This window comes from Larkinella punicea (assembly GCF_003334855.1).
GTDB classification, from domain to species: Bacteria; Bacteroidota; Bacteroidia; order Cytophagales; family Spirosomataceae; genus Larkinella; species Larkinella punicea.
In genome coordinates, this window is sequence record NZ_QOWE01000014.1 from 1 (window position 1) to 57,671 (window position 57,671).

The 57,671-nt window shown below is 52.4% G+C and carries 40 protein-coding genes (1 of these 40 running past the window's edge); 17 read left to right on the forward strand and 23 right to left on the reverse strand.

Annotated elements, in window-relative coordinates:
- The first annotated feature begins 497 nt into the window (after positions 1-497).
- Genes DUE52_RS17270 through DUE52_RS17280 form a run of 3 tightly spaced genes read left to right on the forward strand, consistent with a single transcriptional unit; the run spans position 498 to position 3,347 of the window.
- On the forward strand, positions 498-1,598 hold the full coding sequence (locus tag DUE52_RS17270) for a serine hydrolase domain-containing protein (RefSeq protein ID WP_114407287.1): 1,101 nt from the start codon (positions 498-500) through the stop codon (positions 1,596-1,598).
- Positions 1,595-2,677: a sensor histidine kinase gene (locus DUE52_RS17275; protein WP_114407288.1), complete on the forward strand. Its 1,083-nt coding sequence runs from the start codon at positions 1,595-1,597 to the stop codon at positions 2,675-2,677. The genes DUE52_RS17270 and DUE52_RS17275 overlap by 4 nt, the downstream gene beginning before the upstream one ends.
- On the forward strand, positions 2,658-3,347 hold the full coding sequence (locus DUE52_RS17280) for a LytR/AlgR family response regulator transcription factor (RefSeq protein ID WP_114407289.1): 690 nt from the start codon (positions 2,658-2,660) through the stop codon (positions 3,345-3,347). Before DUE52_RS17275 ends, DUE52_RS17280 begins: the two co-directional genes overlap by 20 nt.
- A 33-nt stretch (positions 3,348-3,380) precedes the next feature.
- Here the strand turns inward: DUE52_RS17280 and DUE52_RS17285 are convergent, their stop codons facing one another.
- Positions 3,381-7,187 carry a CotH kinase family protein gene (locus DUE52_RS17285; protein WP_114407290.1) on the reverse strand — a complete coding sequence of 1,269 codons (3,807 nt, stop codon included), beginning with the start codon at positions 7,185-7,187 and terminating at the stop codon, positions 3,381-3,383.
- A 441-nt stretch (positions 7,188-7,628) separates the two neighbouring features.
- Between DUE52_RS17285 and DUE52_RS17290 the strand changes: the two genes are divergently transcribed.
- Positions 7,629-10,430, forward strand: coding sequence for a DUF1553 domain-containing protein (locus tag DUE52_RS17290; RefSeq protein WP_114407291.1), 2,802 nt, complete (start codon positions 7,629-7,631; stop codon positions 10,428-10,430).
- Between the two features lie 85 nt (positions 10,431-10,515).
- Here DUE52_RS17290 and DUE52_RS17295 read toward each other — a convergent pair whose 3' ends face one another.
- The 4 genes from DUE52_RS17295 to DUE52_RS17310 all read right to left on the reverse strand — a co-directional run bounded on the left by DUE52_RS17295 (position 10,516) and on the right by DUE52_RS17310 (position 13,406).
- Entirely contained in the window at positions 10,516-11,250 is a 735-nt protein-coding gene (locus DUE52_RS17295) for a LytR/AlgR family response regulator transcription factor (RefSeq protein WP_114407292.1), read from the reverse strand.
- A 13-nt stretch (positions 11,251-11,263) separates the two neighbouring features.
- Entirely contained in the window at positions 11,264-11,773 is a 510-nt protein-coding gene (locus tag DUE52_RS17300; protein ID WP_165840963.1) for a copper resistance protein NlpE N-terminal domain-containing protein, read from the reverse strand.
- An 11-nt stretch (positions 11,774-11,784) separates the two neighbouring features.
- Complete coding sequence (locus tag DUE52_RS17305; protein ID WP_114407294.1) at positions 11,785-12,270, reverse strand: copper resistance protein NlpE N-terminal domain-containing protein; 486 nt, start codon at positions 12,268-12,270, stop codon at positions 11,785-11,787.
- Between the two features lie 62 nt (positions 12,271-12,332).
- The gene (locus DUE52_RS17310) at positions 12,333-13,406 is read right to left on the reverse strand and encodes a sensor histidine kinase (protein ID WP_114407295.1); all 1,074 of its coding nucleotides are present in this window, start codon (positions 13,404-13,406) and stop codon (positions 12,333-12,335) included.
- Between the two features lie 226 nt (positions 13,407-13,632).
- Between DUE52_RS17310 and DUE52_RS17315 the strand changes: the two genes are divergently transcribed.
- On the forward strand, positions 13,633-14,265 hold the full coding sequence (locus tag DUE52_RS17315) for a dioxygenase family protein (RefSeq protein WP_114407296.1): 633 nt from the start codon (positions 13,633-13,635) through the stop codon (positions 14,263-14,265).
- Here DUE52_RS17315 and DUE52_RS17320 read toward each other — a convergent pair whose 3' ends face one another.
- The 16 genes from DUE52_RS17320 to galE all read right to left on the reverse strand — a co-directional run bounded on the left by DUE52_RS17320 (position 14,266) and on the right by galE (position 35,869).
- Entirely contained in the window at positions 14,266-16,068 is a 1,803-nt protein-coding gene (locus DUE52_RS17320; protein ID WP_114407297.1) for an SGNH/GDSL hydrolase family protein, read from the reverse strand.
- 107 nt (positions 16,069-16,175) lie between these two features.
- Positions 16,176-17,762, reverse strand: coding sequence for a carbohydrate-binding domain-containing protein (locus DUE52_RS17325; RefSeq protein WP_114407298.1), 1,587 nt, complete (start codon positions 17,760-17,762; stop codon positions 16,176-16,178).
- A gap of 231 nt (positions 17,763-17,993) precedes the next feature.
- Positions 17,994-19,355 carry a M28 family peptidase gene (locus tag DUE52_RS17330; RefSeq protein ID WP_114407299.1) on the reverse strand — a complete coding sequence of 454 codons (1,362 nt, stop codon included), beginning with the start codon at positions 19,353-19,355 and terminating at the stop codon, positions 17,994-17,996.
- Positions 19,356-19,453: 98 nt separating this feature from the next.
- Complete coding sequence (locus DUE52_RS17335) at positions 19,454-20,623, reverse strand: DUF4932 domain-containing protein (RefSeq protein WP_114407300.1); 1,170 nt, start codon at positions 20,621-20,623, stop codon at positions 19,454-19,456.
- Positions 20,624-20,768: 145 nt separating this feature from the next.
- Positions 20,769-21,857 carry a helix-turn-helix domain-containing protein gene (locus DUE52_RS17340; RefSeq protein ID WP_114407301.1) on the reverse strand — a complete coding sequence of 363 codons (1,089 nt, stop codon included), beginning with the start codon at positions 21,855-21,857 and terminating at the stop codon, positions 20,769-20,771.
- Positions 21,857-23,257 (reverse strand): dihydrolipoyl dehydrogenase, encoded by a 1,401-nt coding sequence (gene lpdA, locus DUE52_RS17345; protein WP_114407302.1) that lies wholly within the window; start codon positions 23,255-23,257, stop codon positions 21,857-21,859. The genes DUE52_RS17340 and lpdA overlap by 1 nt, the downstream gene beginning before the upstream one ends.
- 125 nt (positions 23,258-23,382) lie before the next feature.
- Positions 23,383-24,999, reverse strand: coding sequence for a 2-oxoglutarate dehydrogenase complex dihydrolipoyllysine-residue succinyltransferase (gene odhB / locus DUE52_RS17350; protein ID WP_114407303.1), 1,617 nt, complete (start codon positions 24,997-24,999; stop codon positions 23,383-23,385).
- Between the two features lie 51 nt (positions 25,000-25,050).
- Positions 25,051-27,810: a 2-oxoglutarate dehydrogenase E1 component gene (locus tag DUE52_RS17355; protein ID WP_114407304.1), complete on the reverse strand. Its 2,760-nt coding sequence runs from the start codon at positions 27,808-27,810 to the stop codon at positions 25,051-25,053.
- A 234-nt stretch (positions 27,811-28,044) separates the two neighbouring features.
- Positions 28,045-28,713 carry a response regulator transcription factor gene (locus tag DUE52_RS17360; protein ID WP_114407305.1) on the reverse strand — a complete coding sequence of 223 codons (669 nt, stop codon included), beginning with the start codon at positions 28,711-28,713 and terminating at the stop codon, positions 28,045-28,047.
- A gap of 121 nt (positions 28,714-28,834) precedes the next feature.
- A complete protein-coding gene (locus tag DUE52_RS17365) occupies positions 28,835-29,644 on the reverse strand; it encodes a sensor histidine kinase (RefSeq protein WP_114407306.1) in 810 nt (269 codons plus the stop codon).
- A gap of 109 nt (positions 29,645-29,753) precedes the next feature.
- Positions 29,754-30,203 carry a hypothetical protein gene (locus DUE52_RS17370; RefSeq protein WP_133299864.1) on the reverse strand — a complete coding sequence of 150 codons (450 nt, stop codon included), beginning with the start codon at positions 30,201-30,203 and terminating at the stop codon, positions 29,754-29,756.
- 260 nt (positions 30,204-30,463) lie between these two features.
- Positions 30,464-30,850: a hypothetical protein gene (locus tag DUE52_RS17375; RefSeq protein ID WP_114407308.1), complete on the reverse strand. Its 387-nt coding sequence runs from the start codon at positions 30,848-30,850 to the stop codon at positions 30,464-30,466.
- Positions 30,851-31,720: 870 nt separating this feature from the next.
- Positions 31,721-32,125 (reverse strand): hypothetical protein, encoded by a 405-nt coding sequence (locus tag DUE52_RS17385; protein ID WP_114407310.1) that lies wholly within the window; start codon positions 32,123-32,125, stop codon positions 31,721-31,723.
- A 681-nt stretch (positions 32,126-32,806) separates the two neighbouring features.
- Positions 32,807-33,667, reverse strand: coding sequence for a glucose-1-phosphate thymidylyltransferase RfbA (rfbA, locus tag DUE52_RS17390; RefSeq protein ID WP_114407311.1), 861 nt, complete (start codon positions 33,665-33,667; stop codon positions 32,807-32,809).
- Between the two features lie 102 nt (positions 33,668-33,769).
- Positions 33,770-34,828, reverse strand: a complete 1,059-nt coding sequence (gene rfbB, locus DUE52_RS17395; RefSeq protein WP_114407312.1) for a dTDP-glucose 4,6-dehydratase — start codon at positions 34,826-34,828, stop codon at positions 33,770-33,772.
- 6 nt (positions 34,829-34,834) lie between these two features.
- Positions 34,835-35,869, reverse strand: coding sequence for a UDP-glucose 4-epimerase GalE (galE, locus tag DUE52_RS17400; protein WP_114407313.1), 1,035 nt, complete (start codon positions 35,867-35,869; stop codon positions 34,835-34,837).
- Positions 35,870-36,148: 279 nt separating this feature from the next.
- Here galE and DUE52_RS17405 point away from each other — a divergent pair, with 279 nt between their 5' ends.
- Entirely contained in the window at positions 36,149-37,021 is an 873-nt protein-coding gene (locus DUE52_RS17405; protein ID WP_114407449.1) for a transglutaminase-like domain-containing protein, read from the forward strand.
- A gap of 283 nt (positions 37,022-37,304) precedes the next feature.
- Here the strand turns inward: DUE52_RS17405 and DUE52_RS17410 are convergent, their stop codons facing one another.
- A complete protein-coding gene (locus DUE52_RS17410) occupies positions 37,305-37,934 on the reverse strand; it encodes a 4'-phosphopantetheinyl transferase family protein (protein ID WP_114407314.1) in 630 nt (209 codons plus the stop codon).
- 147 nt (positions 37,935-38,081) lie between these two features.
- On the opposite strand from DUE52_RS17410, the gene DUE52_RS17415 reads away from it, so the two are divergent.
- From DUE52_RS17415 to folB, 3 genes are all read left to right on the forward strand, one after another.
- Positions 38,082-38,984: a WD40 repeat domain-containing protein gene (locus DUE52_RS17415; RefSeq protein ID WP_114407315.1), complete on the forward strand. Its 903-nt coding sequence runs from the start codon at positions 38,082-38,084 to the stop codon at positions 38,982-38,984.
- 123 nt (positions 38,985-39,107) lie between these two features.
- Positions 39,108-40,001 carry a DivIVA domain-containing protein gene (locus DUE52_RS17420; RefSeq protein ID WP_114407316.1) on the forward strand — a complete coding sequence of 298 codons (894 nt, stop codon included), beginning with the start codon at positions 39,108-39,110 and terminating at the stop codon, positions 39,999-40,001.
- A gap of 94 nt (positions 40,002-40,095) precedes the next feature.
- Positions 40,096-40,446 carry a dihydroneopterin aldolase gene (gene folB / locus DUE52_RS17425; protein WP_114407317.1) on the forward strand — a complete coding sequence of 117 codons (351 nt, stop codon included), beginning with the start codon at positions 40,096-40,098 and terminating at the stop codon, positions 40,444-40,446.
- 73 nt (positions 40,447-40,519) lie between these two features.
- On the opposite strand, the gene DUE52_RS17430 is transcribed toward folB, so the two are convergent.
- On the reverse strand, positions 40,520-41,284 hold the full coding sequence (locus tag DUE52_RS17430; RefSeq protein WP_114407318.1) for a cupin domain-containing protein: 765 nt from the start codon (positions 41,282-41,284) through the stop codon (positions 40,520-40,522).
- A gap of 90 nt (positions 41,285-41,374) precedes the next feature.
- Here DUE52_RS17430 and DUE52_RS17435 point away from each other — a divergent pair, with 90 nt between their 5' ends.
- The 8 genes from DUE52_RS17435 to DUE52_RS17470 all read left to right on the forward strand — a co-directional run.
- Positions 41,375-42,367: a helix-turn-helix transcriptional regulator gene (locus DUE52_RS17435; protein ID WP_114407319.1), complete on the forward strand. Its 993-nt coding sequence runs from the start codon at positions 41,375-41,377 to the stop codon at positions 42,365-42,367.
- 233 nt (positions 42,368-42,600) lie between these two features.
- The gene (locus DUE52_RS17440) at positions 42,601-43,863 is read left to right on the forward strand and encodes an MFS transporter (protein WP_114407320.1); all 1,263 of its coding nucleotides are present in this window, start codon (positions 42,601-42,603) and stop codon (positions 43,861-43,863) included.
- A gap of 313 nt (positions 43,864-44,176) precedes the next feature.
- On the forward strand, positions 44,177-45,670 hold the full coding sequence (locus tag DUE52_RS17445; protein WP_114407321.1) for an L-fucose/L-arabinose isomerase family protein: 1,494 nt from the start codon (positions 44,177-44,179) through the stop codon (positions 45,668-45,670).
- Positions 45,671-45,707: 37 nt separating this feature from the next.
- Complete coding sequence (locus DUE52_RS17450) at positions 45,708-48,908, forward strand: SusC/RagA family TonB-linked outer membrane protein (RefSeq protein ID WP_114407322.1); 3,201 nt, start codon at positions 45,708-45,710, stop codon at positions 48,906-48,908.
- A 20-nt stretch (positions 48,909-48,928) separates the two neighbouring features.
- Entirely contained in the window at positions 48,929-50,368 is a 1,440-nt protein-coding gene (locus tag DUE52_RS17455) for a RagB/SusD family nutrient uptake outer membrane protein (RefSeq protein WP_114407323.1), read from the forward strand.
- A 118-nt stretch (positions 50,369-50,486) separates the two neighbouring features.
- Positions 50,487-53,006, forward strand: a complete 2,520-nt coding sequence (locus DUE52_RS17460) for a hypothetical protein (RefSeq protein ID WP_114407324.1) — start codon at positions 50,487-50,489, stop codon at positions 53,004-53,006.
- Between the two features lie 138 nt (positions 53,007-53,144).
- Positions 53,145-55,988 carry a glycosyl hydrolase gene (locus tag DUE52_RS17465; protein ID WP_114407325.1) on the forward strand — a complete coding sequence of 948 codons (2,844 nt, stop codon included), beginning with the start codon at positions 53,145-53,147 and terminating at the stop codon, positions 55,986-55,988.
- A gap of 94 nt (positions 55,989-56,082) precedes the next feature.
- On the forward strand, positions 56,083-57,671 hold the 5' portion of the coding sequence (locus tag DUE52_RS17470; RefSeq protein WP_114407326.1) for a glycosyl hydrolase. The gene runs 1,237 nt beyond the window's last position; only the first 1,589 of its 2,826 coding nucleotides appear in the window; the start codon lies at positions 56,083-56,085; its stop codon lies beyond the right edge, outside the window.

A 57,671-nucleotide genomic window follows, 5' to 3' on the forward strand; every position in this document is an offset into this window, starting at 1 on the left:
ACATAGGTAACGGTGTCAGGCACCTAAGGCACTGCTGTTTTTATCCATCCCCCACCGCTTAGCCGAGTGACTACCAAAGATAATTCGGTTAATGGTAATCAAAGAGGGTGTCGAACAAAGGTATGAAAGGCACGCGGGAGGAACCGGGTAGTCTTTTCGTTACAAACATCCGTCCGCTACGCGGCCAACCACCCCTCATTCGCGTTACAGTATCAGAAAAAACCATTCTAAAGATCGTTCTACGCCAACAGCCAAAGAGGGTGGAAAAAAATGCATCTTTCGTACACTACTGATGTAAAATGAGGAATGCTGAATGTAAAAGTGAAGAGCGCAAAGCTACTTTATCATTTAGCATTCCTCATTTTACATTTAAAATTCTATCCTTTTACTGAAACCGGTATTTTGCAGGCAAATTACCCCGGTTGGCAGAACTATTTTTGAGTCGGCGTGGAGTTCTTCCAATTTTGATGCAAGTTTAAAACCAGACTGTTCGCATCATGAAAAAGCTCCTCTTCCTCGTTTTCCTGCTTTCCCTCCACCCGATTTTTGGACAGCCCAAAGGCCCCATCAAAGACAAGGCCTACCGACAAGCCATCCAACGGGCTGAACACTTTGTCGATTCCCTGCGAAAACGGCAGGACATTCCGGGCCTCTCGGTGGCAGTTGGCACGGGCGACAAAATTCTGTGGGCGGAAGGCTTCGGCTTGGCCGATCTGGAAGCGCAATTGCCCGTAACGATCAATACGAAATTCCGCATGGGTTCGGTCTCGAAATCAATGACATCACTGGCGGTTGGAAAACTGGTAGAGGCTGGAAAGCTGGATCTCGACGCACCCGTTCAGCAGTATGTGCCGACTTTCCCGGCCAAAAAATACCCGTTTACCAGCCGACACCTGGCAACGCACACCGCCGGCATCCGGCATTACCGGAACAGCGATCCGCTGGCGTGTCCGAAACGGTATGCCACGGTGCAGGAAGGCCTGGTCATTTTCAGTCAGGACAGTTTGCTGTTCAAACCCGGTACGGCCTATAACTACTCGACCTACGGCTATTCGCTGCTGAGTGCGGTGATCGAAGGCGCGAGCCAGACGGATTATTTGTCGTACATGCAGACGGCGGTTTTCAACCCGCTGGCGATGACCAACACCGGTGCCGATTACAGCGACAGCATCGTGACCAACCGGGTGCGGTTTTACGAACACCGGAACAAGAAGCTGGTTCATGCTGCGGCTGTAGACAACAGTTACAAATGGGCTGGTGGCGGCCTTCTGTCAACGCCCGTCGATCTGGTGAAACTGGGCGCAGGACTGATCCGGAATACTTCACTTCGGAAAGAAACGGTGACCTTGCTCTTTGCCCCGCAACACCTGCTCGATGGCCAAAACACGCAGTACGGTTTGGGCTGGCGCAACGGCACCGACCGGCAGAACCGGAAGCTCATTCACCACGGCGGACTGATCGACGGAGGCCGGACGTTTCTGCTGCTGTATCCGGAAAACGATCTGATTGTGGCCATTACCGCGAATATGAGTGGTGTCAGCATCAATCTAGGCGAAGCGGAAGCCATTGCGGGGTATTTTTTCGCCACGAAGCGATGAGAAAGTCGACGGTTATTCTCCTGCACGCGGGCTATTGGCTCCTCTACGCGGTGGTGGTTTCGTTGCTTTTTGCACTATCCAACGAGACGCCCGAATTGGCTTTCAGGGATTGGGAGGACTGGCTGACCATCCTGGCTATTTCGCTGCTCACCGGATTGATCAGTTTCTACGCGTTTTATTCGTGGCTGGTTCCTCGTTATCTGACGACCCAGAAGATACAGAAATTCATCCGTTGGGGGCTGGTGGTTACGATTGCCATCACCGGGGGAATTATTGCATTGGTTGCCGTGGCTCTTTCGGTCCTGCTTTCGGTGGTCTTTGAAAATTTTTTCCTCATCAGGCTCTCCGTGAATGATCTGCAAATCCTGTTTATCATCCTCTCGTTAATTGCGCTGGTCAACGGCATTCTGGGCACCACCATCCGGGGTTTCATTACCTGGTATGCCGATATTCATGTGAAAGAAACGCTGGCAAACAAGACGTTGCGAACCGAACTGGCTTTACTGAAAGCGCAGATCAATCCCCATTTTCTGTTCAATACCCTGAACAACATCGACATCCTGATCGAACACGATGCGCCCAGGGCGTCGTTGTACCTCAACAAACTCTCTGATCTGCTGCGGTTTGTGTTGTATGAAACCCAGGCCGATTTGATTCCGTTGACGCAGGAACTGGACTACATCCGAAAGTACATCGACTTGCAGAAAATCCGAACTACCAATGAACGCTTTGTGAAACTGCAAATCGACGGCCCAACCGATGATGTGCTCATTGCGCCGATGCTTTTTGTGCCGTACCTTGAAAACGCGTTCAAGTATGCGACCAACAAGAAGGTCAGCGACGCGATCCGCATTCAGATTTCGATTGACGGAACGCAGATCCGGTTCCAGTGCGTCAACGTCGTCGACCCCGGCACAACCCGGTTAGATACGCCCGGCGGTTTGGGCAATGACCTGATCCGGCAGCGGTTAAGCCTGCTGTACCAGGATCGGTATACGTTGACGATTCAGACGACGGAAAATGAATACCGCGTGAACCTGTTGTTACCCGTAAAAGCGCATGAACTGTCTGCTCATTGAAGATGAACCCCTGGCGATGCTGCGGCTCAAAGCGTATGTGCAACGGGTACCGTTTCTGATGTTGAGCCATGCCGTCGACAACGGCATGGAAGCCATTCCGATCCTGCAACGGGAACCCATCGATCTGGTCTTTCTGGATATTGAAATGGACGGTTTTTCGGGACTTCAGTTGCTGGAAGCCCTCCCCAAACGCCCCGCCGTGATCCTGACCACGGCTTTCGATCACTACGCACTCAAAGCCTTTGACCTGCAAGTCGTTGATTATCTGTTAAAACCGTATCCATTCGACCGGTTTTTGCAGGCCGTAACCCGCGCACAGGCAGGCTTGAAAACCGCCCCAATCGAAAACCACCCGCCGTTTCTGTTTGTCAAAACCGAATACCGGCTCCAGAAAGTTGCTTTTGATGACATTCTGTATATTGAAGGCATGCGCGACTACCGGCGCATTCACCTGCGTACCGAAAAAATTATGACGCTGGAAACGTTCGGCGATCTGGAGCGACACCTGCCCCGACACCGGTTTTGCCGGGTGCATAAATCCTGGCTCGTTGCCCTCGACAAAATCGAATCCATCGAACGCGACCGCATCACCATTCAGCAGGCCCTCATTCCGGTTTCGGATACCTACCGGGAACGGTTTTATCAGGCAATTGGGCGGGCAGCGGGGTAAACCGGTTTTCGAATCCGGTTTACCCACTGCGACTTACCGGCGAATCAGAATCCGTTTGCTGCGAACCTTCGTCCCCTGCCGCAGCACCACGATATACGATCCTTTTGCACCCGAGAGATGCACTTTTTGCCGCTGAAAACCAGTGCCTTTCAGACTCTTGCTGTACCAAGACCGGCCCAGTTCATCGACCACCGACAACTCGCTTTCGGTGGTTGTTTCGGTATAAAAACGCACCTCGAACTCACCCTGAGCGGGGTTTGGCGTTACGAACAGCCCTTCCGCACCGGTACTTTCATCTTCTGCCGACACCACACTCAACCGCGCTGCGGGCGCACAACTCAGCGGTTTGGGCGATCCTTTCAGGGTATACGTGCTGTTCTTTACATTGGCAGTGATCTGAAAAGTCTGACCGGTTTTCACGACATCGGGCGTGGTGAATTGGTAAACGTGGGCGCCATTGCCTTTGCCAGCCGCCAACAGATCCTGCCGGAACATATCCGCTTTCGCGGTACCGATCGAGAGGCCGTTGGCAAAAAACTCGACGGTCAGCGGCTCGTTGGGTTTCCGGCGATCCCAGACCCACCCCCGAATCGTGCCGCACTCCACTTTATCCAGAAACCCTTCAAAATCGCCGGTTACGGGGGTAGCCGGTTGCTCAACGATCAGCGAAACCGTTGTTGCGGTCGTGTTCACGCCGTCGCTGGCCCCATAAGTCAGGCTCCAGGTTCCGGTGGCGGTGGGCGTTCCGCTCAGGGTTCGCGTATCGGCCGCAAAGCCCAGACCGCCGGGCAAACCCGTCAGCGTGTAGGTCAGCGAAGGGGAATCCGGGTCGGTAAAAACCGGCAGGGTGACCGAAAACGCAACGGAAACGGTCGCCAGCAGGGGATCCACGGAAACCGGCGGCAGAGGGGGCTGGTTGACTCTGGGGCAGGTCAGCGATTTAGGCGATTCCTTCAAGGTATACGTGCTATTCCTGACTTTGGCGCTGATCGAAACCGCCTGCCCGGTTTTGGCCTCGTTAGGTGTGGCAAATTGGTAGACGTGATAGCCATTCCCCTTGCCGGCCGTCAGTAAATCCTGCCGGAAAATATTAGCATCCGTCGTCCCAATCGGCTGCCCGTTGGCAAAAAACTCGACGGTCAGCGGCTCGTTGGGCCGGTTGCGATCCCAGACCCACCCCCGAATTGTGCCGCATTCCACCTTGTCCAGATACCCCTCAAAATTCCCGGTTACGGGAGACGACGATTGCGCTTCCACCACAAGGGAGACGGTCATGACCGTCGTGTTCGTGCCATCGCTGGCGGCATAGGTCAGGCTCCGGGTTCCGGTGGTAGTGGGCATTCCGCTCAGGGTTCGCGTATCGGCCAAAAAGCTCAGACCGGTGGGCAAACCCGTCAGGGTATAGGTCAGCACCGGCGAATCCGGATCGTAGAAGGTCGGCAAAATGGTGCTAAAGGGCGCATTGACCGTCGCAGACAGGGGCGCAACCACGGGAGCCGCCGGGGCCTGGGCCTCGGAAGAGAGGGGCACCTTTGCTTCGCAGATCAAGCGCTTCGGCGAATCCCTCAGCACATACGACGTTCCGTGGATCCGGACGCTGATTTGATGCGGTTTGTTGTCTTTTACGGTTTCAGGAACCGCAAAAATGTAGCTGTGGCTGCCGTTTCCTTTATTGGCGTCTTTCAAATCCTGCCGATAAATACCGGCAATCGTGGTTCCGATCACCTGCTGCCCGTCCAGAATGTCGACCGAAACCGGCGTGTTGGGTTCGGTCTTATCCCAGGCCCAGCCCCGGATAAAACCGCAGTCGATTTGTCCCAGATACCCTTCATAATTGCCCGGAAGCGCATTGGCCGCAAACACACTGACGGACGCTGAAGCTGAAGACGCGCTTTCACACCCGGCAGCCTGGCGGCACTTCGCGCTGTAGCCGGCCGTTTCGGTGGGTTTGATCACCACGACCGTACCGGTTTGTCCGGTATTCCACACGACGGTATGGTCACAGCCGCTGGCCGTCAGCACCACCGACTGGCCGCTGGTCACCTCCGTCAGACTGGCCTCGACGGATGGAGCCACCGGTGGACCCGGGCAACTGTTCGCTCCAATCTGGAGGAAGGCGGTATGCGTAAAACCGTTCCCGGTTACGATTTTCAGCCGGTAATAGGCCCGGGAAGCACTGTTCGCATGTGTGAACTGGTAGGGTTCATTCGGGCTGCTACCCGTTACCTGCCCAACATAGCTGAAACTGGTGCCGTTGGTGCTGTGTTCCACCTCGACTTTCTGAACACCTTCGGCCTGGTGAAAAGACCAGCTTAGTTTCTTGCTGTTTCCGACAGTTTCTCCTTGAAAATAAGCCAGTTGAACGCCGGTCATTTCTTCCGGGAAGAGGGCAAAATAGTCATCCAGAAAAGCCACCCGGTTTTCGATCCAGGTGTTCACCTTCGGAAAATCATCCGGTCTGACAGTTCCCGGCCACTTCATGCCTTCACGCGCATACGCGCCTTCGGAAGTCAACAGATTGAAATTACCCGAAATCGTTGTTTTCAGGGCTTGCAGCGACAGCGTCGTTTGTCGTAAAGCAAACCACCTTTTCCGCATTTTACTTTTAAAACCGTTGGGATCGAGGGCTAATAAGCGGTCGAAAAGACCATTGCTATTCATCCGCCGGGTCTCTTCGGATCGGGAGCCCGTGGGCGTATAACCGAAGGTACCATCCAGATCCCAGGGAATTAAAAAGTACGGTTCATTTTCTTTATAACGGGCAACAAACTGGTTATTCCCCCAGTGATCAGTGGCATAAATCAGGTTTAAGAAAATGAAATAATCGATCAGATTATCGACTTTAAATTTTTCAGAAAGCTTCGCCCGGAATTCATTCGCAGGCGACTTCACCGCGTAATTCAAGAGGTCATACAGGTTGTTCCAATAGGGATCCGGATAATCCATTTCAAAGAGATCCCACACCTCCGCATCTGGATTGGTCGGCGGGGCTGGCAGGGTATTAAATGCCGTTGCTTCCGATGCACCGGCGGTTTTATACAACTCTCCTTTTACCTCGCCGTTAGAACCCGTCTTTTTTAATTTAAGCTGTTTTCGATCCAGATCTTCGGCAAGCATATAAATACCGGCGTAGGAATCGTTGATAAAAACATCGCAGTAGTTGGTGCGAATGGCGGAATTGGCATCCGGTTCTTTGTCTATATAATAGAGCTTATGCAGGTTGAGCCAAAGGTTTTGCGATGCCGCATTGTGGAGTCGCAACGGCTCGTTATACATCGCCATCAAGAGCCATTTACTGTCTTCCCGCAGGTTTAACAGCGATTTTTCCAGATCATCATCGCCATTCGGGTCTTTCCAGAGATTGATATTATATTGCTTTTTCGGAAAAAGGCGCGACGCATTTCCTCTGATTCGAATGCCCATTGAAGCAGAAAACAGAGGATCGTTTCCGTTGGTCAGGGTAAAGTTCCCCTTGGTTCGGGCGTCGGTGTTACTAATTGCCTGTTTCCCGACTGTGCTCAGTTTAATAAGCGGTAAATTCGTAAAAAAAAGGGTATATTCGGCAGCCCCATTCTTTATTTTATACGCTTGACCGACCTCAAAAGAAGCCACCGTCTGGGTAAAAGTATAGTCTTTATCAAACCGAATAACCGGCAGCGATTGACCGGCAGGAAATGCCGGTGTCTTGTGACAAATAATCAGCTTCAGACCCGCATCGACCTGGTAACGTTCAGGGGAAATTATAACCGGTTGTGTCTGACCAAAGGAAACCGATATAACAAAAAACAGGAAAACAGCGATAGCCGAAAAAAGACGGGAGAGGACGGAAATGTGCTTCATGGTGTCGGTGGAAGTTACTATTAGGCTGAAATCAGTAACACAAATAACAGGAATTTTTATCAAATTTTATTCCAATTAATTCGCCTTATCAGCCTAATTTTAACCGCATTCTAACTTTTTGGATAGCAAGCGGTCAGCATCAATCGATACAGGAGCCGAGGTCTCCTATTTTTACGTTAAAATCTTCACAGACCGTTCTCCCCCAACGGGCTGGAACCCACCCAAAACCAGCGATAAAATCGCACACTTCAGGTTTATTGAACGAGAACTATGGAATTTTGTCCTTGCCTACCAGTTGTTTAAGTGCCAGCGTCACGTGATGTTTATAGCAAATCGAACCCCTCCGGGGTCAAAAATCCTATAGTTCGCGTTTTATTTAGTATTTTCAGACGGTTTTTGTCTTTTCTGAAAAAAGCACGAAGCCCAATACTTTCTCGATTTATGAAACCACTCTTCCGACTAAGTATTGCCCTGGTTGTCCTGCTCACCCTATCTTCCGTAGTGTGGCTTACCGTCCGGGAAGATCGCGTCGATTTCAACACGCAAATCAAACCGCTGCTCAACAAAAATTGCATTGCCTGCCACGGTGGCGTCAAGAAAGCATCGAATTTCAGCCTCCTCTTCGAACGCGAAGCCCTCGCAGCCGCCAAATCCGGCAAACATGCCATCGTTCCCGGAAATGCCAACGCCAGCGAGCTGATTCGACGGCTCACGCTCACCGACCCGGACGAACGCATGCCGCTGGAGGCTCCCCCACTGAAAAAGGAAGAAATTGAGTTGCTCCGCGACTGGATCGATCAGGGCGCCGAATGGGGCAACCACTGGGCGTATCAACCCGTTGAGAAACCGGAAGTACCCGAAATCGGAACGTTCTGGTCGAGGCTGGGACTGGTTGAAAACGACGAGGTAAAGTGGGCGAAAAACGAAATCGATCACTTTGTACTGAATAAGGTTTCGCAGGATAAAGAATTTGCTCCGGTGCTAAAACCGTCGCCCGAAGCCGACCGCGCCACGCTCATCCGCCGGGTGTCGCTCGATCTGACCGGTTTGCCGCCGACGGAACAGGAAGTGACTGACTTTCTGAAGGATACGTCACCAGATGCCTACGAAAAAATGGTGGATCGCACCCTGAGATCTCCGGCTTACGGCGAACGCTGGACCGGCATGTGGCTCGACCTGGCCCGCTATGCTGACACCAAAGGTTACGAGGCCGATCTGGCGCGGCCCATGTGGCGGTATCGCGACTGGCTCATCAAAGCTTTCAACCAAGACAAACCGTTCGACCAGTTTACCATCGAACAACTGGCGGGCGATTTGTTAACAGACCCCAACGGAAAAACCGATAATAACGAATCGTTAATTGATAATCCGTTGATTGCGACCGCCTTTCACCGCAACACGATGACCAACGACGAAGGCGGAACGCAGGATGAAGAGTTTCGCGTGGCTGCGGTTCTGGACCGGGTCAACACGACCTGGGACGTCTGGCAGGGCACTACCTTTGGCTGCGTGCAGTGCCACAGCCACCCCTACGATCCGTTTACGCACGAGGAGTATTACAAATACCTGGCGTTCTTCAACAACACCCGCGACGAGGACGTGCCCAGCGACACACCGACTTTGCGGTTTTACAAGGAAGCCGATTCCGTCAAAGTGCAGGAATTAAACGCCTGGGTCAGTCAACACGCAACGAATCCGCAGCAGGTGAAAACCGCCAATCGGTTCACGCGACTCACCGAACCCAAAGTCAATTCGCACAGTTTCGATCAGTACGTGAAGGCGTCGCTGATGGGTGCGATGTATACCGCCATTCAGGACGGCGGTTCGGCGCGGATCAAAAACATGGACCTGAACGGAAAAAACCGCCTGATTCTGGCGTGGGGTACCAAGGCCGAAAATGCCGTGATGACCATTCGTCAGGACAGCGTAAACGGGCCGGTTTTGACCCAACAGCCGGTTCCGAAAACCGGGAGTCCGTGGCGAGACACCACGCTGGTCTTCGCACTTCCCAAAGTGTCGGGGCGGCATCACCTGTTCCTGACGCTCAACAGTCCGAAAAACCCGAAAGAATGGGTGATGGTCAAGTGGGTTTCGGTGCAGCCCGCCTTGCCGGGTCAGCCGGAAACCGCCCTGGGCGAGATGGATCACAAACTGACCGAAATTCTGAATGCCAAAGCCGAACTGGTTCCGGTGATGCAAGAGGGCGTTGGCGATCAGGTGCGGGAAACCTTTGTTTTCGAGCGCGGGAACTGGCTGGTAAAGGGCAAGAAAGTGCGTGCCGACGTGCCGAAATCGCTGCCACCGATGCCGGCCGATTTGCCCCGAAACCGCCTGGGATTAGCCCGCTGGATGGTGAGTCGTCAGCACCCGCTGACGGCGCGGGTGGCCGTTAACCGATTCTGGGAGCAGTTGTTCGGAACCGGGATTGTCGAAACCGTTGAGGACATCGGCACGCAGGGCATTCCTCCCTCCCACCGCGAGTTGCTCGACTGGCTGGCCGTGGAGTTCATGGAAACCGATCACTGGAGCGTCAAAAAACTGCTCCGGCGCATCGTTCTTTCCGCCACGTATCGTCAACGTTCCAGCGTTTCGCCCGAAGCGTTGGCGCTGGACCCCTGGAACAAAATGCTGATGCGGGGACCCCGCGTTCGGCTGACGGCGGAGCAGGTGCGCGATCAGGCGCTGGCAACCACCGGGTTACTGAGCAAAAAGCAGTTTGGCCCCAGCGTCATGCCCATCCAGCCCGACGGCATCTGGCAATCGCCCTACAGCCCGGAAAGCTGGAAGCTGAGCCAGGGCGAAGACCGGTACCGCCGGGCCTTGTATACGTACTGGAAACGGACGGCACCGTATCCGTCGATGATTACCTTCGACAGTCCCAGTCGGGAATTTTGCCAGTTGCGCCGGTTGCGGACTAACACGCCCCTGCAGGCCCTGGTGACGCTCAACGACCCGGTGTATGTGGAAGCCGCCCAGCACCTGGCCGACTGGATGCGGTATCAGGGAAAAACACCGGAACAGCAGATTCAGGCCGGTTTTCAGCGCATCATGCTCCGACCGCTTTCCCCTGCCAAGCTGGCCGTGCTCACCCAGTTATACCGCACGACAAAAACGCATTACCAGCAACAGCCCGAAGAAGCCCGGAAGCTGCTGGCCTGCACCGACGGCACGCCCGAACTGGCGGCTTTGGCAGTTACGGCCAACACGATGCTGAATCTGGATGAGGTGGTGACGAAGGAGTGAGAATAGACGTGAGAGCAAAGACAAGAGAGTAGAGACCGGAAATTAGTGATGTTTCGATGGTTTCTATTCTCTTGTCTCCACTCTTTCATCTTTTTCGATTCAACAACACCTGCTCCACTTCGTCCTTGTAATTTCGCCCGACGGGAATCTGGTTTCCGTTCACCACCAGCCGGTTCCGCTCGATCCGGGAGATTTTCGATACGGCCACGATGAACGATTTGTGAACCCGCAGAAACCGGTTTTTCGGAAAAATGTCGTACATGAATTTGATGGAGCCTTTCAGGACTATTTTGCCGGTGTTGGTGTAAATAATGGCGTAATCTTTCAAGCCTTGAATGTGGGTCACTTCGTCAAAGTTCAGCTTGATCCGCTGCACCCCACTTTTCACAAAAACCGACCCCAGCGGGGCTTCTGCCGGGTTTTCTTCAATGTTGGCATTTTGGTCTTTCAGGGCCAAAAAGTCCCGGATCTTTTCCATGGCGAGCAAAAACCGGGGGTACGAAATGGGTTTCAGCAGAAAGTCGATAACACCCAGTTCGAAGCCTTCAAACGCATAATCGCGATAGGCCGTCGTAAAAACCGTGATGGGTGGGTGGGGCAAGGCCGCATCGGCGATCCGGTTCAGGAACGCGATGCCGTTCATTTCGGGCATTTCAATATCCAGAAACAGCACATCGGCTTCGTGGTTTTTACAGTACGCCAGCGCAGCCCGGGCCGTTTCGAAGGGGTGGATCGATCCAACGAAGGGCAACCGGCGAAGGTAATCTTCCAGAATGCCACGCGCCAGCGGCTCATCATCGATCACTACGCAGTTCAGCATAAGATATTGCCAATCAATTAACGATCCGGTTTAGGGTATAGCTCAAATACGAATCCCCAACCCTGAAATTTCGTTCCTGATCCAGCACGAACAACACATGGTCATCGCCTTTCAACAGATAAACAGACACCTCCGGTTTATCCGAATCCAGTTGGTACACAACCGCTTCCGGGTCGGTTTTCGTGCCGTGCACCAGCGCCCATTTTCCCTCCCGAGCCGCCGACCGGTCTAAGGTTCCGCGGAGTTTGTAGGTGGTTGGCTGGCCGGTTTTCGGGTCTTGAAACAAGGTGAGACTCCATTTTACTTTCGTACATTCCGGGCCGACGGTCACCTTCCAGTCTTTCGCAATTTCGGCGCAGGGAAACCGCCCGTCAAACCGTCCGTATACCGCCGGTCCGCTGTCCACCGGGTTACGAACACTCGCTTTGGTCGGAACGTTGGTGGCCCGAGTTTCCTGAGCAATGACGCGGTTTGGCTGGCCTGCAAATCCAAGCAGAAACAACAATAACACTTTAACTTTCATACCTACAACGATCATTTTCTGTTTAGTGTATAGCTCCAGCCCGCGTGTCCGATCATCAGATTCCCTTCCTGATCCAGCAAGTGAAGCAGCCTGTCATCCAGCTTTACCAGAGAAATGGGGGCATCGGGTGCCGTTGGCGTCAACCGGTACAGGTCCCGGTTTTTGCGATCCTTTACCAGGCTCCATTGGCCCTCTTTCACGCCCCGTGTTCCGTCATTCATCAGGGTCTGTGTCGAGGGCTTCGAAATGCCATATGCGTAGCTGAGTTTGTAAAACGTGGGTGCCTGATTGCGCGGATCCCGCTGGAGCGCCAGGTTCCATTGGATCATTTCACAGTCGGCCGTGGCCGGAATCGACAACCACATTCGGGGAATGCCGTCGCAGGGGGTGGTGGCGAAATAAACCGCCGGTTCCGGTGAAGTCGCCTGCATAAACCCGGCTGCCAGAACGATCAGAATGCTCTTTTTTAGCAGTTTCAAATGAAGCCGTGTTTTCATGGTTTTCAAGTTTTAATAGATTACACCTGTAAGGTCTTGAAGACCTTGCAGGTGTGGCCAGCTCAATTTATCGCAGAAAATACAATACGCAGTGACGCCTTGTAGCTCTCCGGTCGGTCTTCAGTCTGAAACGTATACCGACCGGGGTACAGCAGTTCCAGTCGTTTGCGAAGGTTGTCCAGACCAATACCGCCTTTTTCGGCTTTGGGACTGGCCGCCGGTTTGCTGTTCTCCACCGTAAATTGCACTTCGGACGGGTTGACGTACAGCGTGCTGTGTAACCGGGCGTTTGCAGCCTGTTTGCCCACACCGTGTTTGATGGCATTCTCGACCAGGGGCAATAGCAACAGCGGGGCGATTTCCTGGCCGTTGGTGTTGCCGTCGATTTTCAGGCTGATGTCCGAATACTCGCGGTACCGGATGCGCTCCAGGTCGATGTAATTCTGCAAATAGCTGATTTCCTTTTCCAGCGGCACGTAGGCATTATCGCTGTCATAAAGCATATATTCCATCATTTCAGACAATTTCAGCACCATTTCCGGGGCCAGCTCGGATTTCTTGAGCGTCAGGGCGTACAGATTATTCAGGATATTGAACAGAAAATGCGGGTTCACCTGCGACCGCAGAAAGTTGACTTCGGCCTGTAGTTTCTCGACCACGATCCGCTGCAACATCCGCTGCTGTTCATACCAGTCGATGCTCAGTTTCAGGGCCACCATGAGACCCAGATACCAGAGCGTACTGAAAAAATTGTAGGACAGCGTTTCCACCCAATTGCTGTTGTGCATCGGCCCGAGCACGTAGCCGTAGAGGTAATAGTCGAAAAGCCCTTGAAAAATCAGGTAGCCAAGGATGGAGAGCAGCACCATCGAAAAATACCGGGCATAGCGTTTTTTCAGCAAATAGCGGGGCAGGAAATAGTGCAGGTTCAGATACGCAATGCCAATTAGCAGACCGATGCGGACGACGACGCAAAGGGCAAAATACGACAGACTGGCTTTGTAGATCAGGTACCTTTTTTCGTAGAGAAAAAAACCGGTAATCAGGATCCAGTACCCCGCATGAACCAGCGCATATTTAACCGGAACCGTTCGGTTGGAAAGGGGTAGTTTGATGGATCGGTCCAGAAAGTCCATGCTGAAAACGGGTCTTGACGGGAAACCGCCGGGTGGTAGTCGACTGTAAATGAATACAAAAGGCAAGTGGTTTAAAAATTATATCGACCAACGACCCAAAAAGTAGAGGAAAGGATTTGGCCCTGCGGTTTGTCTACTTTCCCGGTCGTTGCTCTACTATTTTTTAGAATGACGGATTGATCAGGTTGTTTTGTGTCACAATCAGTCACCATTCCGCCAAACGACCATGAAAAAACTGCATTTCCCGCTATTCATCATCCTTTTCAGTGTTCTGAACGCGTTCAGCCAAACGGCCAAAGTGGGCGGTCCCTGCGAAGGCTGCGAAGCGATTTACGAAAATCCGGTACCGTTCGACCAACTCGACAGTGTTGTCAAACTCCCCGACGCGACCTGGGAGGGCAAAAAACCGCTGGGAATCAACGGAACGGTGTACAAAGCCGATGGCAAAACCCCGGCTCCGGGCGTCATTCTGTATATTTACCACACCGACGAAACCGGACATTATCCCAGGAAAGGAGATGAAAAAGGCTGGGCCAAACGACACGGTTCCATCCGAGGCTGGATACGCACCGACGAAAAAGGGGCCTACAAGTTTGTCACCCTCCGCCCGGCCCCCTACCCCAGTGCCAGCGATCCGGCGCACATCCATATTTTTCTGAAAGAACCGGGCCTGACCGAGTATTACATCGACGAATTTCTGTTTTCCGATGATCCGCTTCTGACCGCCGACAAACGCCAGAAGCTGGAAAACCGGGGTGGCAGCGGCATTCTGGTGCTCAAGGATGTCGGCAACATGTACAAGGCCGAACGGAACATCTACCTCGGCAAAAACATTCCGAACTATCCGGTGATGCCTTAATCACCGACTGGCTTTTTTCGATTTCAAAACGGGTTCCGGGGCTTTCAGCAAAGGCTGGAGTTTGGCCGCGAATTGCCGGTAGCCTTCCGCGTTGGGATGCAACCCGTCACTAAAAAGTGCCTCGTCGATTTTGCCATCCGGTTTCAGGAACACCAAACCGGGCTGGGCAAAGTGAATGTTGGCTTCCCCGGCCATTTGTGCCAGTTCTTCGTTAAGAACCGTGAGTCGTTTTTCTTCATTCCGGCGCGGCAGAATCCCGATCAGCAGAATATCGGCCGTGGGTTGCCGTACTTTGATGGCCTGCACCAGAAACTTCAGACCGGCGGTGATCTCCGCATCCGAATTGTGTTGCAGGTTATTCGTTCCGATCATCAGCACCACCTGAGCAGCCGAATAACCATCCAGTTCGCCGTGATATACCCGCCACAGCACATTTTCGATGCGATCCCAGCCGTAGCCCATGTTCTGAACCCCCAGCGGTTCCAACCCGGTTTTCCAGGAATCGGCACCAGCCGCGCGGGGCGCAATGGATTCGCCACCCCAGTAGTGCGTGATGGAGTTTCCCAGATAAACGATTCGGGGCGGGTGGGTTTTCAGCCGGGCCAGAATTTCGTGGTGGCGGGTCTGCCAGTCATAAATCCGGGAATCGCGGGACTGGGTGCGCGGTTTTGTGGTCGAAACCGTTCCGGACGGTTCGTTGAGAATACGGCGCAGACTCCGCTCGTAGGCTTCGGCGTATTGCTGCATGCCCAGATCGGACGGGTGTGTACCGTCCACCATCGCGTCCGAATCCAGGTTGATTTGTGATTTGGGCAACAGATACAATTGATCGATGCCCTCCCCTTTCAACTGCGTGAAAGCCTTGCGCATCACCTCATTGACGTCCGTGTAATATTTCCGACGGAGCGGACTAACGCCCCCGTCGGTGTAGCCCGCGTGTTCGACCAGCAAAATGGGCGTCGTCGGCTGTTTGCTCCGCAGGTTTCTAACGGCGTCCACAATGAGGGTATAAACGTCGGTGTTGGACACCAGGTTGGGCAGGCAATCCAGGACGTAGATTTTGGCTTCGATCTGCGCCACCCGGTCCACCACTTCTTTTTCCAGCCGACCGTTGCCGGAAAAGGCCAGATTGATCAGGGGCCGGTCCATTTTACGCCCCAGAATGGACGTCCAGGCCATACCGGCCCGCGAGGCACAACCGCCCTGCGCAATGGAAGTTCCGTAGACCACGATGGGTTTATCGACCCGCACGGGCAGGGGCGTGAGCGTGACACCTTTCGGAACACCGATTTCGAGCCACTGAACGGAATTGTAAAGCGGCAGATACAGGCGGTATTCGCGGCCTTTCTGGTGGTAGGCATCATTCGGCTCCAGGTTGGCAAACTGGTACTGGATCGTGTCGCCGAATGCATATTTTCCGTTGCACCACAGCCAGTCGCCGTCGCTGTTGCCAGCATACAGATCGACGCCACTAACGCCCGTTGCAGGCATATGGGGCATGCTCTGTTTTCCCTTGACAACGTAGCGGACCGTGATCCGGTCGGTGCTGGCCCGGAAACGAATCATCAGCCCGGCGGCATTGCGCGACAAATCCCAGACGGCTTTCCGAACACTTTTTCCGGCTTCAGCGGGTAACCGGTCGTAGGGACTCAGGATGTCTTTTCCCCGCCAGGCCTGTCCTTCGATCACCGGAAAGTCGGATTGGGCGGGGTTCCACCAGACGAAGTCGGCCGACGTTTGGGCCAAAACCGCAACGCCATGCAGGGAAACGAACAAGCAAACGAAAAGAAGCCATTTTTTCATAAAGGGTCAGGGTGTGCGCGAGGGCAACGGAAGGGTGAAATCTTCCAAAAATACGCAGGAAGTTGACAAAATAAACACCCCGACCCCATTTATGACATTGCTACCGACTACGGCCCGACGCTTCCACCAACCCTTGTCACCATACTGCTCGTGGTAAAGGTGGTAGATTGCGTTCCCAGGGTGTAAGTTCCGCTCGTATATAACCCGTTTACGTTGGTTCCACCGGCTACGCTCCCGCCCGAATATACCTTGTACGACTGGCCGGTTTTCAGTTTCGGACTCGAAAACAGCATGGTCGTGTACGTTTTCGGAATCAGGAAGGTCAGCACTTCGGCGCCCTCGCCCGACTGAATGTGCATCAACTGGTTGGCGGTTCCTCCGCCGAGCAAGACCGAGGGCTGGGTGCTGACACTCGCCGTTGGCGTACTCGTTGCACCGGCCACACCGACCGCAATTCCGCCGGTTATTTTGAACGTACTGCGGTCACAGTCGAAGCTGCCTTCCGGCGAAGAGGCTCCCACGGAGACGGTTTTTCCTCCGGTAATCGTGATCGGGCCGTTCGAGTCAATGCCGTCATTCGAGCTGCTGTAGGCATACACCGTGCCGCCGTTGATGTAGATGAACGTGCCGGCATTGATGGCATCGTCCTTCGTTTTGGCAATGATGTTCCCGTTATTGATCGTCAGAACACTCTTGCTCTCAATTCCCTCTCCGGCCGATGAGTTGATCGTAATGGTTCCGCCGTTGATGGTTAGATACGGATCGATTGTCGTGTCGGTGTCGTAGGAAGCCGCGATGCCTTTATCCACCACATTGATCGTGAACGTGCCGCCGTTGATAACAATGTATCCTTCTTCACACTGAATTCCGTCGCCCAGCGTGGTCATGGTAACCGTGCCGCCGTCGGCAATAAACGCGTCATTGGTATGAATTCCGTCGGAGGCAGCACTGGTGATGGTAATGGTTCCGCTAATCAGCCGGATGTAATCATCGCTGGCAATGGCGTGTTTGTAATTCCCTTTCAGGCTCAAACTTCCATTGCCGCTGAAGATCATCTGCCCTTCGCTGAACACCGTCGCTTTCATGTCTTCTGTACCGCTGGCGGTATACGTCGCGCCGTCGGCCAGGGTGTTGGTGGTATTGTCGGTCAGGACAATGAAGGCTCTTTTCTCGGATTGAATGTTGATGGCGGGGCCGTCGGCATTCGTGATGTTAACGCCGTTCAGCGTCAGTTTGAATTTCTTATCGGAGTAAATTTTGACAGAACCGTTCGTCGTCGTTCCGGCCAGCACAAAATCGACGCCCGTTGCGGTGGAGGTGATGACCACATCGCCATTGGTCTCTGCAACCGATACGCCATTGCCCGCCAGGGGATTGGTAATGTTGACCGTCGTGCCAAACGTGATGCTAACGGTGGACGAAAACGTCGAGTTCGCCAGCAAATCATCGGCGTTGACCGCCTTGTCGGTATTTCCTTCCGGCGTTGCGGAGGAGGTGGTTGTGCTGTCGATGGCAACGGAGCTGCCGGTGGTGGTTCCGGTTCCGGTAGTGCCCGTTCCGGTGGGCGTCAGGTCTTCGCTTTCTTTGGAGCAGGCCAGCAGCAGGGCCATCAACAGAAGTTTGGAACCCAGGCCGACGATGCGTTTTACAGTGGATTTCTCTACAATTCCTTTTAAAATGGGTTGGTGTCTCATTCGTGTGATTGTGTATAGGAAGACTCACTACCAACCGATACGCGGATCGCTTCCCAAACGTTGCTACAACGAATGCTTTTGAGGTAAATAGGCCGAATGTGTCGGTTTTATCGACACAAGTTGTTTCGTGGAGTTGAGCGGAGAAGAAAGGAGTTAAGCGGAGGTTAAATTTATTTTCTCTCCGCTTAACTCCTTTCTTCTCCGCTCAACTCCGCGAAACAACGCTCAAACTCACAATCCGTAGTGATCCAGCAAGTACACCAACGCCGTCATCGAAGCCGCCCCCAGTTCCAGTTCCCGCTTGTTGATCGCTTCAAAATTGTCGATGCCCGTGTGGTGAAAATCGAAATACCGCTGGGAATCCGGCTTGAAACCAAACAAAACCGTACCCAGTTGCGCCAATGGGCCAATGTCCGCTCCTCCCGAACCCGCACCGATTTCGTGCAGTCCGTACGGAGCCAGCAGCGGTTTCCACGGCATCACTTTGGCCCGTTGTTGAGCCGTTCCGACGATGCCGAAGCCCCGGGGTGTAAAACCGCCGTTGTCGGACTCGACGGCTGCAATGTGTTTCTCGTTGTTCTTTTTGGCGTAATCCGCGTAGCCGACTCCACCCCGCAACCCGTTTTCCTCGTTCATGAACATCACCGCCCGAAGTGTCCGTTTGGGTTTGATTCCCAAAGCCTTGAAGGTTCGCAACACGTCGATGGACTGCACGCAGCCGGAGCCGTCGTCGTGTGCGCCCTGGGCCAGATCCCAGGAATCCAGGTGGCCGCCCACGACGATGATTTCATCCGGTTTTTCCGAGCCTTTGATCTCGCCCACGACGTTGTAGGATTTGGCGTCGGGCAGGGTTTCGCAATTCTGCTTGAAATAAAACGTCAGGTTTGCATTCTCTTTCAGCGACTTACTGAGCAACTCGGCTCCGTTGGTGCTGATGGCCGCCGTCGGAATCAGCGGCACCCCCGTCGCATAACGCATCCCGCCGGTATGCGGATTATCGTCCAGCACGGTGGTCATCGAGCGAACAATAGCGCCCACTGCGCCGAGCTTTCCGGCTTCGTTAGCACCGTTTGCCCGTTGTTCAACCGCCCCGGCATAGGCTTCGAAGGTATTCAGTTTGGTCGGGTCCATAGGGCGGTTGTAAAACACGATCTTGCCTTTTACCTTTTCCGGTCCCAAATCCCGCAATTCCTGAAAGCTCTTCACTTCAATCACCTGGGCCTCAACACCTTTCGGAGCCGTGGCTACCGAACCGCCCAGGGCCGCGACCGGGACGGTTATTTTTTGTTTTCCGTTCCGGATATACGCCACTTCTTTGGCCCCGCGAACCCAGTGCGGCACCATCACTTCCTGCAAAAACACCCGGTCGAACCCCTCTTTTTCCATCAATTGCTTCGACCACTCGACGGCTTTCTGCGCTCCTTCCGAACCGCTCAGGCGCGGACCAACTTTTTGGGTCAACTCACGCAACCATTCGTACGACGGGCTGTTGGTCAGTATCTCGTTGTAGATTTTACGAATGGTGACGGAGTCAGTCGACTGCGCGTGAACACCGGTTGTGAAAAGGCAGAAAGCAAGGAGTAGTTTTTTCATCTGGGGTTGGGGTATCTCCTAAAAAAAGAAAACCGGGCCTGATTTCCAAAGCCGGGTTAAAACTTATGCAATTAATCCAATTGATTGCCAGTGGATTGCTATTCGGTTGACTTTTTAGGAACGGTTTTCAGTAACTTCCTCATCGCGGTTTCTACCACCTGCTGGTAAGAATGCGTTCGGGTTTTGTTGTACGTTTCCAACTCCTCCACGATCGCAGGCAGGTAAATAAATTTTCGATCTTCTATATAATGGGCTTTCAACCGTTGCGCATCGGCATGATTGCCAAGGTTTTGAGCGATTATGATCTCTCCGGCCCGTACAAAGTGTTCGTATAAACAGGCCTTCCAACGGGTGTAGCCCTGATTGGACATGTCACTCTTAATGGGTGCGAAAAGCGTTTCAGTTTCAGTAATAAGTTCCTGGGGGAGCTGGTCGATAGCGGGGTTGACAAAGGAATGACCAAACTCATGGGTACTGAGTTCCAACAGGTGTTTTCTGTCGTCAAAACCCATATCTAAATTGGATTCATTGCTAAAATTTTGAAGTCCGAAAGGACCAAAAACATGAAAAATTGGGGTTTTATCCTGTAAAGTATAGCTGACTCCAAATCCCATACCCGTAGGAATGGTAAGGCTCGGTACTAAGGTATACCGATCAAAACGTTGCCCATAGAAATCTTCCAGTGCGGGAATGAACCGTTTATCCGGCAGGCCTTTTTCCACCTGAGCCAAAGCGTTTGCATACTTGCTTTGACTCTTCCGGAAGTAGGTATCAAAATCTACTTCCCGATAGAGTTGGTTCATCGCTTCAATAAAAAGAGCAACGTTCTTTCTGGCTTCTTCCGGGTCTCTTTTTGCGGAAAACCGGAGATAAGCACTTTCTCTTATCTCGTCTTTCAGTTTGGCATTGGGAAAATCATCCAGTTGGAGTAACAGATGAATCAAATAATCCAGCCAAATGTTCTCGGCAAAAGCAACCACAACAGCCAGGTGTTTGCTGTTCTCGTAGATTTTGTATTGTCGGTATAGACTAAGCCCGTAGCCATACCAGTCCCTTTTTCGGATCGCGCGTCCTTGCAAGTAGGTATCGTTATTTTCCAACTGACGGCCTTCATAGCCCAGGAAGTACGCAAAACCCAACAGCTCTACATTCCGCTGGGTTTGTATTTGAATGGCGGGAACGGTGCGGTCAGGGAAACCGTTGGACTGCTGACCGAAAATAAAGGGCGACCAGGAGAAGGCCGCAAGAAAAAACACGAGCTTTTGCATGATTGAAGCGTGAACCGTTGATAGAAACACAAATCAACTCAGTCCAGCGTCGTCATGCGCTCGGAAACGGTTTTCCGGACGTCCGGAATCGTGTTTTCAGCCATTTTGACCCCTGACATGAGGCCCGCAAGGCTGTTGATTACCCTTATTTTTTAACCAGCAGGAAGTGTGAGGGCGCTTGTCCGGTGTGGTGTTTAAATACCTGATTGAAAGTTGATTTCGAATTAAATCCCGCTTCAAGTGCCAGGGCCAGTAAGGTTTTGTGGTGTTCTGCCGGATCGTTCAGTTTTCGAATGACGGCTTCCACCCGAAAGCCATTGACAAAATGAGTAAAGTTCGTAGCACAACGGGTATTGATCAGATACGACACATACCGGGCCGGTAGCTGGAGCCGTTTGGCCACGTCATCCACCGTCAATTTCGATTGCGTATAGAGGGCATCCTGCCGGAAAACCGTTTGCAACCGTTCCAGTTGTTTCGCATCATCATAGTGAAGAAATTCTGGCTTTTCCGACGATTTTACGTCAGGAAGAGCAGGCAGGGTGAAAAAGGCGGGATTGGCATACCCGATATAGCCGAAGGCAAACAAAGACAGGGTCAACACGATTTCCAGACCCGCAAAAACCGGCCATTCCAACAGGACACCAGCGGCCCAGATCACCGTCGTAAGCAGCAGAAAACAAAACAGGCTATACAGTCTCACAAACAGACCGAATGACAACCGGAAAGCGTGCCTTTTTAATGATCGGTGAAAAAAGACCAGTTTCCGGCCGTAAAACCAAAGGGCGATGGCGGTGCCAAAAATCGGCAGGAGTTCCGTAACCAGAAACCAGCCTGGATTATCGAGCAGCGAAGGTAATGATGCTCCGGTAGACCGACGGTAGAAACTCCAGCCAAACCGCAAGAGCACTTCCACAACCGCAGGCAGGTAAAAGAGCCAGTCTTTTTGCCGAAATGCATACCCAGGCGTCGTCGTTAATTGGGCAAAGAACCAAACCGACGGAGGCAGTAACAGGTACGATTGTAGATTCCAAAACGGAATAGAATCAGGCGAACTATGATACCGCACCTGCATACCCCAGGCGTTGAGCAGTTCGAGCGCAAGGACATAAAGAATCAAGCCCAGGAACAGGTTCGACCGTTCCTGGCGCAATCCTTTCACCACCAATGCCAAACTGAGAAGTAACCCTTGCCCGGAGGCCAGAAGAAAGGCAATCGCTTTCCCGGTTTCCATCACATATGAATCGCCCGGTTATCCGTCGCAGCCAGACACGCTTCTTTGATGGCTTCCGTGTAGGTCGGATGGGCGTGTGAAATCCGGGCGATGTCCTCCGCCGAGGCCCGGTATTCCATCGCGACAACGCATTCGGCAATCATGTCGGCCGCCCGGGCGCCGATGATGTGCATGCCCAGAATTTCGTCGGTCTGTTTGTCGGCCAGCACCTTCACCAGACCGTCCACGTCCATCGAAGCGCGGGCGCGACCCAGGGCTTTATACGGAAACGAACCCACTTTATAGGCCTTGCCTTCCTGCTTCAGTTCCTCTTCGGTGAAGCCCACACTGGCGACTTCCGGCCAGGTATAGACCACGCCCGGAATCAGGCGGTAATTGATGTGCGGTTTTTGTCCGGCCAGGGTTTCGGCTACAAAAACGCCTTCCTCTTCGGCCTTGTGCGCCAACATCGCCCCCCGAATGACATCACCGATGGCGTAAATATTCGGGACTTTGGTTTGCAGATGATCGTTTACGTTGATGCGACCGCGGTTGTCGGCGGCTAATCCGGCGGCTTCGAGGTTCAGGCCATCGGTGTACGGACGGCGGCCGACCGATACCAGGCAGTAGTCGCCTTCAAGCGTAATCTGTTCCCCTTTGGGCGTATCGGCTTTTACGATCACACCTTCACCGGTATTTTCAACGCTGGTAACTTTATGGCTGAAGTAGAAATCGGCGCCCAGCTTTTTGACGGCTTTTTGCAGTTCTTTCCCCATCGTTTTGTCCATCGTCGGAATCATCGAATCGGCAAATTCCACGAATGACACTTTCGAACCGATGCGGGCATAGACCGAGCCCAGTTCGGCCCCAATCACCCCCGCACCGATCACGATGAGGTGCTTTGGCACTTCCTGCAACGTCAGGGCTTCGGTCGAACTGATGATGCGCTTCTTATCGATCTGCATCGACGGAAACGAAGTCGGTTTGGAACCGGTTGCAATGATAAAGTTCTTCGCCGTGATCTGCTCTTCGCTGCCATCGTCTTTCTTGACTTTCAGCGTATTGGCATCAACAAATGACCCGAATCCCTGGTGAACCGTGATTTTGTTTTTCTTCATCAGAAACGAAATTCCGGTCACATTGGCTTCCACGACGCCTGCCTTCCGTTTGATCATCTGGGGCAGATCGACCTGCAAATCCGCCAGTTTAATCCCGTGTTCGGCGAAGGTATGGGCGGCATTGTAGAAATGCTCCGAAGAGTCGAGCAGGGCTTTCGACGGGATACAGCCGACGTTGAGGCACGTACCGCCCAGCGTCTTGTATTTTTCCACGATGGCCGTTTTCATACCCAACTGGGCGCAGCGAATCGCGGCCACATAGCCGCCCGGCCCGGAGCCGATGACGATGACGTCGTATTGCATAAATTTACAGATCTATTTGCAGGTATATTATCGCTATACAAATGTAGGACGGAGTGTAAACCGCCTTGCCAACGAGCATTTTCTGGCTCGAAAGGCGGTTTTACAATCCGTCCTACTACTTATTCTTATACGCCCAGTAAAATCCGGGCCGGATCTTCCAGCAACTGTTTTACGCGAACAAGGAAGCTCACGGAGTCTTTGCCGTCGATGATGCGGTGATCGTACGAGAGGGCCACGTACATGATCGGGCGCACCACGATTTCGCCGTTGACCACCACCGCCCGTTCCACGATGTTGTGCATACCAAGAATGGCCGACTGCGGAGCGTTGATGATCGGCGTCGACAACATCGAGCCGAAAATACCGCCATTGGTGATCGTGAACGTGCCACCGGTCATCTGCTCGATCGTCAGTTTGTTATCCCGCGCCAGACCCGCCAGCCGGATAATTTCCTTCTCGATACCGGCAAAATCCATGCTTTCGGCATTCCGGATCACCGGCACCACCAGACCGCGTTCCGTTGAAACGGCGATGGAAATATCACAGTAATCGTTGTAGACAATCGAATCGCCGTCGATGGTAGCGTTCACATTCGGGAAGTCCTGCAAGGCAATGCAAATCGCTTTGGTGAAGAACGACATGAAGCCCAGACCAACCGCGTTTTTGTCCTTGAATTTATCCTTGTATTTGGCCCGCAAATCCATGATTGGCTTCATGTCGACCTCGTTGAAGGTCGTCAGCATGGCCGTTTCATTTTTCACGGCCACCAACCGGCGCGCAATGGTTTTCCGCAACGAGCTCATGCGTTCACGCCGTTGTCCCCGGTTTCCACCAGCGGGGGCCGGAGCCGAAGCGACCGGAGCCGGGGCGGGTTTGGGGGCTGGAGCAGCAGCCGGTTGCGGAGCGGGTGCTGCCGGTTTTTCGGCTTTCACCGCATCTTCCTTCATAATCCGGCCACCAATACCGGTGCCGTTGACTTCTTTCGGGTCGATGCCTTTTTCGGCCAGAATCTTGGCGGCCACCGGCGACGGGTGATTGGCCGCGTAGCCATCGGCCGGAGCGGCTGCCGGTTGTGCGGCTGGCTGAGATGCCGGAGCAGGTGCAGGTTGGGCAGCGGGTTGAGCCACGGCGGCTCCCACTTCAATCCGGCAGATTACGGCGCCAATGGCCAGGGTTGCACCGGCTTCGGCCACAATCCGGAGGGTTCCGGCGGCTTCTGACGGCAACTCAAACGTGGCTTTATCGGATTCGAGTTCGCAAAGAACCTCGTCCAAAGCGACCTGATCACCGTCTTTTTTATTCCAGGAAGCAATCGTCACTTCCGTGATCGACTCGCCAACCGGGGGCACTTTCATTTCAATGCTTTTCGAGGCTGCGGCAGCAGCGGGTTCAGGTGCCGGTGACGGTTTGGGCGCTTCGGGCTGTGGAGCCGGAGCAGCTTGTTCGGCCGGTTTGGGCGCCGGTGCTTCCGCTTTCGGAGCCGCCGGAGCCGCGCCATTGGACGCACCCGCAGCTTCGATGGTACACAAAACCGCACCAATAGGCAACACATCGCCTTCCTGGGCCATGATGTGCAACACGCCGTCGGCTTCAGCCGGAAACTCAAACGATGCCTTGTCCGATTCCAGTTCGCACAACACCTCGTCTCTCTTCACCGAATCGCCCTCTTTCTTATGCCATGCCCCAACGGTTACTTCCGTAATGGACTCCCCAACCGGGGGTACTTTCATTTCTATTGCCATTTTCTCTTAGTTTTCAGTTGTCAGCTACCCGCGATTGGTAACCGTAAACTCTTATTCAAACGCCCGGCGGATGATGTCGGCCTGTTCCTGAGCGTGAACTTTGGAATACCCGGTTGCGGGCGACGCGCTGTTTTTCCGCGTAATGCCACGCAGTTTCAAATCCAGGGCCGAACGCAGCAAGAACGTCCAGGCACCCATGTTCGACGGTTCTTCCTGTACCCAAACCAGTTCAGCGGTTTTGCTGTATCCGGCCAGAATGGCATCCAGTTGCTTCTGCGGGAACGGATGCAATTGTTCCAGCCGAATGATGGCCACATCTTCCCGCTTATCCGCCTGCTGTTTTTCGAGCAGTTCGTAATAAATTTTACCCGTACAGAGCAGAATCCGTTTCACCTTTTTGCCCGTGGCAAAACCGTCGGGCAGCACTTCTTTGAAACTCCCCTTGGTAAGATCTTCCAGGGGTGAAACTACTTGCGGATGGCGCAATAATGATTTTGGCGACATCACCACCAGCGGTTTGCGGAACGGCCAGGTCAATTGCCGGCGCATCAGGTGGAAGAAGTTGGCCGGCGTGGTCACATTGGCCACCACCATGTTGTATTCTGCCGACAGTTGCAGGTAGCGTTCCGGGCGGGCGTTGGAGTGTTCCGGTCCCTGGCCTTCGTAGCCGTGTGGCAACAACATCACCAGACCGTTCATCAATCCCCACTTCGATTCTCCGGACGAAATAAACTGGTCGATAATCACCTGGGCACCGTTGGAGAAATCGCCAAACTGGGCTTCCCAGATCACCAGCGCGTGGGGCGTGGCCATCGCATAGCCGAACTCAAAGCCCAGCACGCCGTATTCCGACAACAGGGAGTTGTAAATCTGCATTTTCTGCTGACCATCCTGAATGTGATCCAGCAAGCTATACGACTGGTTGGTTTCCGAATCGTGCAGAACGGCATGGCGGTGCGAGAATGTTCCGCGCTGCACATCCTGACCACTCAGACGAACCACCTTGTTTTCAAGCAGAATAGACCCGTAGGCCAGCAATTCCGCCGTACCCCAGTTGACCTGTTTGTTCTCAAAAACCATCTGCCGACGGTCTTTCAGGAGTTTATCGATTTGCTTGAGCGGTTTGAAACCGGTCGGAATCGTAACGAGGGCGTTTCCGATTTTTTCGAGCGTTTCCATCGGCACACCGGTTTCGGGCGACCGTTCGAAATCTTCCGGCGTACTGACCCGCAACTCGGCCCACTCCCGATCCAACCGCAGCGGTTTGTAGGGAATTTCGGCCTTTTGCTTCACCATGTCGAGCCGGTCCTGCAATTCTTTCTTGAACTCAACGTCCATGTTAGACGCCAGTTCTGCATCGACCTCGCCCCGTTCGATCAGGCTTTTGTTATAAATTTCGCGCGGATTGGCGTGTTTTTCGATGATGTTGTACATCGTCGGCTGCGTAAACTTGGGCTCATCCGATTCGTTATGCCCGTAGCGACGGTAACAGACCATGTCGATAATAACATCCCGGTTGAATTTTTCCCGGAATTCGACCGCCAGTTTGGCACAGAAAACCACCGCTTCCGGATCGTCGCCGTTGACGTGAAAAACCGGAGCATCGATGATTTTGGCGACATCCGAGCAATAAATCGACGAACGGGCATCTTCAAAATCAGTCGTAAAACCAACCTGGTTGTTGATCACGAAATGGAGCGTTCCACCGGTTTGGTAGCCGGCCAGTTTCGCCATCTGGGTCACTTCATACACAATGCCCTGACCCGCCACAGCCGCATCGCCGTGGATCAGGATCGGCATAATCTTGTCGAAATTGCCCGCGTATTCTTCATCGGCCTGCGCCCGTACGAACCCTTCGATAATCGGATTAACCGCTTCCAGGTGCGACGGATTCGGGGCCAGTTTCAGGCTGATCTGCTTACCCGTTGACGATTCGATCAGGCTCGAATAGCCCAGGTGGTATTTTACGTCACCGTCGCCAAACACCTGATCGGGAACGTTGCCTTCAAAACCGCTGAAAACGCTTTCGTAGGATTTGCCCAGGATGTTGACCAGCACGTTCAGACGGCCCCGGTGTGCCATCCCGATCATGACCTCTTCAACGCCCAGTTCCGACGCGTAGTTGATGATGGCGTCCAAAGCCGGAATGGTGGTTTCGCCCCCTTCGAGCGAGAACCGCTTCTGACCTAAATATTTGGTATGCAGGAAGTTCTCAAAAACCGTTGCTTCGTTCAGTTTTTTCAGAATCCGTTTTTTCTCCTCAATCGTTGGGTCAAAAACCAGCGCTTCTTTCTCGATTTTGTTCCGAAGCCAGTTTTTGACATCAATCTCGCGGATGTACATATACTCGAAACCGATGGTTCCGGCATAAATTTTCTCCAGCGATTCCATGATTTTCCGCAGCGAACTCGGCCCGATCCCCAACAGTGTCCCGGCTTCAAAAACCGTGTCGAGGTCGGCTTCGGTCAGGGCATAATCTTCCAGACCAATCCGCGGGCTGCGGTCTTTCCGGTTCCGGATGGGGTTGGTTTTGGCCAAAAGGTGCCCCCGCGAGCGATAGGCTTTTATCAGACTGGCTACCGATACTTCCTTTTCTGCGTGTTTGGTGTCAATAACCGGTTTTGCAGTCGTTTGGTCGGCGTTGCTGTGGCCGTTGCCATTTCCATTTTCGCCATACGACTGGGAAAATTCAAAACCTTCAAAAAATTTTTGCCAGCTTCCATCCACTGAGCCGGGGTCTTGTTTATAAGCCCGGTATAAATCGTCGATGTAGGCTGCTTCTGAGTTAGCTATATACGAGAATCTGTCCATAATTCGGGATCACCCATGTTCGAATGGCAAAGTTAAACGATCAAATAGAAAGATGTCTTCTATTTATTCAATTCTTTATGAATAGATAGGCAGTTTTGTTTTGGTAACAAGAGCCGCTCGAAATAAGTTAAAAAAAAGGAAGAAAGCAGGAAACGAAGACCGGATAAAAGGGCCTCCAACGGCCACCTGATCCACGCTTCGATTCCTGCTTTCTTCCTTTTTTCTTTTTCCTGCTTATACCAGATTATTCTTGAAGGCGTAGGCGACCATTCCCGCCGTGTTTTTCGTACCGGTTTTTTCCAGAATCCGCAGGCGGTGGCCTTCGACCGTGCGCGGACTGAGGAAGATTTTCTCACTGATTTCGGCCGTCGATAACCCTTCGCAAATCAGTTTAAGCACTTCTTTTTCGCGCTCCGACAGCAGCACCTTGCTATTATAGAGTGTCGAGGTGGAGGTTTGTTTGATAACGGTGGTGGGTTTGTTCACCATTTTCCGGTGCATGACCTTGGAAACGAAGTCATTCAGGTACACGCCGTCGTCCATCACCCGGTGAACGGCTTTTTCCACTTCGTCCAGATCCGCATCTTTCAGAACGTATCCGCTCACGCCTTTTTCGAGCAAATGGAGCACAAACCGGTCTTCATCGTGCATGGTCAGCATGATGATTTTGACGTCGGGGTGGTTTTCCCGGATGTATTCTGTGGTGGCAATGCCGTCCATCACCGGCATTTCGAGATCGAGCAACACCACGTCGGGCATTCGGCGGGTCAGTTTGTCGATCAGTTCCTGCCCGTTGCTGGCTTCGAGCACCAATTCAAAATCAGGCACCTGGCTCAACACGGAAGCCATTCCTTTCCGGAATAAATTATGATCGTCGGCTAACGCAATCTTGATCTTTTTCATGGTCAGGGTTAGATGGCAAATATGGTTGAATGGTTAAAAATGGTTGGATGGTTAAAAATGGTTAATTGGCAAGCCATGCTTTTTAACCATTTTAACCATCCAACCATTTTAACCATCTATTCTATACCGCTTCCACTTCTACTTCTACTTCCGGCTTCAAATTTTTAACCTGGATGTGTATCCGGGAACCGCGGCCTTCTTCCACGTCGAATGTAACATGCCCGTCGATGACGTTCAGGCGGCTTTCGATATTTCGCAGACCCAGCCCGCGCTTTTTGTCTTTCAGAATTTCGTCCAGATCAAACCCGCGCCCGTCGTCGATCACCGACAGCAAAATTCCGGTGGGCTGGCAGTGCAAATCGATGATGATGTTCTCGGCATTGGCGTGTTTGATGGCATTGTTGATCAATTCCTGCGCAATGCGAAACAACGTCAGATCCAGTTGCGGAAGCAAGGTCGGCATTTTATCCGAACACGACAACTCGACGTGGACTTCGCCGTTGCTGGCTTTTTCGGCCAGTTCTTCGAGGGCCGAAACGAGGCCGAAGCGTTCGAGGGTGGTGGGCACCAGATCGCGGCTGATGCGCCGGACGTTGGCAATGGTTTCGTCGAGAAGCGAGCGGGTTTTCTGCACCAATACCGTCGAACCAGGGTCGTTGTGTTCGACGGTTCGGCCCAACTGATTCAGACTTAATTTGGTGACCGACAACATCGTACCGATCTCGTCGTGCAAATCCTGCGCAATCCGCCGACGTTCGTGTTCTTGCGCCTGAAGGGTGGCAGCCAGGAGCCCCTTGCGGTATTTCTCCTGCCATTCCTTCAGAATCAGTTGCTGACGGATTTGCTTTTGTTGGTAATAGGCAACAAATACGATGATGAAAATCGCCATCACCAGCAAAACGGCCGTTCCTACGGCAATATATAATTTCATGTCCTCGTTCACAGCGAGCCCGAAGCGAAGTGCGTTCCCATACACGGGGAGTGATTAAACCAATTTGCGAAATATAAAACTCTGGCACCAGAACCGCAAGAACGATGTATTAAACGGTCAGGCGGCCAGTCACTCGAAATTCCCGCCGGCGGAGCCAGAAACTGACCAGAAGGACCAGGTAGAAAAAAGCCGAGAACGTTCGGACAATGGTAATGTATAAATAGTAACTGCCATTTGAACTCAGGTCCCCCAACGTCACCTTGACGAACAGAAAAACAAACAACGTGCCAGCCGCATGGACAATGGCACCGGCGCTCACCCAAAACATGGAGTGAATCAGTAAATTTTGGATCTGCATCTTCGTCAGGATGTAATGAAAATACAGAAGTGCATACATAATCATGATGATTCGTTGAACACCGAGGGCTATACCGGCAATATTAGTCCAGCTAAAGTCGTATAGAAATACCAATACATAAATCACAAAACCGCTGAGAACCAGCGACCGGTTTCGCCGGGATTTTAACTCGGTCCAATACGCTACGGCAAAGCCGCTCATTTCAACGAGCGAATTTAAATTGTATAAATATGTGTTATTATGGCGATAGGCCGCATCGTGAATTTGGATCAAACTGATTGCAAATGAAAAAATTAACATTCGCAACAACCATCGGTTTGGCTTGTCCAGAAAAAAATAATTAACCAGACCTGTTCCGATGGCTAGCAAGAGGAACATATCTGGTAAAAATGAATCCGGATACTTGAGTATTAACTTGACGTAAGGATGATCAATCATCGTTTCAACAGACTTCTATTTCCCTACGGATTGCACTCGGGCGGACATATCGGCCCGTCGGCTAACTGCCCTTCACGACCGGACGGCATATCTTTCATTCCGGCTTCTACAGGATCGGTGAGTTCCAGAATTTCCCGGCCATTTTTGTCGATGCCCACCAACACAACGCGCGGCACCAGGTGTTCATTTCCGTTGACGGATTCCCGGCGTTTGGCGTGATAAACCCGGATGCCGATGCAGCCCGGCTGATCCAGAATCTGATGCAAATTATCGCTGCCAAAAAACTCGGAGCGAACCGTATCTTCCTGCGGAATCTGCTGTTGTTTCTTGCGTTCCTGGTAAGCGCCTTTGAACTGATCGGCTTCGTCTTTGGAAATAAAGCGTCCCGCACCGGGGTTAATATTACTCATGATAAAAAGAGGTTTAATGGACTGGATAAGGTTTGAATTCGTTTCCCAAAGTTGCACAAGCTTGTTGTGGAAAGCAATTAGCTTTGAGTGAACGGAAAGGGATGGAGCGACTCTTTTTGGTGGTTTTCGATCTTCCGGCCCTGCTTCTTAATGGGTTATGACACTACACTAATCAGGTATAATTTTCTTTATCGTATTTGCTGACCCAGAAACCGATTGTTGAGAATAGGCAAAAAATTATATACAATATCTGTTTTACTTTCCAATATAAATCAAATATATTACTTTTAGTATGCACACCTATTGTAAATTGACTAAATAAATACATAAAAAAAGTCCCTAGGGAATAAAGAAGTAATCCAGCACTAATCCAAAACATACTGTGCAATAGTATATTAATAATCTTCATTTGTGTTAGCAGCCAGTTAAAATAAAACAAAACTAGTGTTACACATAACAGTCTAAATACTGTATTACTTGCCGATGAGAATGTATCATGAGAATAAAAAAAAATACTAACACAAATACTTATCAACGTGGCTATTGCTATAGTTTTTTTATGAATTTTATTTTCAAAAATCTCATAGTACGACAACCCAATTATTAACACATCTATTATTAGGTAAATATTATATAAGTGAATATTACTCCATTTATTAAGAGAGTAAAAAAGCTGAATGCATTCTTCTAAAAAAGAAATCGAAAAATAAAAAGCTACTAACTTCAATTGATTGTTTAAATACTGCCGCCGATAAATACCAATAGTTACCGGCAGCAGTATAAAAGCATGACCAATATAATCCAATGGATAGTCTCGAATATTGCCAATCAGACGTTCCAGCATTTAACAAATTTCTAAATGCATGAAAATTAGCAGTGCTGAGGACAAGGGTGCCCATCCGCCAGCGCATCACCATCGCCCCTATCCTTCAATCCTTCGGTATCTTCGAAGATATCAGAACCGTCGGCACGGACACCCACCAACACCAGCCGGGGTTTGAGTGCGCCTTCGTCTTTGGTGGTGGGGTCACCATCGGCGTCTTCGTAGCGTCTGCCGTAATACACCCGGATGCCGACACAATCTTTACGGCCCATCAACTTGCTGATGCGGTTGATGCCGAAAAACTCCGCTTTCGTAACTTCTTCGGGCTTGAGTCCCAGCTTCTCTTCTTCGTAAACGCGGTGCAGGCGGGTACGGCCTTTGGCGTCAGCAGCCGTGATGAAGGAGCCAACATCGCCGTGAAATTTGTCGGAGGGTTTACGCGGTTCTTGCATGGTAGAGCAGATTAATTTGCTTTACCAAGTTAAAATGAATTCGATTGGGATGGGTGGAGGGCCGGGAAAATCAGGTATAAATACGTAACCATTCAGGGAATATCCCGTACTTTTCCGTGTTTTGTCACCATCTGGTAAAAAAAAGTATTTCTTCTTTCCCGTTCCTATATTTCTTCTCTACCATTCTTATTATCTTCCCTGCACATTTGCAGAGAGTCGGTGCGTCCTGTCTCCGATAGGATGAGCTGATTTTCTCATCTCATAGGTTAGGTTTGGAAAAGGCCAGGACGTTGTCCAGGCTTTTTTTTTGCGTCTTTCGTCCTCCCCTGAATTGCGGTTTCATGATCCGGTTTTGGTTCTTCGGCCTTCGATCGGTCATCCCTACGGGACTCTAAACTCATTCCATTCACCTCTACCCCGGTTTCAACCAGGGGCTACAAAACTGATTCATCCCTCCGGGATTATCAAATCCGAAAAATCCCGGAGGGATGGTACATCTTGTAACCCCGACCCATAAACGACGTCACTTTAAATCCCGGAGGGATGGCCCATCTTGTAACTCCTGGTTTCAACCGGGGGACAAATTAATGACATGGTTCTAAATCCCGTGGGATGTTGGACAAATTCCGGGAGAACGGTTAATTCTTATCTCCACTAAATCGCCGAAGTGGTACAATGCCCCTATTTCAGCAGATTCAATAAATACTGTCCATACCCGCTTTTCACCAGCGGTTGGGCAATGGCTTTTAGTTGTTCCGCGTCGATGTATCCCATCCGATAGGCCACCTCCTCGATCGAGCCGATTTTCATCCCCTGCCGCTCTTCGATCACCTGCACAAACTGACCCGCCTGCATCAGCGACACAAACGTGCCCGTGTCCAGCCACGCCGTCCCCCGATCCAGAATCCCCACTTTCAGCTTCTGGCGCTCCAGATACACCTTGTTGACGTCCGTGATCTCGTATTCGCCCCGCGGGCTGGGGGCCAGTTCTTTGGCAATCTTGACCACCTCGTTGTCATAAAAATACAATCCCGGCACCGCGTAGTTCGACTTGGGCTGCTCCGGTTTTTCCTCGATCGACAAGGCTTTGTTATCATCATCGAATTCCACCACCCCATACCGCTCGGGATCGTTCACCTTATAGGCAAACACCACCCCACCGTCGGGATCATTGTTAGCCTGCAAAAGCTTCGACAGCCCCGAACCGTAGAAAATATTGTCGCCCAGAATCAGGGCCACCTTGTCATTGCCGATAAACTCTTCGCCGATGACGAAAGCCTGCGCCAGCCCATTCGGCAGCGGTTGTTCGGCATATTCAAACGAACACCCCACCTGCGAGCCATCGCCCAGCAGTTTTTTGAAGTGTGGCAGATCATGCGGAGTCGAGATGATCAGGATCTCGCGAATGCCTGCCAGCAGCAGAATCGACAACGGATAATAGATCATCGGTTTGTCGTAAACCGGCATGAGTTGCTTGCTGACGGCCAGCGTCAACGGGTGCAGACGGGTACCGGAGCCCCCGGCCAGAATGATGCCTTTCATGTTTTTTTCAATGAGTGAATGAGTGAATGATAGAATGAGTGAATAAACAGGACAAGGACCGCTCTTTTTTATTCACTCATTCTATCATTCACTCATTCAAAATTATCGGTTTTCGTACATGGAATCGTAATACTTCTGATAAGCGCCCGAGGTGACGTTTTCGAGCCAGTCCTGGTTGGCTAAAAACCAGTCGACGGTTTTTTCCAGGCCTTCTTCAAATTGCAGCGAAGGCTCCCAGCCCAGCTCGTTCATCAGCTTGTGGGCGTCGATGGCGTAGCGCAGGTCGTGGCCGGCGCGGTCGGTCACGTAGGTGATCAACTGGGCGGAGGTGCCTTCGGCCCGGCCCAGTTTGCGATCCATGATGCTGCACAGCAGATGCACCAGGTCGATGTTTTTCCACTCGTTGAAACCGCCGATGTTGTAGGTCTCGCCGGTTTTGCCGTTGTGGTAAATCGTGTCGATGGCCCGCGCGTGGTCGATGACATACAACCAGTCCCGCACATTCTCGCCTTTGCCATAGACCGGCAAAGGCTTGTTAGTCTGGATGTTATGAATCATCAACGGGATGAGCTTCTCGGGAAAGTGGTTGGGGCCGTAGTTGTTGGAGCAGTTCGACAGCACGATGGGCAGCCCGTAGGTATTGCCATAAGCGCGTACGAAGTGATCCGAAGCCGCTTTGGACGCCGAATAGGGCGACTGCGGATCGTAGGAGGTGGTTTCGGTGAAGAAGTCTTCCGGATTGTGCAGCGACCCGTAGACCTCGTCGGTCGAAACGTGGTAGAAGCGTTTGCCGGCGAAGTCGGCCTTCCAGCTATTTTTAGCCGCATTCAGCAGGTTGACCGTTCCAACGACGTTGGTCAGCACGAATGCCATCGGGTCGGTGATCGACCGGTCGACGTGCGATTCGGCCGCCAGGTGGATGACGCCATCGAAGGCATGGTCCTGAAACAGTTGCTCCAGAAACGACGCATCCGTAATATCTCCTTTGACGAAGGTATAATTCGGCGCATTTTCAATGTCCGTGAGGTTGGCGAGATTACCGGCATAAGTCAGTTTATCCAGATTAACAATCTGATAATCTGGATATTTTGTCACAAACAGCCGAACGACGTGTGAACCAATGAAGCCGGCTCCGCCGGTAATCAGAATCTTTTTAGACATACGTTTTTACTCCGAAACGATTGAGTTTTTCAATTGCAAATTTTGTTCCCAGCGCCACGCGTCCTGTAGCCCTTCGGCCAGGGTTTTTTCGGCGCGCCAGCCCATCACGTTATTGACTTTATCGACCTGTGCGTAGATTTTCTCCACATCGCCCGGACGGCGGGGGCCAATCGAATAATTCAGCTTGATGTTGTTCACTTTTTCAAACGTCTGGATCAGTTCCAGAACGGTTTGCCCGTTGCCGGTGCCTACGTTAAAAACATCATAATAACTGGTTTCCTCGCGCGAATCGAGCAACCGCAGCGCCTGAACGTGCGCTTTGGCCAGATCAACCACGTGAATGTAATCCCGGATGCAGGTCCCGTCGACGGTGTCATAATCGCCCCCGTGCACCGTCAGTTTCTCACGAATACCGGCGGCTGTCTGGGTAATGAACGGCACCAGATTACCCGGAACGCCCAGTGGCAATTCGCCGATCAGCCCGGACGGATGCGCCCCCATCGGATTAAAATACCGCAGCGCAATCGATTTGACAGGTCCGCCCGCCTTGACGGTATCCCGGATGATGTCTTCGCAAATGGCCTTGGTGTTACCGTAGGGCGACTGCGCCGGCAGCCGGGGGGTTTCCTCCGTCACGGGCAGGTGTTCGGGTTGACCGTACACCGTACACGACGACGAGAAAACCAGGTTCGGAACGCCATACCGCTGCATGGTTTCCAGTAACAACAAAGTTGAGTCGAGGTTGTTGCGGTAATACATCAGCGGTTTTGCCACCGATTCGCCCACTGCCTTGTGAGCCGCGAAGTGAATCACCCCCCGAAAATTCTCTTTTTCAAAGATCGCATTGAGCGCTTCGGCATCGTTGCAATCCGCTTCATAGAACGGAACATCGTGGTTCAGAATCTGGCGCAGTCCTGCCAATGCCGAGCGGTTCGAGTTGGAAAAATTGTCGATAATGACGGGTTCGAATCCCGCGTTCAGCAGTTCTACGACTGTGTGCGAACCAATAAAACCGGCTCCGCCAGTGACTAAGATTTTCATGAGGGTAATTGCATTTAAGGCGTTATTTCAAACGTTGAGTACGGTATTGAATAGTGCAAAAAACCTGCCGCTATGGTTGAACGATTCGGATTGTCGCTCACGGCGGACAAGAAAATCATTTTTTGTAAAATCGTGTTAAGAATTCGGATACAGCCCGTTTCTTGCGGGGCAAAAGTATAAAATTCAGTAGGTTTCTAAAAATAAGTTTTTATCTTCGGGTTATAGCGTTGCAGCACCGGCCCGGCAAAACCCCGGACCGCAACCCATTGGAGTGGCATGATAAACGACAACGAAATAAAAGCCCTGATTTCTTTGCTGGACGATGAAGACCAGGAAATCACCGAACACGTTGAACAAAAAATCCGCGAATTGGGCGGCCAGTTGATCCCGTACCTGGAAAGTGAATGGGAAGATAGTTTTAGTCCTATTCACCAGAAGAAAATTGAGGAGTTAATTCACGATTTGCAATACCAGTCCGTTCTGGATCGAATTAGACTCTGGAAAGAAACCGGAGGAATCGACCTCCTGGAGGGTTTGTGGATCGTGGCAACGTATCAATACCCGGATTTGTCGCTCGATAAAATCCGGCTTGAAATCAAGCAACTGTACCTGGATGTGTGGCTGGAAGGCAAGTCCGAAATGCACCCCATCGATCAGATCAAAACCTTAAATACCGTCTTTTTTAACAAACTGAAATTTGCCGCCAACACCAAACATTTTCATTCGCCTTCCAATTCGATGATCAATGTGGTGCTGGAAAGCCGGCGCGGCAACCCCATTTCGCTGTGTGTGATTTACATGCTGATCGCCCAGCAACTTGATTTGCCCGTCTACGGTGTAAACCTGCCCAGTTTGTTTGTGTTGACGTATAAAAAGGACCATACCCAGTTTTACATCAACGTCTTTAACCGTGGCCTGGTGTTCTCGAAGTCAGACATTGATCACTACATTGGGCAGTTGAACCTGAAACCGGCCGACACCTACTACCAACCCTGCACGAACCTGGATATTATCCGGCGCGTGCTGCGGAATCTGATGCTGGCGTTCGAGAAAATCGGCGATACCGGCCGCGTGAAGGAAGTCGAGCAATTGCTGGATGCGGTTTACGACGAAGATGCCACCCCGCCCTTGTCAGATTATACGAATAAGTGATCTAAGAGTTAGATCGGCCATCCCTACGGGATTTTAGGCTATACCCAAAACCGGTGGCTACAAAATGCTTCATCCCTACGGGATTATCAAATACAACAGTCCCGTAGGGATGAAGCATTTTGTAGCTTTTCAATGTTCCGACTTAGGCTACTCACAAATAAACAATCCCATAGGGATGAATCATTTTGTAGCGGTGGGTTTGAACCCACCAAAAAAGAAAAGATCTAATCAACAATCCCGTAGGGATGACCGATCTAATGAAACCTAAAAGTCTGTGGGCCTGCTAAAAAGCCACCGCTAACATCCCCGGCCCTGTTTCGAAATAATGAATGGTTAACGCCCGAACATCGTCGGGCAAGCGGACGTGGCCCGTCAGAAGCCCCGCACCATCGGCAAATGGATCGATGTGCAGGTGTTCGCGGAAGGTGAGCTGGCGTTTGCCGTAGAGCTTGTAAAGAGCCTCCTTGGCGCACCAGTATACCGCCAGCCGGTGCAGATCGCCGTTGGCATGGCTGATTTCTGCGTCGGACAACACGCGCGGCACCACCCGGATAAACTGCTCCCGAAACGGCTCAATGTCAATGCCTACGGTTTTGGTATGGTGTAGCACCGCAGCAGCCCAGCCGGAGGTATGCGAAATCGAAACGTGGGCAGCCAGGCCAATCAGATGCGGTTTTCCGTATTCGTCCTTGTACAACCCCGCATAGGTCCAGTGCGCCTGAACCAGCGCCCGAACCGCAGCCCGGCAGGCCAGCCACTCCACACGCTGCGCCGGGTGCGTGATCTGGACCAGTTCCAGTTGCTCCGGCATCGTCAGCGTGAGCAGCGCGCGCAGTTCGTCTTCACTTTCTTCAATTTTCCACAACACCGCCGTACAGTCGGCCCCCAGTCGATGGGTTTGATAAACGGACATACTTTGGATTTAAAATGTAATAATAAATGTAAAATTTCAAATGTCGAATGTTAAAGTGAAAGCCACCAGAACACATTTACATTCGACATTCATCATTTTGCATTTATCATTTAATATTTTCCCTTTATCATTGCAGAAACGATAGCAATGCAAGTCCATAAAATTGACACTTTTGCCGGCCACCGCGACTGCGTGTATACGCTGGATGCCGGAGCCTCTTCGACCGAGTTTTTTTCGGCCGGGGCCGATGGGCTGGTGGTTCGCTGGCAGTTGGACAAACCGGATCTGGGTTCGCTCCTGGCCCGCATTCCGGCTTCCGTCTACGCCCTGGCGTTCGATCCGGAACGGAAACAGCTCTGGGTGGGGCAAAATTACGACGGTATTCACATCATCGATCCCATTCAGAAACAGGAAGTTCGCTCGGCCCAGATCACCCCGGCGGCTATCTTCGACATCAAAATCAGCGAAGGAACGGCCTGGATCGCCTTGTCCGACGGCGTTCTGGTGGTGATGGATGTGGCGGAGTTTGTCGTTAAAAAGCACCTGAAAGTAAGCGATAAAAGCGCGCGGGCCATTGCCATCAATCCGAAAACCCGGGAGGTGGCCGTGGGCTACAGCGACAACGGCATCCGGATTTTTGATCAGGATGGCCTGACCCTCAAATACGTCATTCCGGCACATACAAACTCCGTTTTCACCGTTCAATATTCACCCGATGGGCGGTATTTGCTCTCGGCGGGGCGCGACGCCCACCTCAAAATCTGGGATGTTACCGACCGATACCGCCCCAAAAATGATATTGCGGCCCATTTATTCGCCATTAATCACATTTGCTACAGTCCGGATGGCGCGTTATTTGCTACAGGCAGCATGGATAAGGCCATTAAAGTGTGGGATGCGGAGACGTTCCGGCTGTTGAAGGTGATCGACCGGGCCCGACACGCCGGACACGGAACGTCGGTCAACAAATTGCTCTGGAGTCCATATCAGCACCAACTCATTTCGGCTAGCGACGACCGACTGATCTCGGTCTGGGAAATTACCCGCTAGGTAAATGATTTGGTTACTTTTCGGCTTTTTGACAAATTTCAAACTAAAAAATTGATATTTTCGGTCGGATAACTTTACTTTTAGCAGACAAGTGACCATTTGTCACCATTAACCCTTTCAGTTATGAAAATTACGCCCATCGAGATACGGCAGCATACATTTGAAAAAAAGGGATTCGGCGGCTACCGCCCCGACGAAGTCGATGCCTTCCTGGCATCACTTTCGCAGGAATGGGAACGCGTTACGAGTGAAGGAAAAATGCTGAAGATGCAGCTTGAACTGGCCGAAAAAGAACTCAGCAAGTTCAAGGACATCGAGATGACGTTGTTCAAAACGTTGAAAACCGCCGACGACACCAGCACCCAGATTACCGATCAGGCCAACAAAGCCGCGGAGAAATACCTCGGCGAATCGAAGCAGAAAGCCGATGAAATCCTGGCCGATGCCCGCAAACGTTCGACGTTGATGGTGCAGGACGCCGAAAACCAGGCCCGGTTTATCAAAGAAAATATCCTGAACGACCTGAAGTCGATGGAACACGACTTCAAAGCGATGGAGAAATACAAGGAAGGACTCATCAAACAAATTCGTACACTGGCGGGCAATGCCATCGAAAGCGTCGACCGGTTTGAGAAGAAATTCAACCAGCAGTCATTGCAGGCCAAAATCGATGAAGTGACCGCTCAACACACCGAAGATGAGCCAGTTGCGCCTACCGAATCCGAAACCCATCCTTCCGATACGGAACTGGTAGACCCGGAAACCCTGCACGTCGAAAACACGGACGATGCGCTGCAACACGCGGCCGAAGCGACCGAAACACCAGCGGATGAAGCCGTTGAAGATCCGGTTGCCGCCCAGGGCGAGGAAGCCGCCGAAGCCGGATTGCCCGCAACCGAGCCCGTTGCGGACAAGGAATCCGAAGACGAAGAGACCACCGAACCCCAGGCCGTTCACGAGGAATCGGATTCGGGCGAAAAGAAAAAGAATTCCGGATCATTCTTTGATCAGATTTAACACAAAGCGGACGTCGAGTCCGCTTTTTTGTTCTACTTTTGGGCGAAAATCTAACCGGTTGGAAAGACGGCAAAAAACCGTCACGCCCCTCTTTATGGGAACTATTGCGCTCGAAGGTCTCGAATTTTTCGCCTACCACGGCTTCTACGACGAAGAACAGAAGATTGGCAACAAATACTCGGTCGATATCACGGTCGTGGCCGATCTGTCCGAAGCCGCCCGCGTCGATAAACTCAGTACCACTGTCAACTACGGCGAATTGTACCGCATCGCCCACGAAGCCATGCAGCGCCCCGCCCGGCTGCTGGAACACATTTCCCACAACATCATCACCGAAATCCGGAAACGCTACCCCAACGTCGATTCGGTTGAGGTGAGCGTCTCCAAATTCAATCCGCCCATCGGGGGCGTTTGCCACCGGGCGAAGATCACCCTGCGCGGCTGATTGCCATCATCCATAAAAAAGCGGGAATTTGGCTCCCGCTTCGATTTCGTATATAATGCTAAAAATCAGATTATTAGCGATAATACTTTTCCAGAGCCTTATCCTCCCCTTTCCATTGTGCAATTTTGGCCAGCGCATTCACCAACGGCTCCTGAATAAAACCGGGTATTTCTGGCAGGTAGGTGCCGCTGTAGCCCAGTAACAGCGCCATATGCCAGGGGTTTTTGGTAATTTCGCCTTCAAACTGCCCGTCGTTGATGAGACCATACGCCACCCGGATGCTTTTTTCCAAGCCCCTGGCCGGCATTGTTTTAACCTGGAGGAGGAGAGTCGAATCGGTTGGGTTTGCGAAATAATGCCATTCTCCTTTCTTCGCAGTGGCACTGTCGCCTTCGTTTATGATGTACTCGTTTTCGTTTAAGCCCACCTTGGCCTTGCCTTTCAAAACCGTAAAATATTCGTCGAACGACTTGTGATAGTGCCATCCATTACCACCTTTCGGTTCTACTTCTACCTGAATCAACTCATAAGTCCCCCCGGTTTCGTGGGCGGTTTTCAGGAACGTTGATTTGTAATTGCCCTCGCTGTTAATAACGGTACGGTCAGCGCGGTTGCCGACACTCAGATCAAGCGGGGGCAGAAAAAAGGCAAAACCGGTAATAGCCAAATAGATAAAGGCCAGAAAAAAAGGAGGAAGGCCTACCAATGTGTAGAGCAGTCGGACCCAAAGCGGATGATTGCCTTTCCAGATCCGGAGGACGCCGGTTGGGTAAAATACGAAAGAGGTCCATTTCCGAACGCGGGCTTTGTTAGCCGCTTGCACAGTTAGATTGTTCATGTTGCTTATTTGTTGTTATTTTTGTTGGGGCAAATTTCCACAGTAAACAAGCCGGAGCGTTATCGATAAACGGATTATGATTGTGGCAAAATGGATAAAATTGAAAACCACAATTGGGGGACTATTTTCAGCGACATTTCACAGCGGGAAGTGTTTCACAATAGCCATTATGCCGAAGTAGTCACAAATTTCAACGAGCCTGGCTTAGCCTGTGCCAAGATTACGAGCATCCAGACCGCCGGCATTGAGCTAATTCAAGCCAGTTTCGCGACCGAACGAAAGTTAGTGTTGGTTGATCCTGAAAACTCGGAGAATGTAAGTTCATCGTTTATTCTGGACGGTAACGTTGAATCACAGTTTGCTCTGAACAACCACTCCGTGCGCCATTGGGGCAATACGCACGGTTTTCAGTATACGCCTGATTTTCAGGGCAAACACATCATCCTCAACCGAAAACTCCAGGCTTTTTCACTTTCCTACAATAGCAATTACTTTAAAAGCCTGACGCAATCCGCCGGATCAGCTTACTTAGATCACGTTGTGGATTGCATGGAACGGGGCGAAACATTGCTGGTGCCACCCGGTCAACTGTTACTACAACCCCGCATGGCCGAATTGTTGCACGCCATCGTGCAATGCCGCTTTCAGGGTCTAACCAAATACCTGTTTATTGAGGCTAAAATACTGGAACTGTTTGCTTTGCAAATGGAGCAGCTCAATACCAACGGCGTTGCGAAAGAGTTCTGGAACCCCGCCGACCGCGAGCGTTTGAAAGCCGTACACGATTATATCAGCCAGAATTACCTCGAACCGTTAACGCTGACCGGGATTTGTATTCGCTTCGGTCTCAACGAGTTTAAGCTCAAAAAAGGCTACAAACATTTTTTTGGCAGTACGGTTTTCGGCCACATTTATAAACTCCGTATGCAAACCGCCCGGCAGTTGCTCACGTCGGGGCAAATGAATGTTTCGGAGGTTTCGTTTCACATCGGGTATAACACCGTCAGCAGTTTTTCGGCAGCATTCAAAAAACAGTTTGGCTACCTGCCGGGCACCCTAAAACTGCATTTGAATACCCTGTAAGATTCATTGGGAAGAACTTGCTCCGGCCCCAATTGGATTCCTGCAATTTATTTAAAAAAAAGTACCACGAGCACTTGATTTATTCGCTGCGTAGCTTCTATCTTTGCAAACATTAACTTAGTGCGTTAAGTTGTCGTAGACAAGAGATGAAAGACATGAGATTCTAGACCGATTTTCCCAATGATGATCCGGTCAAGTCTCTATTCTTTCGTCTAACTTCTTTGTTCTAAAAAATGAAAACAAACCTCCGCTGGCTTATTGTCTTTCTGCTTTTCATCGCAACCGGTCTGAGTTTTCTGGATCGGCAGGTGCTTTCCATCGCGATTCTGAAGATTCAGGAAGAGTTCAAAATCACGGATGTTCAGTACGGCATGATCAATACCAGCTTCCTGATCAGTTATGCCCTGATGTTTACGCTCGGCGGCTGGCTCATCGACCGGATTGGCGGAAAAATGGGATTGGCCCTTTCCGTCGGCCTATGGTCGATTGCCAACAGCTTGCACGCAGTGATGACCAGTTTCACGCAGTTGCTGACGTTCCGTTTTTTGCTGGGCATGGGCGAAGGCGGCTGTTTTCCCGGTGCAGCCTGGACGGTTTACCGCTGGTTCGACAAGAAAGAGCGCGCGCTGGCCAACGGCATTGCCATTGGTGGTTCGGCCATCGGCGCCGTCGTGGCTCCTCCGTTAACAATCTGGTTATCTACTCATTACGGCTGGCGGGGCGGTTTTCTGATCCCCGGTTTGATCGGGATTGCCTGGGTCATCGTTTGGCTGTTGATCCCCTGGAAGAAAGAAAATCTGATTACCGAATCGCCGGTTCTTCCTGAAAAAAAGGAAACCGTATCATTTCTGGAATTGCTCAAAAACCGCCCGACCTGGGTGTTTATTCTGGTGCGTTTTCTGCTCGACCCGGTTTTTTACTTCATGATGTTCTGGATTCCGAAATACCTGAGTTCGGTGCGAAATGTGTCTTTTGAGCGAATTGGCAGCCTTTTCTGGATTCCCTTTCTGGCCCTGGGAATTTCCAATATCATCGGTGGCTGGCTTTCGGGGCAACTCATTGCGCGCGGCTACTCGGTGAATAAGGCCCGGAAAACCGTCATGGGCATCGCGGCCGGACTCACGCTGCTAACCCCGGCCATTGAGTGGGTGTCGTCGGTAGAAATGGCCATTGCGCTGATGTCGTTGTTCATGTTCGCCCACGGTTTTTGGATTACCAATTACATCACCTCCATTTCCGACATGTTTGGCCAGAAAGCGACCTCGACGGTGGTGGGTTTGTCGGGAACGGCGGGGGCAGTTTCGGGTTTAATTCTCAATCCGCTGATGGGTGTAGTCATTCAGCAGTATTCGTATCGCCCGCTCTGGATCGCGTCGGGATTGCTGTATCCCCTGGCATTTGTGCTATTTATCTGGCTGATTCCCAGGATTAAGCCGTTGTTCGGAGAATCGCAGTCGGTCGAAGTTATCCCGGAAAGAATCCGGGCTGAATCCTGAATAGTGTCCGGAAAGCCCGGCGGTTTATGTAAACAGCCCGTAGGCTGAATAAAAAACCGGCTCTATTTGATTTAAGACTTTCACTTTTGCCCCTAAATCCCCTAAAGGGGACTTTACAAATCCGGATTAGTCGCGTCCAAGTCCCCTTTAGGGCCGGGCCGTCGTTACGGATTTAGGGGCAAAAGCGAAAGTCCTATGATTAAATCTCTTTTACAATAATCTGATTTCTGATTAAAACCGTGTGTTTTCTAAATTTTTACCCCTTTTAACTTAGTGCGTTAACTAAATAGAAAGAAGATACAACTTAGCAACTATGGAAAACGAATCGTTCAACCACGTGGCTCCCGTACAGGAGACGGGTTTTGAAAAACGAAAAAAAACGCGCCCCCGGATCGGGGTCTTTGGCGTGGGCTACTTCAAATACTGGGGTCAGTTTGACGGCTTGCTGGATGATTTACTGAAAAAACAGGCGGTTTTCATCGAACGCATCGAAGCCCTCGACAGCGTGGATATTGTCGATTTTGGACTGGTCGATGACGTGACGAAAGCCTACGAGATCGTCCCGAAACTCCAGGCCGCCAACCTCGATCTTATTTTCTGCGACATGCTGACCTACGCCACTTCCAGCACATTCGGCGTCATTATCAAAAGCATCGATACCCCGATTGTGCTGGTAGCCCTGCAACCTGATAAAGCGATGGATTACAGCCGGGCGTCGACCTATCTGCAACTCTACAACGACGACATCTGTGCGCTGCCGGAATTTGCCGGTGTTGCCGTTCGGATGGGCAAAAAAGTACCGCAAATGGTGATCGGTACGCTCTACGATGATCCGGCTGCGGAGGCTGAAATTGAGGAATATTGCCGGATTGCCGCCGTTCTGCACGATCTCAAAACCGCCAAAATCGGGCACATCGGCCACCCCATCGAGGCCATGCTCGACATGCATTCCGACTCGACGATGCTGACGGCGCACTTCGGAGCCCACATTGTGCAGTGTGAAGCCCACGAAATCGTCACGCAGTATCAGCAGGCGACGGAAGAGGAGATTGAAGTTGTTCAGGATCGGATTCTGGCCTTTTTCGACACGCCCGACCCGGTTTCAGACCCCATTTCTGAAAAACTGCGGGATTCGGATCTGCGCATTGCCGCTCAGGTGACGGTAGCCCTCGAAAAATTCGTCAAGGCGAAAAAACTGGACGGACTGGCCTATTACTACGACGGCCCCGACGGCAGCGACACGCGGGTGGTGATGTCGAACCTGATCGTGGGGAATTCACTGCTTCAAGGCGCGGGCTTCCCGATGTGTGGCGAGTCGGACCTAAAAACCTGCATCGCCATGCTGATCATGGAACGGCTGGGCATCGGCGGCAGTTTCGCGGAGTTTCACCCGGTCGATTTCAAGGAAGATTTTGTGCTGGTGGGTCACGACGGGCCGCACAACATTGCCATCGCCGACGGCCAGCCCATTCTGCGGAGCCTGAAAAAATACCACGGCAAACCCGGTTTTGGTGCGGGCGTCGAGTTCAAGATCAAACAGGGACCGATTACGATGCTGAGCATCAACTCGACCTACGAGGGAAAAATGAAGTTCATCATCGCCGAAGGCGAATCGCTGGCCGGGCCGATTCCCCCAACGGGTAACACCAACACGCGCGGTTTTTTCAAACCGGACGTCCGGACTTTCCTGAAACGTTGGATCAAAGAAGGACCCACGCACCACTTCGCGCTGGGCGTCGGCCACCACGCCGAAACGATTCAGAAAATTGCCGAGTATCTCAAAATCGAATCCGTCATTATCAATTGATAACATCCGGTAAATCAGAGTACTAAACCCTCTTCCTATGAATCCTAATCTCTTCCATCGTCTGCGACTGCTGCTGGTCAGCGTGTTCGCTATTGTGGTCGCCAGTACCGTTGCCCTGGCTCAGTCGGGTGGCAAGGTAACCATTGGTGGCAAAATAACCGCCGAAGAAGACGGCCAGCCGTTGATTGGTGCCACCGTTACGGAAAAAGGCACCACCAACGGAACGACATCCGACACCGAAGGCGCGTTTAAACTGTCGGTATCGCCCAATGCCACGGTTGTCGTTAGTTTCATCGGCTACACGCCCCAGGAAATACCGGTCAAAAACCGTTCGTCCATCAACATCACGCTGAAAACCGATCAGCAGCAATTGCAGGATGTGGTGGTGGTGGGTTACGGAACCCAGCGGAAAAAAGATCTGACGGGTTCCATCGTCAATCTGTCCAGCAAGGACCTCGTCCCAGTTCCGTCGGCCACGAGTGTCGATCAGATGATGCAGGGGAAAGTCGCGGGAGTGCAGATCACGCAAACCTCGGGCGCACCGGGCGGGAACGTCAACGTCGTTATCCGGGGCATCAGCTCGATCACCGGCGGAAATTCACCCCTGTACGTGGTCGACGGCTACGCCATCGGAACGGGTGGTGGTGGCTCCGATCTGAGCAGCTTCAGCTCCAGTTCCTATTCAGCCAGCAACATTGCCAGCAGCAGCGGAACCAACCGGATTAACCCGCTCAGCACGATCAATCCATCCGACATCGAATCCATTCAGGTCTTGAAAGATGCCTCGGCCACCGCCATTTACGGATCGCGGGGTGCCAATGGCGTGGTGATCATTACAACCAAGCGCGGCAAGCAGGGCAAAACAACGATTAACTTTGAACACTCGACCGGTATTCAGCAACTGGCCAAAAAACTGGACCTGCTGACGCCCCGCGAGTATGCTCAATACGTGGCCGAAGGACGCGACAACGCCTGGGTGTTTGCCGGCGGAAAAGCCACGGACCCCAACAACCTCCGCAGTACGGCCACGCAGGTAAAACCGGGTTTCCGGACGCCGGATCAGTTTGCCAACTCCGGGTATGGCACTGACTGGCAGGATCTTATTTTCCAGCAAGGTCTGGTGCAGAACTATCAATTGGCCGCCAGCGGTACCAGCAAAGACGTCAGTTACTACGTTTCCGGCGGGTATTTCGACCAGAAGGGCATCATCATTGGCTCTGATTTCAAGAAGTTTACCCTCCGTACCAACATCGATGCCCAACTGACTCCGCGTCTGAAACTGGGAGCGTCGTTTTCGGGCGCACACTCGTACGGCGATTTTGCCCGCGCCGAAGGCCACCTGCAACACCGGGGCCTGATTTCGGCGGCTTTGGCCAGCGATCCAACCATTCCGGTCTACGATGCGAACGGCAACTACTATTCCGAGTTTTCCGACCCAACGGGCATCCCGGTCGAACACCCGCTGATTATTGCGGCTGAGTTCACCGATAAACGGAACAATACCAACGTTTTCACCAACAATTACCTGCAATACGAAATTGCGAACGGCCTGATTTTCAAGACGTCGATTGGGGTCAATTATTCCAATAACATCACCCGCCTGTGGAAATCGTCGAAAGTGGGGCTGGCCACCAGCCGGACGGGCGCGGCTACGGCTGGGGTGACGGAAGGCAAAAGCCTGAACTGGCTCAACGAGAATACGCTGAATTACCGGCACCGGTTTGGTGAAAAACACGACCTCGACGCGCTGGTGGGCTATACCGTCCAGAAAAATACCGATGAGATTTTGCAGGCCGGAGCGTCCGATTTCCCGACCGACGACGTTCCGTACCTGGCCGCCGGAGCCGTTACGTCCGGAACCAACTACAAAAGTGAATGGTCGATGATGTCGTGGCTGGCCCGCGTCAATTACACACTGGCTGGAAAATATATGTTTACGGCTACGATCCGGCAGGACGGCAGCTCCCGGTTTGGACGTGAAAACCGCTGGGGGACATTCCCTTCCTTTTCGGCGGCTTACCGCCTGTCCGACGAGTCGTTCATGAAACCGGTCAGCTTCATCAGCGATCTGAAAATCCGGGCGAGCTACGGGATTTCCGGGAACAACCTGATTCCGAATTACGCCAGCCAGGGCCTCCTGGGCATCTCGCGAAACGTTTCCAATGGGCAGGTCATTTCGGGCGTGGTGCCCAGCAGTCTGGCCAATACGGTTTTGACCTGGGAGCAATCGGTGCAAACCAACATCGGTCTTGATCTCTCGTTGTTCCAGAACCGCCTGTCGTTTATTGTGGATGCGTATCGAACCCACAAAAAAGACCTTCTGCTGAATGTGATTCTGCCCGCAGCCTCTGGTTTCAGCAGTTCCCTCCAGAACATCGGCGAAGTGGAGAACAAAGGGATCGAGCTGACGATCAATTCGGAAAACATCCGCAAAGGCGCTTTCCAGTGGAATACCGATTTTAACATTAGCTGGAACCGCAACAAGGTGCTGGCCCTCAACTCCGAAACCGCCCGGATTCAAACGTCTGATTATCAGGTAGCGCAGGTGGGTTATCCCATCTCCAGCTTCCGGCTGCTCAACATCCTGGGCGTATTCCAGACGCAGGAAGAAGTGAACGCCAGTCCGAAACAACACCCCCGGGTGCAGCCCGGCGATTACCGGTATCAGGACGCCGACGGCAACGGAACCATCACCCAGAACGACCGGACCATCGTTGGCAATCCCTGGCCGGATTTCACCTGGGGCATGGGCAACCGCTTCACCTACAAAGGCTTGACCCTGAACATTAGCGTGAACGGTTCGCAGGGAAACGAGATTTATTTTCAGGGGGGCGAAGTGTCGCTGAACGGTGCCGGGGTGCAGAATCAACTGGGCATTATGGCGGATCGCTGGAAATCTCCGACGGATCCCGGGGCGGGAACGATGTCGCGCTCCATTCGGAACGACTACGCCTTCGGATTCAGTGCCGGTACGACCAAGTATCTGTTCGACGGCTCGTTTGTCCGCATCCGGAACGTCAATCTGGCCTACGCGCTTCCCCAAACGGTGGTGAGCAAGCTGAAGTTGCAGGCACTCTCGGTTTACGTCGACGCGACGAACCTCTACACGTTTACCAAGTACCCCGGTTATGACCCCGAAGGTAGCACGACGGGCGACAACATTGCCCGCAGCGGGATCGACTTTTTTGCGTATCCCAACCCCCGGACGTACACGATCGGTTTGCGGGTAACTTTCTAATCCTGTTTCCAGATACTGCCATGAAAAAGAACCTATTAGTCTTCCTGCTCCTGCTCGTTACGGCTACTTCCTGCAAGGATTTTCTGGCCCTAACGCCTGAATACCAGATCAGTGACCAAACGTTTTACAAAAATCAAAACGATTTTGAAACGGCTCTGACAGGCGTCTACAGCACCTTTCGCGGTCTGTTCAACACCAGCAACGCGGTGTATCTGGCGGACCTGACGACGGACAATACCGAAATCCAGTGGTCGTCGCCGTCGGTCAACGAGATGCAACTCGACCAGAATGCGGTGGTTTCGACCAACACGAACATTCAGGCGGCCTGGAACACGTGTTTATACACCATCTCCCGCAGCAATGCGATCATCAACCGCATCGACGGCGTGAATTTCGACCAAGCGACCAAAGACCGCATCAAGGGAGAAGCCCAGTTCCTGCGGGCTTACAGCTATTTTTACCTCGTCAGACTGTTCGGCAATGTGCCGATCGTCAGCCAGGAATTCAGCAGCCCCGCAGCAGTAGCGGCCGCCGATCTGGCCCTGAAACCGGCCGCGCAGGTCTATGAAGTCATTCTGGCGGATTTGACCAGTGCCGAAACGCTGTTGCCGGCTACACTCAATACCGACCGGACGAAGGCATCGCGCCCGACGGTGAAAGCCTTGCTGGGAAAAGTCCACCTGACGCTGAAAAACTACGACCTGGCCGCAACCAAACTGAAAGAAGTGATCGACGCCAAAACCTATTCGCTGGTGCCCGATTACCGAACGCTGTTTACCAACGGCAACAACAACCTGGCCGAGTCGATTTTCGAAATTGAATACGTCGCGGGGCGCAGCATGGGCAACAACTATTCGGCCTTGTTTACGCCGGCCATCACCAGCATGGCGATTTTTCCGGGCAACCTGCAAGGCTCCGGGCGCATTGTGCCGACGCTGGATTTGATCAGAGCCTACGAAACCGGTGATGCCCGCAAGGCCATTTCGGTCAACGACTCGGTTTTGCTGATCAATGGCCGGAAATCGTACAGCCGTCATGGGTTGAAATTCGTGGACTTCAAAGCCATCGACCTGTCCGACGGCACCATTACGTTCACCCAACTCCGGTATGCCGATGTGCTGCTGATGTATGCGGAAGTGTTGAACGAACAGGGTAAAACCGCCGAGGCTTTGCCCTTTATCAACCAGGTGCGGACGCGGGCCAAGTTGCCGGACTTAACCGGTCATACGCAGGCCGGGCTGCGGACCGCCATCGAGAAAGAACGCCGGGTTGAGTTCCTGTACGAAGGCCAGCGCTGGTTCGATCTGGTGCGGACGGGACGGGCACAAACCGTGCTGAACGCGCATTATGCCAGCCTGAATCTGTCCTTTAAAGTGGACGATTTCGAGTTAATTTTCCCGATTCCGCAGAACGAAGTCGATCTAAACCCGACGTTGATCAAGCAAAATCCGGGGTATTGATTAAAATGTTTCGCAGAGTTGAGCGGAGTTAAAAGGAGTTTAACAGAGTTTTATTTTTCTGCGTAACTCTTTTTACTCCGCTTATCTCCGCGAAATAACCCTTTTACTTTACTAGAAAATGCGCTTATTCACCTTACTAACCCTCCTCTTTTTCGGCTTCATTCCCACGGAGACGCCGAATCTGGACAATTCGACCTTACGCGGAAAACCGTTTAACAACATCACGCTGGAAGCCTCGCTCAAGCCGTTCAAGAAAAACGACAAGGCCTATATTCAGCAGGTGGCAACGGAACTCTTCACCCAGTGGCAATCGCTCCTGCGGCATACCGACACGGTTTCGGTGATGCTCTGGACGTCGGACGGATCGGAGATTCTGGACTACAAAGGCGACCTGCAACAGCCGCTGGAGTGGGCGCGGTACATCGGCAATCCCAACACGCAGCACGAAGTCGGGTCGGGGCCGAAGGAATTGTCGCTCCACGAACGCGCTTACCTGTATATGGAAAACCCGCCCCGGTTTACCTACGGCGACCTGAAATTCATCATCCAGACTCTGAAGGAAACCGGGCAAAAAATCACCGGTAAACCCGTGATGATTGGGGCCACGTTCGATCCGGGTCCAGAGTTTGCCAAGTCGGAGTTCAAGTACAAAAAACACCCGGAAATTCTGGGCGGCAACGCGATGGGCCACAAAACGATGGTCAGTTGCTACTCAACGCTGAACGCCGATACGGATTCGTACGCCGGTTTTCCGAAAGGCATTCCGGCCAATACGCCCTTTGGCACGTTTCTGGGTCGTCAGAGTCAACATTTTCTGACCGATCTAGGTTACGATTACATCTGGCTCAGCAACGGTTTTGGCTTTGGCGTTGAAGGCTGGTCGTCCACGGGCGCGACGTTTACGGGCAAAGCGTTTTTGCCGGAAAAGCTCGCGAATACGAAAGAACTGATTGCCGGTTTCTGGAACCTGTTTCGGAAAGAATGCCCGAATTTTCAGATCCAGACGCGCGGGACGAACCTCTCCACCGGTGCGGATCTGGCGCGCGACGGCGTCGATCTGAAGCAGATTTACGGCGGGAAATACAACATGCTGCCTCCACCCAATTCGCCCTGGGCCGCTCTGGACGGCGATTTTGGGCTGGAAATGGTCGGTTATATGTCGCGCATGGCCGAGCTGCCCGACGAGCGGTATCTGTTCCGGTATTACACCCACGATCCGTGGTGGGTCAACAGCCCGTGGCTTGATCGGTACGGGCAGGAACCGCACGACATTTACCTGCCGCTTTCGGTGGCCCGCATCAACGCCAAAGGCGAAATCCGGCTGCCGACGCACCTGAATTTTCTGACCGCCGACAACTCCTACGGCGAGATGCCCGCACAGGTGCCCGACGAGGTGACACCCCACATTCTGAAAGCCCGCTACGATTCGCCCACGGCTCCGGGGCCGCTGGTGTGGGTCTATCCATTTGAGGAATACCACACCTGGGCCTACAAACAACCGGACCGACTGCCGGAAATCTACTACGGCGACTGGCTCATCCGGCAGGCCATCAACAACGGTTTTCCGCTCAACACCATCATTTCGACCACTTCTTTCCAGAAAGTCGTTACCGAAAAACCGGCCTATTTTGACGAATCGATTCTGGTGTCCATCGTGCCGGAAGCCGGTTCTGCGCTCGAAAAAAAGCTGATCGACTTTGTGCAGAATGGCGGCAAACTGCTCGTTTACGGCCCCGCCGACCACGCCGGTGTTGCCTTTCTGAATCTGCTGAATCTTCAGAACACCAAAGCCCTTGAAGGCGAATTCCAAGTCAAATCGACCATTACGCTGGATCAACTGACCAAACCGTACCCTAACAAAATCGTGCATCAGGCGCTGTTTTCTGGGGGCGGTGTGGCTACACAGGTGAAAAACAAAACCGATTCCGGGACCAAAGTGCTGGCAAAAATGACCCAGACCAGGAGCGAACGCGACGTGGTTTGGGTGCGTGAAAACCAGGCGTGGAAAGGCGGAAAAGTGGCCTACGTGCGCGGTACCAATTCGAGCAAGTTTACGGGCGGAAAACTCCTGACGCCCGACAATCCCGAGGAGTTGTTCACGGGGCCGTTGCTGATGCGGTATGTGCTGAACGAATTCGGAATCGATTACCGGGTCGACAAGCGGAATCCCTCGGTGAAAAACCCGGTATTGACCATTTCACGCAGCAGCAACGGTTTTATATTCTCCGGCTATTGCCCGAACACGACCATCACCCACCGGTTTAAGCTGCCGCAGGGCGCGCCCATTCTGACGGGTTACGAAACCGAACTGGCCAATGGGTATTCGGTGTATGCGATGCCCAAAGCCTGGCACCGCGAAAGCCGCTTTTTTGTCGAGCAGGCTGAGGGCATGGTTTCGTGTCAGGAAATGACGTCGGGCGTCAAACACATGAAACGCTGCATGCGGTTGACGGGTCTGAAAAACGCCACGGTGCGGATTTATCCGGACGACGAGGTGACGGAGCAGGGTCTGAACGTCTACACGAATGCCAGTTATCCCTGGAAAAAAGGAAAAACCGCCTTCAAATCCGGCGATAAAAAGTACGGCAAACACTACGTCGTTGAAAACGTAAGCGGTGATTTAGTCGCGTTTTGGTAAAGATTACCCCTAAATCCCCTAAAGGCCGGGCGGCCGGAGCCGGACTTTACGCATCCGGATGATGCTGAGTCCAAGTCCCCTTTAGGGGATTTAGGGGCAAAATACATGATTTCCTAAACCCTTAACTACTTCCTCCCGATGAAATTCACTTCCTGCCTGCTGGGGATTGGGCTTTTCGTTTCACTGGTTTCCTGCAACAAAACCGCATCCGAAACCGAAGCGATCAGCTATTCGACCTTAAAAGAAGGATTCAAAAATCCGCCCATTCAGGCCCGGCCCAAAGTGTACTGGTGGTGGCTGAACGGTTACGTCGATACACTCCGGTTGAAAGAAGAGTTGCTTGCCATCAAAAACGCCGGTTTGGGGGGCGTCGATCTGTTCGAAATCGGCCTGCCGCCCGCCAGCGACCCCAACCAGATCATTCCCGCCGGTCCGGCTTTCATGAGCGAAGAGTCGGTCAAAAACATTCAACTGGCGATTCGGGAAGCCGGTAAACTGGACCTGGAAGTCGGGCTTAATCTGGCCAGTAGCTGGAACGCGGGCGGCAGTTGGGTTCAGCCCCAACACGCGGCAAAAACCATTTACTTCTCCAAAACGACAGTACAGGGCGCGGGTGAACAGGCGGTCAAATTGCCCTTTCCAACCATCACGCCCGATAAAAAAGGAAACCCTAGACCCATTCAATACGGTGCCGATGGCAAACCGGCGTACCACGAAGAAGTGGCCGTCATTGCCTTACCCGCCGGTCAGACGTCCCAACTGGACACCACGAAAATCATCAATGTATCGGCTTTTTTCGATGCCAAAACTGAACAACTGACCTGGAAGGCGCCGGCGGGTGCGTGGGATGTTTACCGGTATGTCTGCTCCAATTCCGGCGAGCAACTGATCCGCCCTACGCCCAATTCCGTCGGCCCGATCATCGACCATTTCGACTCCACGGCGACGCGGATGCACGTCATGTACTTCATCGACCGGCTGAAACCCGGAATCGGCGACTTCAGCAAATCGGCGTTAAAAAACTTGTATCTAGCCAGTTACGAAGCCAAGGAGTTTACCTGGACGCCCACCTTACCGGCGGCTTTCCGCAACCTTCACGGTTACGATCTTTATAAATTTCTGCCCGCGATCTACAACAAGGAATGGTACCAGTCGGAAGTGGCCAACAATTTTCAGTTCGATTTTAACAAAACGCTGTCCGAACTGATGATTAACAACCACTACCGGAAAGCCAAAGAAATCTGCAACAGCCACGGCTTGCAAATCATTTCGGAGTCGGGTGGGCCGGGCCATTTGCACCACATCCCGGTCGAATCGCTGAAAGCACTCGGGGCGCTGGATGTACCGCGTGGGGAATACTGGTACAACCGCGAATTTTTCATGGAAAACGACAAGGACAGTCTGGTAGACAAGATCTGGCTCGTGAAAGAGATTGCGGCCGCTTCGCACATTTACAAACGCGGGATCGTTGAAGAAGAGTCGTTTACGAGTTACTGGGACTGGCAGGAAGGCCCGTCGGATCTGAAAGTGATTGCCGACCGCGCGTTCTGCGAGGGCATGAACCGGCTGGTGATTCACGGATTTCCGCACAATCCGGCAGAAATGGGCCATCCCGGCATCGCCTATTTTGCCGGTACGCATTACAACGACCGAACGACGTATTGGCCGAAAGTCAAACCGTTCAACGACTACCTGGGTCGGATTTCGTACATCCTGCAAAAAACCGCTTTCGTTGCCGATGTGCTGCATTATTACGGCGACAATGTCCCGAACCTGATTCCGCCCAAAAACACCTGGTTTTCGGTTGGACCGGGCTACGACTACGAAGTCGTGAATACGGAAGTTCTGATGCGCGATCTGACCGTCGAAAATGGCGAGTGGGTGCTGCCGGGCGTTGGGCGTTACAAGGTGTTGAGCATCGGAACGGAAGGACGAATCCCGGCTGAGGTTCGGGCGAAACTGAAAAAACTGGCGGAACAGGGCGGCCGTTTGGCGGACCAGAAACCGGCTTTGCCCATCCTGACCGAGCTGAAAATCCTGCCGGATTTCAGTTACGCCGACCAGAAAGCCGACCAGCGGGAAACGCCACTGGATCACATTCATCACCGAAACGGCGATGTGGATTTTTACCTGATTCGCAACACCACGAATCAATGGGTTTCCCGCAATTGCTTCTTCCGTCAGGCGGACAAAACGCCCGAAATCTGGAATCCGCTGACCGGCGAAACTGCTCCGGTGTCGGTGTATAAACAGGCAGATGGACGCATTCAATTGCCGGTTTCGCTGCCGCCGTACGGAACGTATTTTGTCGTCTTTTCCAAAGAACCCGTACTGGCTCACTACAACGAAGTGACGGGTTCCGAGCCTAATCCACCGCATCTGGCCTTTACGCCCAATGGCCTGGCGTTTTTGCAGGCGGGGGCTTTCGAGGTAAAAAAAGAATCCGGTTTTGAGCAAATTGACAACAACCAACCCGCCGTAACGCTCACAGGTCCGTGGCAACTCCGCTTTCCCAAAGGCTGGGGAGCGCCCGAATCCGCCACCTTCCCGAAACTGATTTCCTGGACCGAATCCGATCAGAAAGGCATCCGGTATTTCTCGGGAACCGGCACCTATCAAACGGTTTTTTCGTACAAACCGGCTTTCAAAACCGCTCAGAATCAACGAATTTACCTCGATCTGGGACGATTGTCGAAAGTTGGCGAGGTCTGGCTGAACGATAAACCGCTGGGCATCGTCTGGACGCCCCCCTACCGATTCGATATTACGGAGGTAGTCAAAACCGGTGAGAACACGTTGAAAGTGGAAGTGGCCAACACCTGGTCGAACCGGCTGACGGGCGACGCGCTCACCGGCGAAAAGTTCACCAAAACCAACATCACCAAGGCCAATAAAAATCTGGTTCCGTGGGGCGAACTCCCGCTGATCGAGTCGGGTTTGCTGGGGCCAGTGACGATTCAGACGATCAAGACCATTCGTTGAGTCGCTACCCTGTCAGCGGTCGAAGACCCTGACAGCGGTAGCGACCGCCCTGACAGCGACTCTTCTCAAAGGTCTGATAAAAACAACTCATCGCATGAAAACAGTATTGCTCTCTGTTGCCCTGACGCTTATAACGATCTTAGCCAATGGGCAAACCGCCACGCGTCAATCCATTCGCGACGGCTTCAAAAACCCGCCCCCGCAGGCCCGGCCCAAAACCTACTGGTGGTGGCTGAACGGCAACGTCGATACGACCCGGTTAAAGGAAGAACTGCGAGCCATGAAAACCGCCGGGATCGGTGGGGTGGATATCTTTGAAATTGGTGTTCCGGTCTACAACAACCCCAACAACATGGTGAAAGCCGGGCCGGCTTTTATGGGGACGGAATCGCTGAAAGCGATCGAAATTGCCATTCGGGAAGCGACCCGGTTAAAGCTGGAAGTGGGCCTGAATCTGGCCAGTAGCTGGAACGCGGGCGGTGGCTGGACGTCGCCCCAACACGCGGCCAAATCGATTTATGTTTCGAAGCTGACGGTGGAGGGGGCCTCACAAAAAACCATCAAACTCCCCTTCCCGGTCATTGCCAAAACCGATGCCAAGGGCAAACCGCTGCTCATCGAATTTGGCGCGGATGGCAAACCGGTTTTTCACCAGGAGATTGCCGTGGTTGCGCTGCCGGTGCGCGATAAAACCGGTTTTCTGGATACGACCCAAATCATTTCGCTCTCCCGGTATTTCGATGTTAAAAGCGAGATGCTGAACTGGACGGCTCCGCCCGGAAAATGGGAAATCCACCGCTACGTTTGTTCCAATTCGGGCGAACCGTTAAAGTTGCCCAGCCCCAACTCCACCGGGCCGATTATCGACCATTTTGATTCGACGGCTACCCACGCCCATTTCCAGTATTTTATCGACCGACTGAAACCACTTTTCGGGGATTTTTCAAAAACTGCCCTGAAGACCTTGTATCTGGCGAGTTATGAAGCCACCGGTTTTGTCTGGACGCCCTCATTACCGAAGAAATTCTTTCAACTAAACGGTTATTCGATCGACAAATTCTTGCCGGTATTGTTCGACAAGACGCTGTTCAGTCCAGAACGAACCGCCCATTTTCAGCAGGATTATAACCGGACGTTATCCGAACTGATGATCCAGAATCACTACCGGAAAGCCAAAGAAATTGCGAATCAGTACGGCCTGCAAATCGCGTCGGAAGCGGGCGGTCCCGGCCCTCCGCTGCACAACGTTCCGGTCGAAACACTGAAAGCGTTGGGGTCGCTGGACGTGCCGCGCGGGGAGTTCTGGAGCCGGTATCACTACTACGACGCCGACAGTGTGGACATCATGTGGCTGGTGAAGGAAGTGGCGGCAGCGGCCCACATCTACAAACGCCGGATGGTAGAAGAAGAATCCTTCACGAGTTTTCACCACTGGCAGGAAGGGCCGTTCGACCTGAAATCCATCGCCGACCGCGCGTTTTGTGAAGGCATGAACCGCGTTGTTATTCACGGCTTTAGCCACAATCCGGAAGGCACCGGTTTTCCGGGCATCGTCTACGGAGCCGGCACGCATTTCAACACCAAGCAGACCTGGTGGTCGAAAGTAAAACCGTTTACGGATTACCTCGGCCGGATTTCGCACGTATTGCAAAACACGGACTTCGTGGCGGATGTGGTCTATTA

What these genes read in the sequence shown, in the direction of transcription:
- DUE52_RS17270 (WP_114407287.1), top strand. Translation starts at nt 498, where the DNA reads ATGAAAAAGCTCCTCTTCCTCGTTTTCCTGCTTTCCCTCCACCCGATT.
- DUE52_RS17275 (WP_114407288.1), top strand. Translation starts at nt 1,595, where the DNA reads ATGAGAAAGTCGACGGTTATTCTCCTGCACGCGGGCTATTGGCTCCTC.
- DUE52_RS17280 (WP_114407289.1), top strand. Translation starts at nt 2,658, where the DNA reads ATGAACTGTCTGCTCATTGAAGATGAACCCCTGGCGATGCTGCGGCTC.
- DUE52_RS17285 (WP_114407290.1), bottom strand. Translation starts at nt 7,187, where the DNA reads ATGAAGCACATTTCCGTCCTCTCCCGTCTTTTTTCGGCTATCGCTGTT.
- DUE52_RS17290 (WP_114407291.1), top strand. Translation starts at nt 7,629, where the DNA reads ATGAAACCACTCTTCCGACTAAGTATTGCCCTGGTTGTCCTGCTCACC.
- DUE52_RS17295 (WP_114407292.1), bottom strand. Translation starts at nt 11,250, where the DNA reads ATGCTGAACTGCGTAGTGATCGATGATGAGCCGCTGGCGCGTGGCATT.
- DUE52_RS17300 (WP_165840963.1), bottom strand. Translation starts at nt 11,773, where the DNA reads ATGAAAGTTAAAGTGTTATTGTTGTTTCTGCTTGGATTTGCAGGCCAG.
- DUE52_RS17305 (WP_114407294.1), bottom strand. Translation starts at nt 12,270, where the DNA reads ATGAAAACACGGCTTCATTTGAAACTGCTAAAAAAGAGCATTCTGATC.
- DUE52_RS17310 (WP_114407295.1), bottom strand. Translation starts at nt 13,406, where the DNA reads ATGGACTTTCTGGACCGATCCATCAAACTACCCCTTTCCAACCGAACG.
- DUE52_RS17315 (WP_114407296.1), top strand. Translation starts at nt 13,633, where the DNA reads ATGAAAAAACTGCATTTCCCGCTATTCATCATCCTTTTCAGTGTTCTG.
- DUE52_RS17320 (WP_114407297.1), bottom strand. Translation starts at nt 16,068, where the DNA reads ATGAAAAAATGGCTTCTTTTCGTTTGCTTGTTCGTTTCCCTGCATGGC.
- DUE52_RS17325 (WP_114407298.1), bottom strand. Translation starts at nt 17,762, where the DNA reads ATGAGACACCAACCCATTTTAAAAGGAATTGTAGAGAAATCCACTGTA.
- DUE52_RS17330 (WP_114407299.1), bottom strand. Translation starts at nt 19,355, where the DNA reads ATGAAAAAACTACTCCTTGCTTTCTGCCTTTTCACAACCGGTGTTCAC.
- DUE52_RS17335 (WP_114407300.1), bottom strand. Translation starts at nt 20,623, where the DNA reads ATGCAAAAGCTCGTGTTTTTTCTTGCGGCCTTCTCCTGGTCGCCCTTT.
- DUE52_RS17340 (WP_114407301.1), bottom strand. Translation starts at nt 21,857, where the DNA reads ATGGAAACCGGGAAAGCGATTGCCTTTCTTCTGGCCTCCGGGCAAGGG.
- lpdA (WP_114407302.1), bottom strand. Translation starts at nt 23,257, where the DNA reads ATGCAATACGACGTCATCGTCATCGGCTCCGGGCCGGGCGGCTATGTG.
- odhB (WP_114407303.1), bottom strand. Translation starts at nt 24,999, where the DNA reads ATGGCAATAGAAATGAAAGTACCCCCGGTTGGGGAGTCCATTACGGAA.
- DUE52_RS17355 (WP_114407304.1), bottom strand. Translation starts at nt 27,810, where the DNA reads ATGGACAGATTCTCGTATATAGCTAACTCAGAAGCAGCCTACATCGAC.
- DUE52_RS17360 (WP_114407305.1), bottom strand. Translation starts at nt 28,713, where the DNA reads ATGAAAAAGATCAAGATTGCGTTAGCCGACGATCATAATTTATTCCGG.
- DUE52_RS17365 (WP_114407306.1), bottom strand. Translation starts at nt 29,644, where the DNA reads ATGAAATTATATATTGCCGTAGGAACGGCCGTTTTGCTGGTGATGGCG.
- DUE52_RS17370 (WP_133299864.1), bottom strand. Translation starts at nt 30,203, where the DNA reads ATGAGCGGCTTTGCCGTAGCGTATTGGACCGAGTTAAAATCCCGGCGA.
- DUE52_RS17375 (WP_114407308.1), bottom strand. Translation starts at nt 30,850, where the DNA reads ATGAGTAATATTAACCCCGGTGCGGGACGCTTTATTTCCAAAGACGAA.
- DUE52_RS17385 (WP_114407310.1), bottom strand. Translation starts at nt 32,125, where the DNA reads ATGCAAGAACCGCGTAAACCCTCCGACAAATTTCACGGCGATGTTGGC.
- rfbA (WP_114407311.1), bottom strand. Translation starts at nt 33,667, where the DNA reads ATGAAAGGCATCATTCTGGCCGGGGGCTCCGGTACCCGTCTGCACCCG.
- rfbB (WP_114407312.1), bottom strand. Translation starts at nt 34,828, where the DNA reads ATGTCTAAAAAGATTCTGATTACCGGCGGAGCCGGCTTCATTGGTTCA.
- galE (WP_114407313.1), bottom strand. Translation starts at nt 35,869, where the DNA reads ATGAAAATCTTAGTCACTGGCGGAGCCGGTTTTATTGGTTCGCACACA.
- DUE52_RS17410 (WP_114407314.1), bottom strand. Translation starts at nt 37,934, where the DNA reads ATGTCCGTTTATCAAACCCATCGACTGGGGGCCGACTGTACGGCGGTG.
- DUE52_RS17415 (WP_114407315.1), top strand. Translation starts at nt 38,082, where the DNA reads ATGCAAGTCCATAAAATTGACACTTTTGCCGGCCACCGCGACTGCGTG.
- DUE52_RS17420 (WP_114407316.1), top strand. Translation starts at nt 39,108, where the DNA reads ATGAAAATTACGCCCATCGAGATACGGCAGCATACATTTGAAAAAAAG.
- folB (WP_114407317.1), top strand. Translation starts at nt 40,096, where the DNA reads ATGGGAACTATTGCGCTCGAAGGTCTCGAATTTTTCGCCTACCACGGC.
- DUE52_RS17430 (WP_114407318.1), bottom strand. Translation starts at nt 41,284, where the DNA reads ATGAACAATCTAACTGTGCAAGCGGCTAACAAAGCCCGCGTTCGGAAA.
- DUE52_RS17435 (WP_114407319.1), top strand. Translation starts at nt 41,375, where the DNA reads ATGGATAAAATTGAAAACCACAATTGGGGGACTATTTTCAGCGACATT.
- DUE52_RS17440 (WP_114407320.1), top strand. Translation starts at nt 42,601, where the DNA reads ATGAAAACAAACCTCCGCTGGCTTATTGTCTTTCTGCTTTTCATCGCA.
- DUE52_RS17445 (WP_114407321.1), top strand. Translation starts at nt 44,177, where the DNA reads ATGGAAAACGAATCGTTCAACCACGTGGCTCCCGTACAGGAGACGGGT.
- DUE52_RS17450 (WP_114407322.1), top strand. Translation starts at nt 45,708, where the DNA reads ATGAATCCTAATCTCTTCCATCGTCTGCGACTGCTGCTGGTCAGCGTG.
- DUE52_RS17455 (WP_114407323.1), top strand. Translation starts at nt 48,929, where the DNA reads ATGAAAAAGAACCTATTAGTCTTCCTGCTCCTGCTCGTTACGGCTACT.
- DUE52_RS17460 (WP_114407324.1), top strand. Translation starts at nt 50,487, where the DNA reads ATGCGCTTATTCACCTTACTAACCCTCCTCTTTTTCGGCTTCATTCCC.
- DUE52_RS17465 (WP_114407325.1), top strand. Translation starts at nt 53,145, where the DNA reads ATGAAATTCACTTCCTGCCTGCTGGGGATTGGGCTTTTCGTTTCACTG.